This is a genomic window from Candidatus Neomarinimicrobiota bacterium, assembly GCA_016784545.1.
Classification (GTDB): Bacteria; Fidelibacterota; UBA8477; order UBA8477; family JABMPR01; genus JABMPR01.
The window spans coordinates 1-57,671 of record JADHUM010000016.1; the positions used below are offsets into that span (position 1 = coordinate 1).

General features: G+C 43.9%; 38 protein-coding genes and 1 tRNA gene. 36 read left to right on the top strand and 3 right to left on the bottom strand.

The annotated features are described in order from the left end of the window. Positions 1 to 381: 381 nt before the first annotated feature. The 18 genes from pgsB to ISR87_05330 all read left to right on the top strand — a co-directional run bounded on the left by pgsB (position 382) and on the right by ISR87_05330 (position 32,103). Positions 382 to 1,560 (top strand): poly-gamma-glutamate synthase PgsB, encoded by a 1,179-nt coding sequence (pgsB, locus tag ISR87_05245; GenBank protein MBL7024842.1) that lies wholly within the window; start codon positions 382 to 384, stop codon positions 1,558 to 1,560. Next, positions 1,557 to 2,006, top strand: coding sequence for a poly-gamma-glutamate biosynthesis protein PgsC (gene pgsC / locus ISR87_05250; GenBank protein ID MBL7024843.1), 450 nt, complete (start codon positions 1,557 to 1,559; stop codon positions 2,004 to 2,006). Before pgsB ends, pgsC begins: the two co-directional genes overlap by 4 nt. Continuing rightward, the gene (pgsW, locus tag ISR87_05255; protein MBL7024844.1) at positions 1,999 to 3,117 is read left to right on the top strand and encodes a poly-gamma-glutamate system protein; all 1,119 of its coding nucleotides are present in this window, start codon (positions 1,999 to 2,001) and stop codon (positions 3,115 to 3,117) included. Before pgsC ends, pgsW begins: the two co-directional genes overlap by 8 nt. Then, positions 3,110 to 3,970, top strand: a complete 861-nt coding sequence (locus tag ISR87_05260) for a hypothetical protein (protein MBL7024845.1) — start codon at positions 3,110 to 3,112, stop codon at positions 3,968 to 3,970. Before pgsW ends, ISR87_05260 begins: the two co-directional genes overlap by 8 nt. After that, positions 3,970 to 5,001 carry a hypothetical protein gene (locus ISR87_05265; GenBank protein MBL7024846.1) on the top strand — a complete coding sequence of 344 codons (1,032 nt, stop codon included), beginning with the start codon at positions 3,970 to 3,972 and terminating at the stop codon, positions 4,999 to 5,001. Before ISR87_05260 ends, ISR87_05265 begins: the two co-directional genes overlap by 1 nt. 30 nt (positions 5,002 to 5,031) lie before the next feature. Continuing rightward, positions 5,032 to 6,087, top strand: coding sequence for a hypothetical protein (locus tag ISR87_05270; GenBank protein ID MBL7024847.1), 1,056 nt, complete (start codon positions 5,032 to 5,034; stop codon positions 6,085 to 6,087). Positions 6,088 to 6,090: 3 nt separating this feature from the next. Beyond that, a complete protein-coding gene (locus ISR87_05275) occupies positions 6,091 to 10,590 on the top strand; it encodes a hypothetical protein (GenBank protein MBL7024848.1) in 4,500 nt (1,499 codons plus the stop codon). A 52-nt stretch (positions 10,591 to 10,642) separates the two neighbouring features. Further along, entirely contained in the window at positions 10,643 to 13,642 is a 3,000-nt protein-coding gene (locus tag ISR87_05280) for a T9SS type A sorting domain-containing protein (GenBank protein ID MBL7024849.1), read from the top strand. 26 nt (positions 13,643 to 13,668) lie between these two features. Then, on the top strand, positions 13,669 to 16,023 hold the full coding sequence (locus tag ISR87_05285; protein ID MBL7024850.1) for a T9SS type A sorting domain-containing protein: 2,355 nt from the start codon (positions 13,669 to 13,671) through the stop codon (positions 16,021 to 16,023). 29 nt (positions 16,024 to 16,052) lie between these two features. Beyond that, positions 16,053 to 19,169 carry a T9SS type A sorting domain-containing protein gene (locus ISR87_05290; protein MBL7024851.1) on the top strand — a complete coding sequence of 1,039 codons (3,117 nt, stop codon included), beginning with the start codon at positions 16,053 to 16,055 and terminating at the stop codon, positions 19,167 to 19,169. Between the two features lie 400 nt (positions 19,170 to 19,569). Continuing rightward, positions 19,570 to 23,721 carry a T9SS type A sorting domain-containing protein gene (locus ISR87_05295; GenBank protein MBL7024852.1) on the top strand — a complete coding sequence of 1,384 codons (4,152 nt, stop codon included), beginning with the start codon at positions 19,570 to 19,572 and terminating at the stop codon, positions 23,719 to 23,721. A 27-nt stretch (positions 23,722 to 23,748) separates the two neighbouring features. After that, positions 23,749 to 24,456 carry a response regulator transcription factor gene (locus ISR87_05300; protein ID MBL7024853.1) on the top strand — a complete coding sequence of 236 codons (708 nt, stop codon included), beginning with the start codon at positions 23,749 to 23,751 and terminating at the stop codon, positions 24,454 to 24,456. A 9-nt stretch (positions 24,457 to 24,465) separates the two neighbouring features. Next, positions 24,466 to 25,956: a HAMP domain-containing histidine kinase gene (locus ISR87_05305; GenBank protein MBL7024854.1), complete on the top strand. Its 1,491-nt coding sequence runs from the start codon at positions 24,466 to 24,468 to the stop codon at positions 25,954 to 25,956. A gap of 45 nt (positions 25,957 to 26,001) precedes the next feature. Next, on the top strand, positions 26,002 to 26,349 hold the full coding sequence (locus ISR87_05310) for an FKBP-type peptidyl-prolyl cis-trans isomerase (GenBank protein MBL7024855.1): 348 nt from the start codon (positions 26,002 to 26,004) through the stop codon (positions 26,347 to 26,349). A gap of 13 nt (positions 26,350 to 26,362) precedes the next feature. Further along, entirely contained in the window at positions 26,363 to 26,686 is a 324-nt protein-coding gene (locus tag ISR87_05315; GenBank protein ID MBL7024856.1) for a thioredoxin family protein, read from the top strand. Positions 26,687 to 26,760: 74 nt separating this feature from the next. Next, positions 26,761 to 27,756 carry a hypothetical protein gene (locus tag ISR87_05320; GenBank protein ID MBL7024857.1) on the top strand — a complete coding sequence of 332 codons (996 nt, stop codon included), beginning with the start codon at positions 26,761 to 26,763 and terminating at the stop codon, positions 27,754 to 27,756. Positions 27,757 to 27,821: 65 nt separating this feature from the next. Then, positions 27,822 to 30,500, top strand: coding sequence for a T9SS type A sorting domain-containing protein (locus tag ISR87_05325; GenBank protein MBL7024858.1), 2,679 nt, complete (start codon positions 27,822 to 27,824; stop codon positions 30,498 to 30,500). A gap of 10 nt (positions 30,501 to 30,510) precedes the next feature. After that, on the top strand, positions 30,511 to 32,103 hold the full coding sequence (locus ISR87_05330) for a T9SS type A sorting domain-containing protein (protein MBL7024859.1): 1,593 nt from the start codon (positions 30,511 to 30,513) through the stop codon (positions 32,101 to 32,103). Between the two features lie 32 nt (positions 32,104 to 32,135). On the opposite strand, the gene ISR87_05335 is transcribed toward ISR87_05330, so the two are convergent. Both ISR87_05335 and ISR87_05340 read right to left on the bottom strand, forming a co-directional pair. Beyond that, positions 32,136 to 32,603, bottom strand: a complete 468-nt coding sequence (locus ISR87_05335) for a YkgJ family cysteine cluster protein (protein MBL7024860.1) — start codon at positions 32,601 to 32,603, stop codon at positions 32,136 to 32,138. Between the two features lies 1 nt (position 32,604). After that, positions 32,605 to 33,369: an SDR family oxidoreductase gene (locus ISR87_05340; protein ID MBL7024861.1), complete on the bottom strand. Its 765-nt coding sequence runs from the start codon at positions 33,367 to 33,369 to the stop codon at positions 32,605 to 32,607. A 145-nt stretch (positions 33,370 to 33,514) separates the two neighbouring features. On the opposite strand from ISR87_05340, the gene ISR87_05345 reads away from it, so the two are divergent. From ISR87_05345 to ISR87_05380, 8 genes are all read left to right on the top strand, one after another. After that, the gene (locus ISR87_05345; GenBank protein ID MBL7024862.1) at positions 33,515 to 34,153 is read left to right on the top strand and encodes a site-2 protease family protein; all 639 of its coding nucleotides are present in this window, start codon (positions 33,515 to 33,517) and stop codon (positions 34,151 to 34,153) included. Further along, positions 34,153 to 34,332, top strand: coding sequence for a hypothetical protein (locus ISR87_05350; GenBank protein ID MBL7024863.1), 180 nt, complete (start codon positions 34,153 to 34,155; stop codon positions 34,330 to 34,332). The genes ISR87_05345 and ISR87_05350 overlap by 1 nt, the downstream gene beginning before the upstream one ends. An 11-nt stretch (positions 34,333 to 34,343) precedes the next feature. Continuing rightward, the gene (gene ftcD / locus ISR87_05355; protein MBL7024864.1) at positions 34,344 to 36,035 is read left to right on the top strand and encodes a glutamate formimidoyltransferase; all 1,692 of its coding nucleotides are present in this window, start codon (positions 34,344 to 34,346) and stop codon (positions 36,033 to 36,035) included. An 11-nt stretch (positions 36,036 to 36,046) separates the two neighbouring features. Beyond that, positions 36,047 to 37,819 carry a DNA mismatch repair endonuclease MutL gene (gene mutL, locus ISR87_05360; GenBank protein ID MBL7024865.1) on the top strand — a complete coding sequence of 591 codons (1,773 nt, stop codon included), beginning with the start codon at positions 36,047 to 36,049 and terminating at the stop codon, positions 37,817 to 37,819. Between the two features lie 71 nt (positions 37,820 to 37,890). Then, positions 37,891 to 38,814 (top strand): tRNA (adenosine(37)-N6)-dimethylallyltransferase MiaA, encoded by a 924-nt coding sequence (gene miaA, locus ISR87_05365; protein ID MBL7024866.1) that lies wholly within the window; start codon positions 37,891 to 37,893, stop codon positions 38,812 to 38,814. A gap of 389 nt (positions 38,815 to 39,203) precedes the next feature. Then, a complete protein-coding gene (locus ISR87_05370; protein ID MBL7024867.1) occupies positions 39,204 to 43,205 on the top strand; it encodes a response regulator in 4,002 nt (1,333 codons plus the stop codon). A 346-nt stretch (positions 43,206 to 43,551) separates the two neighbouring features. Further along, positions 43,552 to 44,973 carry a VCBS repeat-containing protein gene (locus ISR87_05375; GenBank protein MBL7024868.1) on the top strand — a complete coding sequence of 474 codons (1,422 nt, stop codon included), beginning with the start codon at positions 43,552 to 43,554 and terminating at the stop codon, positions 44,971 to 44,973. A 55-nt stretch (positions 44,974 to 45,028) separates the two neighbouring features. Then, positions 45,029 to 46,369: a T9SS type A sorting domain-containing protein gene (locus ISR87_05380; protein ID MBL7024869.1), complete on the top strand. Its 1,341-nt coding sequence runs from the start codon at positions 45,029 to 45,031 to the stop codon at positions 46,367 to 46,369. 173 nt (positions 46,370 to 46,542) lie between these two features. Here the strand turns inward: ISR87_05380 and ISR87_05385 are convergent, their stop codons facing one another. Further along, positions 46,543 to 48,960, bottom strand: a complete 2,418-nt coding sequence (locus tag ISR87_05385) for an adenosylcobalamin-dependent ribonucleoside-diphosphate reductase (GenBank protein ID MBL7024870.1) — start codon at positions 48,958 to 48,960, stop codon at positions 46,543 to 46,545. A 500-nt stretch (positions 48,961 to 49,460) separates the two neighbouring features. Here ISR87_05385 and ISR87_05390 point away from each other — a divergent pair. The 10 genes from ISR87_05390 (at position 49,461) to ISR87_05435 (ending at position 57,640) form a co-directional block, all read left to right on the top strand. After that, positions 49,461 to 49,531 (top strand) — tRNA-Gly (locus ISR87_05390). A gap of 320 nt (positions 49,532 to 49,851) precedes the next feature. Continuing rightward, positions 49,852 to 50,307 (top strand): MerR family transcriptional regulator, encoded by a 456-nt coding sequence (locus tag ISR87_05395; GenBank protein ID MBL7024871.1) that lies wholly within the window; start codon positions 49,852 to 49,854, stop codon positions 50,305 to 50,307. A gap of 55 nt (positions 50,308 to 50,362) precedes the next feature. Further along, on the top strand, positions 50,363 to 51,325 hold the full coding sequence (locus ISR87_05400) for a hypothetical protein (protein ID MBL7024872.1): 963 nt from the start codon (positions 50,363 to 50,365) through the stop codon (positions 51,323 to 51,325). Between the two features lie 94 nt (positions 51,326 to 51,419). Further along, entirely contained in the window at positions 51,420 to 52,664 is a 1,245-nt protein-coding gene (locus ISR87_05405; protein ID MBL7024873.1) for a hypothetical protein, read from the top strand. Beyond that, complete coding sequence (locus ISR87_05410; GenBank protein MBL7024874.1) at positions 52,661 to 53,830, top strand: cytochrome c3 family protein; 1,170 nt, start codon at positions 52,661 to 52,663, stop codon at positions 53,828 to 53,830. Before ISR87_05405 ends, ISR87_05410 begins: the two co-directional genes overlap by 4 nt. Then, positions 53,809 to 54,192, top strand: a complete 384-nt coding sequence (locus tag ISR87_05415) for a hypothetical protein (protein MBL7024875.1) — start codon at positions 53,809 to 53,811, stop codon at positions 54,190 to 54,192. The genes ISR87_05410 and ISR87_05415 overlap by 22 nt, the downstream gene beginning before the upstream one ends. Before the next feature lie 58 nt (positions 54,193 to 54,250). Continuing rightward, complete coding sequence (locus ISR87_05420; GenBank protein ID MBL7024876.1) at positions 54,251 to 54,727, top strand: Rieske (2Fe-2S) protein; 477 nt, start codon at positions 54,251 to 54,253, stop codon at positions 54,725 to 54,727. Then, entirely contained in the window at positions 54,727 to 55,779 is a 1,053-nt protein-coding gene (locus tag ISR87_05425; protein MBL7024877.1) for a cytochrome bc complex cytochrome b subunit, read from the top strand. Before ISR87_05420 ends, ISR87_05425 begins: the two co-directional genes overlap by 1 nt. Next, positions 55,776 to 57,026 (top strand): cytochrome c3 family protein, encoded by a 1,251-nt coding sequence (locus tag ISR87_05430; GenBank protein MBL7024878.1) that lies wholly within the window; start codon positions 55,776 to 55,778, stop codon positions 57,024 to 57,026. Before ISR87_05425 ends, ISR87_05430 begins: the two co-directional genes overlap by 4 nt. A gap of 11 nt (positions 57,027 to 57,037) precedes the next feature. Then, the gene (locus ISR87_05435; GenBank protein MBL7024879.1) at positions 57,038 to 57,640 is read left to right on the top strand and encodes a cytochrome c family protein; all 603 of its coding nucleotides are present in this window, start codon (positions 57,038 to 57,040) and stop codon (positions 57,638 to 57,640) included. Positions 57,641 to 57,671 lie beyond the last annotated feature (31 nt).

Sequence of the window (57,671 nt, forward strand, 5' to 3'; positions counted from 1 at the left end):
CCTTAATAATGTAGCCAACAAATTATTAAAGGTGTTGTGCGCCATAATCAGGGATCAAGCACCCTATATTGATAACTATAAATCTATTAACCCAACACTGCTAAATAATGCTTGATTGGGTCTTAGTTATCGCGAAGACCCCAATACAGTCATTGCGGAGGTAGCATGCCTTCCAACTCCTCCCAATTTCGCTCATTGATGTACGGGGGTAGCATGCTACCCCCCTGCCTTTTCATGGATTCACAAAATCCCACCATAAATGACATTTTTATGTCTTCAAGAAAAACCCCCTTTTCAATCTTACTAAACATTCTGTGAAAACTATATTTTGTCCTCGAAATTGCGGGGAGTTGGAAGGGGCTCAAGGTCTAGATTCTATTTATGGATGTCGTTGTATTTTCTTTGTTTATCATGATTTTAACGGTGATCGCTGCTCTCACTGGAGAGTGGTGGGTTCATCTCCGCGCCCTGAAACGAATCCCTATCAGAATACATGTCAATGGAACACGGGGTAAATCCAGTGTCACACGACTCATTTGCGCAGGTCTCAGAGAGGCAGGTTATTCTGTCCTTGGAAAGACCACTGGATCAGATCCCCGCATTCTGGATTTAGAGGGAAAAGATCGCAAAATTCACCGACTTCAGAAACCCAGTATTGGCGAGCAAGTTCGATTCTTACGTTATTTTGGACAGTTTCGCCCACAGGCAGTTGTTCTGGAATGTATGGCAGTGCAACCCCAATATCAATGGATCACCGAACAGCATATGGTGAAATCAACCCATAGTGTCATTACAAATGCCCGTCTGGACCATGTTGAAGAGATGGGACATCGTCTCCGCGACATTGCCATGTCCTTATCCAACACCATTCCCTTCAAAGGCAATCTTTTTACTGCCGAGCAGGACAAACTAGACATTTTTAATGAGGTTGCTGCCAAACGAGGCACCGAAGTGAATGCTGTCACGGATCATGGCGTCAGCCACGAAGACATGATCGGTTTTAATCATATCGAACACCCCGAAAACGTAGCTCTCTCCCTGGCTGTCTGTGAATCCCTTGGTATTGCAAGAGAACAAGCTTTGGATGGTATGCGCAAAGCTCAGCCTGACCCTGGAGCCCTACGGATCTGGGATCTGGAAATGGATGGACGCCATTTCTCTCTGGTGAATGCCTTTGCGGCCAACGATCCACAGTCTACCAAAACGATTTGGAATATGATCAAGGAGCATCCTAGTCTTGATCATGAGCATACTTGTGCCTTTTTGAATACCCGCTCTGATCGTGTAAATCGCAGCTCACAGTTATTGGAGCTGATTCTCGATGATATAGAGCCAGATTCTCTTTTTGTTCGTGGTGATAAAATGGAACGATTTGAAAAGCCGTACTTTTCCAAAGTGAAGGGCCGAGTTGAACAGTTTTCAGAAAATCAAAGTGCAGCCGTATTCGTTAAAAAATTACTTTCACAAAAAGGTAATACGCTGATTTTTGGAATTGGTAATATTGTTGGGAGTGGTTTTCAAATACTTGATGAATTAAAAAAATATCGGGTTCATAAATGATAGAAATTGCCATCGGGTTGGGCATCATACTGAGTCTCTGGTTGACAGAATGGCTAGGGGTAACAGCAGGTGGCATTATCGTGCCTGGTTATATCGCCATGTACCTCCACGATCCATTACGAGTTATTGCCACATTCACCATTTCAATTCTGGTTTTTCTGATTGTCCAGGGGTTATCGCAATTCCTGTTGATCTATGGGAAACGCCGTTTGGTACTTTCACTCCTTTTGGGATTCTTCTTCGGCTATATCTCCAGAAATTATCTGGCAGTGGAATTCCAGGCTCTCGGTTGGGATTTTTATACCATTGGTTATATCATCCCCGGGTTGATAGCTTCCTGGATGGATCGTCAGGGGATTGTGAGAACCTTGAGTGTTATTCTCATCACTGCCAGCATAGTACAATTGGCAGTCATGCTTATCAGTGGCGGGGTGATTCATGTTTAGGCCAGCCATACAGCGTGCAGAAGTTTTGGTAGCCATGGCTATCATTTCCCTGGTAGTCTTTTACACCGCCAGTTCCCTGACAGTCGAAACCCGTCAACCTGCCTATGATGTGAAAATTGCTGCAGCCCAGCGTATGGTCAATGCCATGCAGATCTTAAAAGATAGTCGTGGTGAAGCCGCCGTATTTATGGATGATATCAACGATCCCAATGAAACTGGCTTAATCGGTCGGCAGTTTACCTACATCACCACAGATGAGGGTGATCTGGATGCCAAAATATCAGTCCTTGACCCCAATGTTGCTGCCATGATTGTGGATTATCTTACCCGTGCAGGTGTTTCAGAAGGTGACAAAGTCGCCGTGACCTTGACCGGCTCCATGCCAGGTGGAAATTTAGCTGTTGTTTGCGCTCTTGAGGAACTGGGGCTTGTGCCACATATCCTGGCTTCGGTGGGTGCCTCCCAGTGGGGTGCTAATATTGAGGATTTCACCTGGTTGGATATGGAAAAGGTCCTCTATGACACCTCAATTATATCTTTCAAATCCAGTGCTGCAAGTATGGGTGGAGGTTCTGACGTGGGACGACGGTTGAGTCCCCGAGGTCGTGAACTCATCCAGGAAACCATCTCTAGAAATGGGGTTGATTTCATTAACAGCGAAGACTTGGCCAACGCAGTACAGCGTCGTATGGATTTATTTAGTGCCAACGGACCAATCGATGAGTACAAAGCATTTATAAATGTGGGTGGTGGTGCCGCTGTGCTTGGTGATGCAGCTTACGTGCGGTTGATTCCCCCTGGTTTAACAGAACGCATGCAGTTCGAATCCATGCGTAATGGCGGAGTCATGGCGAAATTTGGTCGTGAGGGAGTACCTGTCATTCATGTGCTCAACATTCGTTCCATGTTTGACCAATTTGATTATCCTTATGCAGCCACACCCACCCCAGAACTTGGTGTCGGTTCATTCTATGCCAGCGAAAGATACAATCCCTGGACTACCGCCCTGGCTTTGGCGCTGTTGCTAGTGATGGTGGTTACCGTAGGTCTGAATAGTAAACGTAAGATTAAACATCATTTAGAAAAATACGAACCGGACTCCTATGTTTAAAAAACTGATCCTTCTGACCTTGATTCTGAGTAGTGCATTTGCTGGCGTTATAAAGCCACATGATGCGAAAAAACAACGTGACATCCTGATTGTTTCAGGGAATCGTAGTTCCTACTACACCCTGGATGGTCAATCCCTCGTCTATAAAGTCAATGGACCCCAGAGGATAAAAATTTATTCCCGCGCCGTACTCAGTAGTAAGAAAGGCAAATCAAAATCATTTGGTTTTGAAGTCCAGCTCAATGGGAATCAACCACTCCAGGTGAATCACCAACAGAAGTATAGCAAAGGTGTTAAATCACCCCAACATCCCAATCATTACTTTAGTAAATCTGCTGTTGATTATATCAGTGTTCCTGCCGGGGTGAACGAAGTGACCATTCGTCCCAAGAAGCGTGGAGAGCGCATTGTTGTTCGCGTTCTTGAGGACAGTAACGCTCCCAGGGGTAAGAAAAAACGTATTGATGCACTTTCTGAAGAAGAGCCTATCAAGCTCATATCCAATGACAAACGTCTCAGCTATTATTCCATGACCAAAGGTCACCCGCTTTTTGTGACCATGGAAGGTCCTGTCAACTTAGAGATAACCAGTCGATTGGGTTTTGGCCCACAAATGGGACGTGAGGAAGATTACCGCATTCAGGTTCTGGATAATGGTAAAGTTGTTGGCACATACTATTTCTCAACCGATCGCTCTGAAGTCACAACTGTAGATGGTCAAAATGGAGTTGTTCCAGGTAGCTGGCGTAGTTGCGATGTTAAGCTGGGTAAAGGCATGCACGAAATAAAGCTCAGACTGATGGATAAGGATCGGCAGGTCTTTATCAAGTTAAATCAGATTATTGGAGACTAGTGCGACGTTTACTCCTTATAGCACTCCTGTTCGGGCAATTATTCTCACAGAGCTTTTTTCAGAAGCTGGCAGCCCCAGTATTCTATGAGTTGGGAGTCCAACCCAATTTCCAGAGCAACCCCCTCAATCTTTCATCAGTAGAAATTCTAAAAGCGGGTCAGGATTCAGATTACCTGAATGGAATTACCTATTCCTCCAGTAACGTGGTTTCCTTCACTGGAAAATTGAACTATTCACCGCGTTTGTTTGCTGGTCGGAAGACAAGATTCAATCTTCAATTAAATCATCATTACTACCAGGATATCCCTGAACGAAGTTACCAGAGTTATTCCATGGGCATCCGGCAGTCTCTGGGAAAATATCGCTACCTCGACATGGGCTACTGGATCTTACCTGAATATTATTTGAGAAATTATTTGTTTCGAGATGTTAGAACGCTCCTATCTAGTCGTGAGGTATGCAATTTCGGTACGGATCGGATTTGGCTGGGATTACAACACCGTGTGAGCAAAAAGAATACAATAGAATATCGCATAACTGTCCGCAACGAGATATATCAGGCACCCTTTTCACATTATGATATGAAGATGTTGGAAGGAGATCTCAAATTGGTGGTGAGGCAGTTTAAGGTACTATCCCTGGTTACTGAGTTTCAATACGGAGTTGCTGACAATCATAACGACTTTGACAACAGGGATCGTTCCTATAAATATTTGAATATTAGACCCTCAATGACTCTGAAGATGCCAGGTAAACATAGACTTCGCCTTGCAGGTAGATATGACCAGCGAGCCTATGAGAGTGAACAAAATGATGATCCGCTTCATGCTGGACGTTATCAGGATGAAGTCCGCATTGAGTTCACCGTATTGCCAAACCTCAATGGACCATTTCTCGTGGAGCCTTTCGCAGGCTATCGTGAACGCCGTGTGGACTCCAGTGATCCAGCGGTTCAAGAGCTCAAATCCTTTTCGAGATACTGGTTTGGTGTTAGCTTTGGATTCAAATCCGTTATAGACATGTACTTTTAATTTTAAGAAAAGATGAGTTACGTTAAGCACATGAAAAGAATAATTCTACTAGCATCTGTAATCTTATTGACCCTAATGCTGACGGCCTGTTTAAAGCCAGATCCCATTGATACCATGACTGCTGCCACAGTAACACTTGTTGATGTGATTGAAACGGGTGGCTATGCCCGGGACGTCTCAGCCTATGGAAATAAAATTTTCGTCGCCGCCTCAGCAGCTGGTACGCAGATATGGGAAGATGATAATGGCGTAGTCAGCAAGATATTCAATCATCAGTTCGGGAGTGCCTCAGCTACCGCTTTAAGGGTTGAACCAGAGTACAAATTGATCCTTTCTGTGAGTAAAGATCAAGGATATCTCAGACAACTTAGCAGTGATTTGAGTGGTTTCGATTCAGTCTATATCAAATTTCCAAGTGTCCTTATTTGGGAGTCAGAACATTTTGGTGACCAAAATACCCGAGACATGGCCTCAGCCAGGGTGAATGACAGCCTTCTCGTACTATACAATACAGATACGGATATAGGAGATGGGTTGAGATTCACCTTCTTGAATCGATTTACAGATGGTTTGGAAGGCTATTATTATTGGGAGGCTAATACGATTAAGAAGTATACCGGTGCTAAAAATTATGGAATCGACGCCCAAGGATCGCTTGTGGCTTCTTCCCATGGTGAATTGGGTGTTGGATTATATCGTATTGAACATGATCACTGTGACACACTAGGAGTAATTGATACTGGCGGTGAGGCACTTGAAGTGAAGCTTTATGACAATTACCTGCTGGTTGCTGACAATTGGGCAGGCATGGAAATACTTTCAATAGGTGCAGGGGATAGCAGTTTGACCCATCTCGCTGATGTTGAGGTTGGGGGCTGGGTAAAACATATAAGTATGTGGAATGATCTGGCAGTTTTGAGTTGTGGGGAAAATGGAATGTTTCTGGTCGATTTGAGTGATCCAGGGACACCCAAAGTTGATCAGGCGATTGATGCGGGGTACACCTACTCTACATTTATTTCTGATGATATGATTCATGCAGCAACACGAGAGGGGATTAAACGCTACCACATCGAAAATAGGTAATAAATGCGAAAATCCCTCTACACCATACTGACCCTTCTTCTGGCTCTCAATTCTTTGGGAGCTGCTGATTTAATACGCCCCTCGATGAACCTCACCTCGACTGCTGGCGGTGTGCAGGTCGATCTGGACTTTCAACATGTCAGTGAAGCCCAATGGCGCTCCATGTTGGAGCAACCTGAATCATTTCATAATTATGGGTATGGTGTAGCCGGTGGTCCCGGCGATGCAGCTTTACCTATGCTCACAATTTTTGTTCCTATCGCTCAAGATATCACCCCAAATATTTCAAATGTCATTCGAAATGACTATAGTCTAGCGGGCTTATCTCTAAAGGCGACACCCGCAGGTCATCTGGATTCAGATATGCAGGCTGTTGAGATTGCTGTCTATGACTGGGAGCGTACTTCCAGATCACAAGTCGTCGATATTCTGGCTGGTGAAACCATGCAAATTAAGGGTCAGGTTTATTTGCCCATTACTGTGCGCCCCGTGACATTAAATGGATCCACACATTCACCAGAGGTTCCCAGTACGATTCAATTTGAGATTCAAGGTGTGGAACTTGCCGATGCTGCTCAGGTCACCGATGACGGTGGTATCCGATCCGTGACACTCCCTGAGGAACAGTTTGCCAGCAGGGGTCATTATCTCATCGTCACACCACCCCAGTTTGAGCTTTACATCCAGTATTTTGCTGACTGGAAATTACGCATGGGTTACCAGGTCACTATTGTGGGAACCGCCACGACGGGGAATTCAGCCAGTGCAATAAAAGCATATATTCAGACCGCCTGGGATACCTGGGAAAGTCGTCCAGATTATCTGGTCATTGTTGGCGATGAAGATCAGGGAATTCCCGGTCATTATATTCAAAATCCCCAGGGTGACAATCTGGTTACCGATCATCCATATGCCCTTCTGGAAGGGGATGATTCCTTTCCCGAGCTCATGGTGGGTCGTCTTTCTGTGGATACTGTTTCAGAGTTAATTGCATTTACATCAAAAATTGTAGCCTATGAAAGTAGCCCCTACATGGAGAACACGGACTGGTTCCAGCGTGCGCTCATGATATCCACGACCTGGGGTGCAGCTTCAGCCCAGGCCACCAAGGAGTGGGTTGCTGATAAATTGATTGAAAAAGGTTTTAATGAGGTCTACACGGCTTACCACCCAGGCGTGTCCAGTACTTCCAACATTGCTAACCCCATCAATGCTGGTGTGGGGTTTGTTAATTATCGCGGTTTTGGAATGTACAACGGATGGTTTGGTCCAGATTTTGTCAATCATGATATTTACAATCTGATTCATTCAGGAGCTAGAACCCCAATCATCACCTCGGTTGTATGTGGCGGGGGTAATTTTGCAGCTGGAACTGAGGACCCCTGTTTCGGTGAAGCTTGGACACGGGTTGGAACCGTTTCAGTTCCCAATGGTGCTGTCGCATTTTTCGGTCCCAGCGAACTTTACACCCATACCCAATTCAACAATGTTATCGATATTGGCATCTATTCTGGAATTTTCGATCAAGGACTCACCACTCTGGGAGATGCGCTCTGGAATGGTAAATTTGAACTCTGGCGTAATTACCACCAAAATACCTACTTTCCCTTTGACCAGACACCTGAGTTTTACCACCATGTCTACAATTTACTGGGTGATCCAGGTATGCAATTGTGGACTACTGTTCCCCAAAATCTTAGTGTAGAGCATATTGATACACTAGATACAGGTGAAAATTTCACTTCAATTTCAGTAAGCGATGCCTTAGGGGAAGGTGTAGCCGGAGCCTATGTAGCCCTCAATAATCTAGAAAACGCCTGGGGTGGATATACTGATGCAAGTGGTCAAATTGATTTGCCCTTTGTGGCTGAAGGTTCCGAAGAAATAAATCTTACCGTAACTGGTAAAAATCTGCTGCCTTATTTGGCAACCATTCCCATAACGTATGAAAACAACCCTCTGGAATTAGTCGAGTGGACACTTGAAGGGGGAGGACAACCGGTTGCTGGAAATAGCTCAACTATTCTGCTTTCCCTGGACAACCCCGGACTCACTTTAGACAATGTGGAACTAACTTTTTCATCGTTGTCTCCTGGTTTTATTTTTGATGAAACTATTTTAGTGGATAGCATATCAGCACTGTCAACATTTGACCTGGATCCAATCATCATAAACATTCCAGCTCTAGAACATGGCACACCCCTAACCATGGAGCTAGAAATTCTGATTGATGAAATCGCCTGGACCTGGCAGAAATTTTTAACAGTCCAGGCACCACTGTTAAGCGTGCAGGCAATAAATGTTGTCACTGGCGCTTTACTCATGGGCGAATCAGCTGAAATAGAGCTGGAATTGCTAAACACAGGTGGCGTGTCCTCGCAAGAACTGACGATTACACCACTGGCTTCAGAATTTGTCACCTTCACTCCGGGATCATTGACCTGTCCCTCCATTGACATGGATGGGTCGGCCATGACTTCTGAAACGATGGAGATCTTATTTGATGAGCTCCTCTTTCCTGGTGAACAAATTACCTTAAGATTTGAATGTGCCCAGGAGAGCCAGTTTGACACACTGGATTATATCATCCAATTAGAGGGTGCAAATCGCTTCGGACCTTCACAGGCGGATAGCTACGGCTACCGCATGTTTGATAATTTCGATTTAAACTATTCAAAGGCACCGACATATGATTGGATGGAAATTGATACCCAATTGGGTGGGGATGGCAGCACTGTAAACATATATGACATCTGGGAAGAAGATGATGCTTCAAGCACCCTCAATCTGCCCTTCACGGTAAATTATTATGGGACTGCCTTTGACCAAATCACGGTGTGCTCAAACGGCTGGGCCGCTTTTGGTGACCAATCTGTGGTAAACTTTCATAACAGGACTATCCCGTCACCTATTGGACCGACTGCCATGTTAGCCCCATTCTGGGATGACCTGATTACGGTTCCTGGTGCAGTTTATTACAAGCACGATGAAGTGAATGATATTTTTATTATCGAATGGAGCAGGATGAGATCCCTGTTTTATTTTAACGAGATAAGCTTTCAACTTGTTATCTATGGAAGTACAGGAAATCCCACAGATACCGGTGAAAATGATATCAAATTTCAATACCTGAATTTCGACAATATTGATATTTCATCCAATTTCTCAACTATTGGGATCGAATCCCCTGATTCTGAAACCGGGATACAGGCTTCTTACAATAACATAACTGAGCCCAGCCTTGGAGAATTCAGTGCTGGCACAGCAATTCTGTTCACTACGGATCGTGGTGAGCGTCTTGGCGATTCTCAAATATCATTTAGCTCGACAAGCTTAAACTTTGAGCAGGTTCCCTGGAGTAATGCCAGAGATTCGATTATCATCTCAAATGTGGGAGAGTCACCTCTCATATACGAAATTAGTGTGGTTTCGGATCTGCTTCTAGAGCCAGTTGTGAGCCAACCAATTGATCCCACAATCACCAAATATACTCCTGACGCTCCTGGAAGTGCATCCGTACTCAGGGAAGGCAGTGATGTCTACGGCTACAGCTGGAAAGATAACAACGATGAAGATGGTCCTGAATATGGCTGGATCGATATTGAAAATGAGTCCAATCGGGTTCCCTATCAGTCTGAGGAGTTCGATGATTGCACAGTGCCAGTTGATTTAGGCTTTGAATTTCCCCTCTATGATGATGCCTATTCAGTGGGCTATATGGGCAGTAATGGAACCATCACCTTCGAAGGTTTTCATTCACCCTGGTATAATATACGTCTGCCATCCAGTTCCGCCCCTAATTCTCTATTAGCCCCCTGGTGGGATGATATGAACAATGATAATGGTCCGCAGGGAACCTTCTATTTCTGGAGTAACGGATTTGACCAGTGTATTATGACCTGGAGAGATTTCCCCAAGTTTAGTACAGATTCTTTCTACTCATTTCAAGTGATTCTAGATGCTTACGGAACAATTAAGTATCAATACGAAGATGTCGGTGAAATCGTTGCCAGCTCAACAATTGGCTTACAGAATTCAGATCGAACCTTTGGTTTAACGGTACGTCATAATTCCACAACACCTATTGAGTCAGGTGCTGCAGTTGAAATACTACCACCCACACGCTGGTTTTCTGCTAGTGGTTGGACCAATGTTGTCAATCCTGGTGAAAGCACGTCTTTTATCATAGATATTCAACCTCGCAATAGTGCTGCAGGATCATATGAGACCTCACTCCTTGTGACGACCACCGCTCCAAATGCCCCTGAAACTGTGATTAATATTGCCCTGGATGTTGTCTTTGGAGAGACTCCTTTTGGTGATATAAACGGGGATTATCTGGTAAATATCCAGGATGTAACAGAATTATTTGACTTTATCCTCCTGGTTGAGGAAATGAGTGAGCCACAATTTAACCAGGCAGATATATCTGCCGATGAACGCGTTGACGTTATTGATTTGATACTATTAATTGAAACTATCAATGTTATAAATGAACCATAATTGATGTGGAGTTTTTGACTTCTATTAAACCTGAAGAGAAGGTATATATATAATGAGATTTTTATTTTTACTTCTGACTGTGGGAAGTGTGTTTGCAACCGGAGAATTCCAGTGGATTGAGAATGGAGTTCCTGTTCGCCAGGGCGTCCATATTGAATGGCAGCGTACTGGTGACGTGGGAGCTTCAGGGGAAATGATTTTTGGCTGGTCCGATACACGCACAGGGGATCGTGATGTCTATGTCCAGAAAATAGATACCACTGGGACCATGCTCTGGGGTGATACTGGTATCCGTGCCACCATAGCAGATGGTCGTCAGGAAGATCCAGTGCTGGTTTCAGATGGATCAGGTGGTGCATTTTTAGCGTGGATTGATTATCGCGATGATGAATATGGCGATGTCTATGCCCAACATCTAGACGCAGATGGAAATTTATCCTGGGATCCAGCCGGAGTTCCAATCGCAGTGAATGCTGGATCACAGCAATCTGCCAATATGGCCAGAGGTGCAACTGGCGTGGCTTACGTCATCTGGGATGATGGCTCTCTTTCTGAATCAGGCGATATTTTTGGAACCGTCTTAACCGCCTCAGGCCCACTTGCTTCAGGTGGTACCAACGGTCTGCCTGTGGTGAATGCCTCCGGGACCCAGTCAAATCATAGTATTGAAACCAGTGGCAGTGAAGTTGTCGTGGTCTGGCGTGATACCCGAGATACCAACGACCCAGATATTTATGGACAAAGACTAGATGTGAATTTTACAGGTCTCTGGGGCGAAAATGGCATCCTGGTTTGCGGGAATGTCTCTGATCAGGTATATCCCAAGGTTGCACCCGCTGACGGAGACAGGGTTGCTGTCTCATGGTTGGACAACCGTAATAATATTAAAACCGATATCTTTTCACAACTTCTGGATCTCAACGGAGCTCCAGTTTGGGCAATAGATGGCATCGCGCTTACCAACTTGCCATCAGAACAAAGCTTTAGTCGTGTCAAATCCAATGGAACTGATCGCATTTACTATGTCTGGCAGGATTTTCGAAATAATCCTCAAGACCCAGATATCTTTATGCAGAGCCTGGATTTCTCTGGTTCACCAGTCTGGGCCGATGGCGGAATACCTGTGGTGGAAGCCACACTCAAACAACTCCAACCTCGCTTCACTCTGGGTGATGCAGGAGGTGTATATGTAACCTGGCTGGATGAACGCAATGGTGGATATCCACAGTCAGATATTTTTCTTCAGTACGTCAACGCCGATGGCAGTATGGGATATGAAGTGGATGGTATTGCTTTAACCTCAGGTAAAAAATATCAGAATGGTGGTCTTGTCCGTACCGATGGAAATGAAGGGGCTCTCGTAGTATGGTCAAATGCATCGACAGGTAGTATTGGAATCACAGCCCAACATGTCCGGTTGGATGGTAGTCAAGCCTGGGATGTTGATGGTTCTGAATTCTTTTTTGGTATCGATGGAGATGCCAGCAAATTTCAGGCACTCACCTGGGGTGACAATGATGCCTTGATCTTCTGGCAGGACAATCGCTGGGCTGGCACAGGTTCAGTCGCCATGGCTCAAGTTATGGATCAAAATGCCTCGATCCAGCATACCATGGATGGACTGCCACTTTCCGGCAATGATCAACAATTAAATCCAATCATTGCCCCAGATAATGAAGGCGGAGCTTATGTTGCCTATTCGAATATTTCCACAGGAACAGAAATCCTGTTTGTCCAGCATGTAGGAGATGATCTGGTCCCAACCTGGCCTTCAGATGGACTCCAGGTGAACCCCAACGCTATCCTGGGTCAATTCAAGCCCAAAATGGTTACCAGTGCTGATGGTTTTCTTTACTATTTCTGGACAGAAGACATATTTTTTGTTGGATTACGTCTATTTGCACAAAAATATGATATCACTGGGGCTACGCAATGGGCCGAGGGAGGCCTTGAGATTGGACCTCCAGATATAAGTGGTGATACCTACGTCACCAGCGCAATAGCTATGGCTGATTCTACGGTCATCTACATCTGGGAATCTGAAACGGTTGAAGGGACCAAAACTTACATCTCCAAGTTATTACAAGATGGTAGTACGCTTTGGACTGAATCAGTGACAGAAGCAACAGGATCTCAACGAAGTTCAATTGCCGCATACGATCCTGAAACAGATATGATTACTGTGGGTTGGGAAGATCACCGGAACATTATTGAAAGTAGCGTAGATCTTTACGCGGTGAGTATTGATAGTGATGGAAACCTTGGTACCGAACAACTGATCAGTAACCAGTTTGGTGACCAAACTAATCTGGCCTTGAGTTTTGCCGATGATAATAGCTCAATACTATATGCCGCCTGGCAGGATTATGATGGTTTTCAACATGATATCTATGTAAAAAACCTCACAACTGATACGGCAGCAGAACAAATAACCACTCTGACAACCGAAAATAAAGCTCCTGCATTACGGACCATAAATGGTTCACGTTACCTGGTGGCCTGGGAGGATATTCGAGGTGGTATTCATTCAGATTTATACTTCTATGATTCCCATCCAGATAGTCGTGGTCATGCTGCTGAAGGAGTTCCAGTTTCCACATCAGTCCTGAATCAAATGCAGCCTCAGATTTTACCTTTTGCAAGCAGCAATCCTGATTCTTTGACCTACATCATCGTCTGGCAGGATATGCGCTCCTCAGGTAAAACGGAGTTAACCAACATTTATGCCCAGGCCTATAGTGGTCAAATGCCTGTCTCTGTGGATGAAGTCGTTGTGGCTCAGGAGTTTAAGGTCGGTTCCGCCTATCCAAATCCCTTCAATGGTGCAGTGAGCATACCTATTGAGAATATGATAGGCACCAGCCTGGATCTGTATATCTACGATCTGAAAGGACGGGAAATTCTCCATGAAACTCTGAGTAACCAGGCCGTCCATACCTATACCTGGAATGGGCAGAATCGATTTGGGTTGGACCTGAGTAGTGGCGTATATATGGTTTCCGTTGTTTCGGGAACTCAATTGCACACCCAAAAAGTAATGTTTGTTAAATAATCACAGAGCTCCTGGAAATCATATTCATGCCACACGTCATCCGCAACCTACTGAGTATCGCACTTCTCCTCTATGCTACGTGTGTAAGCTCGCAATCATTCCTGAGAGAATCAGTTATTGATACGAGATACCACACCTATGAAGAAATCGTAGCCTATATGGACTCGATTCAGCAAATCCCTGCCTACAATGCCATCCTTGATGTGCGTGAAATCGGTCGATCCAACAACGAGGATCTACCCATTTATGCCATCAAATTATCTGATAATCCCACAATGGATGAGGATGAGCCGGCATTGTTGTTTCTGGGGCAATGTCATGCTGAAGAAATTCTCGGTGTAGAAATCACCATCGGTCTGGTTGATAGCCTCCTCCACGGTTTTGATGCCATGAATTCTCATGTGGCATCGATCCTTCAGAATCTGGAGGTGTGGGTGGTCCCCAGCTACAATCCCGAGGGTTTGAGAGTGGTCCATGACGGTCTTGATGTCACCTATCGTAAGAATAAAACCGACAACAATGGCAATGGTATATTTGACTATGTTGAAGGGATTGGTTTCGATATCGATGGCGTGGACTTTAATCGAAATTATGATTTCAACTGGATTTTTGGCGATGCTTATGAAGTCGATGACTATGACTATTATCGGGGAGCCTCAGCTTTTTCAGAGTCTGAAACCAGAGCCATAGCAGACCTGGCTCGACAGGAGAAATTTCTACTTTCTGTTGCCTATCATTCTGCTCGTTCTGGTACACCTGAGATTATCTACTACTCCTGGCAGTGGGAAGAGACCAAATTTCCACCAGATATCGACATTATGAGTAGTCTGGCTACCACCCTGTCAGAACGGGTGATCAATGAATCCAGAGATGGAAATTATTCTGTCACCCCCGGTAAAACCCAGCGGGGGAATGCCCATGATTGGTTTTATACCCAGACTGGTGCGATTCAATTCTTAATTGAAGTGGGAACCAATAATCTTCAACCCAATGCCGACATTATTGATGACACGATAGATCGTAACCTGGAAGGTCTCTTTTTTCTTATGGACAGGGCTTTTGGTAGATCACCTGAGAGCAAAGCCCTCATTACGGGAATTGTTAGCGATGCCTCCGATGGCTTCGCCCTGGAAGGTGCTCAGATCCAGCTCGCCAAGCTGAATGTGGACGGTAGCCTGACGCCTCTGGAAGGGCTTATGATGCAGCCTAGAGTCACTGATGGCTTTGGTCGCTATCGTCGTCTTCTTGGACAGGGGACGTATCGTGTTATTGCCTCTGCACCTGGTTTCGAGGCAGATACAGTTGCAGCAATTCTTACCAGTGAAAGTTATGCCAGCATTCTGGACTTTAGCCTGAATCCAGCTCCTCTGCACACAATTCACATGGATCTTGTTCAGGAAGGGACATATCAAGTCATCGTCTGGGATCAATTCATGAGGGATACTCTCGAGGTGAATGTGGGCTTAAATACCATTAACTGGCAGGGCAATGAGATAAATATTCAAGTTACATCTCCAGGTTATTTCCCTGAAATTCATGCATATGATTTGCGACCCTTTACCACAGATCAGGATTTATCACTTTCCGTGGATCTCCCAGCCCAACCTACCACCATTTATAGTACTGGCTTTGATGACCTTAGTGGTTGGCAGGTGAATGCCGGAGAATGGTTCAGCGAGGACAGCAAGCTAAAGTCCCAACCAAATCTTTTTTATGATGTGGGTCTGGAATCCGAGATGGTAATGGATTTGGATATGTCCAGTGTGGTGGATGCCAAACGTTTGGGAATCCATATTACCCATGCCTACGAAGTTGAGTGGCATGTTGATACGCTCTCTGTTGAGATATGGAGTAGTGATGAATCAGAAAGACTTATACAAAAACAATGGTCTGATCAAAATTTTACCAATCACTCCCAAACTTTCTTTGTGGATGGAGATCTGCCTGCTTCAGGTCGGCTGAAATTGAAAATGAAAACAGACTCCACAGTAGCATTCCGCGGTTGGGAAATTGATTCCCTGAGTGTTTTCATGACAGATATGGAATTAGTGGGCATTGACCCACATATCAGCGAGCGCCAGACCCAATCCTCAACCAGGCAATTCAAGTTATCACTATCTGCTTCACCGAATCCTTTCCAGGTTGAAACACGTCTCGAGTTTGAGATCCCCCAGGCCGATATCGTGTCCATCAGCGTCTTCGATATCCGAGGTCGTGAAGTATTTGCCGAAAAGCTATCCAGCTCAGCCGGGATGAATTCCTGGATCTGGAAGGGACAGGATATGCTGGGTCATCAAGTGAGCACAGGAATTTACTTTATCCGTATCCATGATTCGCAGCAATCAGTCACACGTAAACTCATGTTAATGAATAAACTATAGATGATCTTTAAGAAATAGAGAGCCAATATATGTACAGAATTTTACAGAAAACTTTTATTAGCCTCCTGCTTGGAACCTTCGCATTTTCAGCATCGGGACCCCTGGCTTTCAAAAATCTCATGGAAAACTATCCCTCTGTTCAGGGACGCTATAATTGGGATTCATACCAGCGCGGTGATTTTCTTATTATTGCTGCGGATGCAGCATTATTGAATCCTTATTTGGAGCCTTTCAGAGTACTGAAGGAGCAACAGGGATTTCGCGTCACCATGGCTCCACTTTCAGAAACAGGTAACACCACCACAGAAATTCGGGAATTTATCGCTGACTTCTACGCTGAAAATTCTCTGGAATACGTGCTCCTTATTGGGGACGTCGATGACGCCTATGCCTTACCTGCCTTCAGTTATGGACCGGAAAATGATGTTTCTGATTTACCCTATGTCTTAATAGATGGAGGTCCTGATGATTATTTCCCTGAGGCGTTTATTGGACGCTGGCCAGTGGATACCGCCCAGGAATTAGCCAAAGTTATCGCCAGAACCATCACTTATTCACAGACACCTGACATTGAATCTGGCTATCTGGAACGAGCTCTGGTTACAGCAGGAAATTATGCAGATACAGGAACTATACTTACACCAGTATGGACCTCCCTTTGGCTCCATGATGAATTGTTGGATTTCGGATATTCCAATGTAGATACTGTTTTTTATCCTCCAACCACAGGACCCGAACAGATTCTCAATACCTGGAATGATGGTGTTGGGATTGTGAATTATCGCGGTTGGGGAGATGCTCATGGCTGGCATTTTCCTCATTTTCATGTCATTGATTTTGATGATGGTGCTTTGAACAATGGGAACAAGTTACCTATCGTATTCAGCTTTGTTTGTGGTACCGGTAAATTTGACAGTAGTATTGACCCCTCCTTTTGTGAGGCTCTGCTTACCCAGGGTAGTGTATCCGTCCCGGCAGGCGCCGTGGCAGTCGTAGCACCCTCTGACTTGCACACGCGCACAAAATTTAATAATGCCCTAAATTCCAAATTATGGGATGCACTTATGGAAGGGCATGTAGATGAATTGGGTCCCGCCCTGGTTGCCTCAAAATTTGGTTTTCTTGACGAGTTCGTCAATGAATTAGGTCCAGGAGAAATGGCTGAATTTTATTACCACACTTATAATATCTTGGGAGATCCAAGTTTACCTGTGTGGTTGCTCAACCCAGAACCCATTACCCTCGATGCTGCCGATTTTGGAGAAGTAACCTGGGATGATGGACTCATCACCTTAAACCGATCTGATCTGCAAGAGGGTGTCTTCGCTTTAAGACAGAATAATGAACTCGTTGGTTCAGGAAGGTGGACAGATGGGCAGATTAAAATATATCGTTTCGATGGGAGTTCATTTTATGATGCTGATCATCCCTCAGAGCCCCTTGAAATCACACTGAATAGCCCTGGACATACTCCTGTCACTGTTGAGGTAATACCTGTTGCAGGAAACGGCGTCGCCTTTGCCGGAATGCTGGAAAACGTTCATGTCGGTATGACACAATGGACACCACAATTCCATAATTATGGGACAGCGTCAGTCTCTGTTTCTCTTAACCTTAGCTCTCCAGATGGAGAATATTCAGCCATACTGGGAGATTATTCTATACCCTCAGGTGGGACAATAAGTACTGCAGCTACCACAGCACCTTTGATTCAGCTCGTTAATCGAGAAATAGTCATTGATGTGGAAATTGCAGGCATTACTTCACCCCTAGCTATCCCAGTGAGTGTTGTTGCCCCTGACCTGTCAATCAGTTTCGATGGTCATATAAGACCACTTCCTGGTGCCGCATTTATCTTGAGTTTAAGCGGTCGCTTTCAGGGTTTGGAGGCTGCTGGATCAACCCTGCATATCACCATGACCAGTGCAGCAGAATTCGCTACGCTCGATGATGTTACTGGTACAGCAACGGTGGATAGTGAGGGTGGTTTGGCCTTCTCTGATAACAGTTTCACAGGCTCCTTAGACGAGGTAGCCCATGGAAGTCGTTTACCGCTGAGCTTCGATTTTCGTCTGGATGGACAGACCGATCCATTCTATCACAGACAATTTATGGTGATTATTGGTTCCGAAAACAGCAGCGATCCCACACCGCCCAACCAAAATGATGGCTATTGGGCCTATGATAATACTGACAGCGAATATGATGAACTTCCAACTTATAGTTGGACAGATCTTTCAAGTGAAAGTGGTGCTCAGCATTACTCTCTTGATGATGATGATCATGAAATTGTGACGCTTCCATTTTCTTTCAGGTATTATGACACCGACTATGATGTGCTCACTATTAACTCCAATGGATGGGCATCCCTGGGAGAGGATTACATCAATTATTTCCGTAACTGGTCCATACCCATGCCCCTGGGTCCTGATGCCATGATGGCACCATTCTGGGATGATCTGGACAATGATACACTGGTAAACGGTCAGGAAGTCGGCCGACCCATCGATCTGTATACCTTCCACGATCAAGCCAATCAGCAGTTTATTATTGAATGGCATGAGGTCTGGAATGGATTTGGTGATCGGAGTTTCCTGGAAACATTCCAACTCATTTTGCATGATCCCGCCGGCACTCTGGTGGCAGATGATGGAAATGGTGTGATCGAGTTTCAGTACTATGAGGTGAACGATGTGGATCAAATCAACAATTTTAGCACAGTTGGTATAGAATCCCCGGATCAGAACGATGGCCTCATGTATGTATATGCCAGAAACTATGCTCCTGGAGCATCGGTGCTAGAGGCAGGTCGCATTATTCGTTTCACCACGAACCCACCTGATTTGTTCTGGGCTTCAGTTGAGAGTGAAGGTCAAAAACCAACACGATTTGAAGTAGGGCCAGCTTATCCCAATCCATTTAACGGATCGACAACAATTCCTTTCACATTGCTTCAGGCTGGTGACGTAAATCTGGAAGTTTATGATTTGTTAGGTCGAAAAGTGCTTAGCCGGGAGATGTCCTTATTGAATGCGGGCTCTCATCGATATGCCCTTAGGACTGAATCGTTGTCATCAGGGGTTTATCTCGTGAGAATTGAAAGCGCAGGTTCCCAGCATATACAAAAGGTCACTATGCTGAAATAGATTTCACCCAACCAATTTCCAGAGGAGTACCGCGACCATTAAATTGGTTTCAATCTGATCCTAAAGACTGAAACCTGTTTGATTCGCTGCACTCATTGAAAACAGGTTTAGTTACCTCAGCAAGATTTATACAGATCAAAGGTTTTGGCCATGAATTAGCCCCTGGAAATGGGGCTATTTTGTCTTTTTAATGGTCTATACAAAAGACTTCAGCCTGGCTGAATTCCCTGCTCACAGATTTCCTAAAATCTTCTCGCTCCTGGTTCAGGTCCCAAAGCACCAGGAATCATGCCCACTCCTTGGTCTGTGGCATTTATCAAATTGTTAGATTGCTTGCATACCAGCAAGTGGTGCCATCTTGTATATTGTCCGAATTGAGGAATGTATAGAAAGGTAAACCATGTATAAAAGAATCCTGAGTATAATTGTCACATTTGGAATAATAGGTGGTCTATTCGCCGCCAGCAATCCAGTCTCTGAACGCTCACACCTGAATCTGAAGTCATTCGATGCAAATCATTCTACTTTAGAAGCTACCACACCAGAATTTTCAATTGGTAGAATTAGTTTTACTCAGGGGGAATATGATTTTCTAAATACCGATCTGGATGGTCAAATACGCCTCATTGGCGCACCTGACCTTCCAACTACCTCAACACTTCTGGCTGTGCCTGCCACAGGGGATATCCAGGCGGAAATCTCATACAGCTCCATTCGTATCGAAACCAATGTTGATCTTGCACCCTTTCAACCAGTACAATTGGAAGCACAGGCAAGTAATGGCGAATTCGCTATTGATAGAGAAATCTACGAGCAAAACGCATGGTTTCCACAATCACCTCTCATTCTTCATGAACGTATCCAAATGCGCGACCTGACTCTGGTGACTGTTGAAGTAAGTCCCTTCCAATACAACCCCGTTACCAAGGAATTGCGTATTTATGAGGGTTTGGAAGTTAGCTTGAATCACAGCGAACCTCTTATAGCCCCAGATCGACCCATCTCAAGATTTTTTGAACCTATCTATCATAACATGGTCCCCAATTCAACCCTGGTCCTCGAACCAAATTATCAAATACCTTCCATCCTTTTTATTCATCCCGAAAATTCAACGGTGATAACTGTACTTCAGGCACTCCTGGATTGGAGACATGAAAAAGGTTTTGAAGTCCACAGTGCCAGCACGCTTCAAACGGGTACCTCCAACTCTTCCATTAAAAATTACATCCAGACAGCTTACAATACCTGGATAAATCCTCCTGAGTTTGTCGTGTTGGTGGGAGATGCAGGTGGAACCTTTAACATTCCAACCTGGATAGAGAATTTCTCAAATTATAACGGTGAAGGTGATCTTCCTTATGTTCATCTCGCTGGTTCAGATTACATCGCTGACGCCTTCGTTGGAAGACTCCCTTTTGGGTCTACAAGTGAATTTACCAATATCATCAGCAAGATTTTGAATTATGAAAAGAATCCCAGCACCTTTGATACAGACTGGTACACCAGGGCACTTCTGGTAGGGGATCAAGCCTCCTCAGGACTTTCCACAATCATGACCAATCGGAACATCAACGAGTTATTGGAAGCCAATGGATACCAGGACAATTTTGAGGTCTATGGCGGTTCATTTGTCAGTCAGATTGCTTCGGGAATCAATTCTGGAGTTTCCTACTTTAACTATCGTGGATGGTTGGGAATGAGTGGATGGGGAAATAGCAATACTTCATCCCTTACCAATGGAGCTAATTTGCCCTTCGTAACTATTTTGACCTGCGGAACCGGTAGTTTTCAAGGTGATTCTCGTTCAGAACAATTTCTCCGCGTAGGTACCACTTCTGTACCCAAGGGTGCCATTGGCGCTGTCGGCACAGCAACGTCTGGAACCCACACCCTATATAACAACTGCGTATCTGTTGGTATATACCACGGTATCTTTAGTGACAAGATTTATTATGCAGGAGCTGCAGTCGAACGTGGTCGTTTGAATCTGAATCAGACCTATCCCTCCACAACAAGTGATTACGTGAAAATTTTTAGTCACTGGAATAACCTTATGGGTGATCCTTCAACTGAATTGTGGACTGGTGTCCCTCAAAACATCCAATTGGATGCTGCTGCTCAAATTCCAGATGATGCTCATTATCTGGATATTACTGTTCTGGATGAATTCGACAATGCCATAGAAAACGCCTGGGTTACCCTCACCGGGAACAATGTATTTGTCTCCGGTTATTCAGATGTGGATGGCATGCTGGTCCTTGATCTACCAGACATTCTACCAACTGTGATGACCTTGACTGCTACCAAACATAATTTCAAACCACGTCAGATCGATGTGGCAGTAAGTAGTGACAATTTTGCTGTTTTGATTGATGCAGCCACACTCAATGAGACTGTTGGTAATAGTGATGGCATGCTTAACCCTGGTGAATCAGCTCAGTTTGATCTAACCTTTTCAAACCATGCTGCTACAACTATCACAAATGTTTTTGTAACAGTTGCTGGTGAGAATGCTCCCCCTGTGGATTATTTTTATGCCAGCCTGACTGCAGGTACCAGTGTGGTCCTGAATGATCAAACCTTCACCCTGCCAGCAGACTATCCAGGGATGGCCAAATATGATGTGGCAATACATGTGAGTGCTGAAGGCGCCTCATATACTGATCATAGAAGATTTGATGTCTATGCACCTTATTTACAGGTCCATACTCTGGCTGAACCAGGTTTTCCACCATATTCTTTTGATCCTGGTGAAGTAACAAATCTGGTCCTTCATGCTGAAAATATTGGAACTCTGGGCAGTAGTAATTTGACTGCCACATTGTATTGCTCTGACCCGAATCTTGAACTGGTTGATTCAGTTGCAGTCTTTTTGGATGCTGAACCAGGCGCATCCACAAACAATGTTGCTTCTAGTTTTGAAATTAACATCAACACCCAGGTAACTGTGGGTGTTCAAATCCCCATCCAGGTTGAATTTACTGATGATAATGGATTTGTAGAAATGGTGTCCCTGCTGCTACCTATTGGAACACCTGGCATAGACGATCCAACTGGCCCGGATGCTGGTGGTTACTTCTGTTACGATAGTGAGGATCTGGCCTACGCTCTGGCTCCCGATTATAATTGGATTGAAATTGTACCTGGAATGGGTTCATATACTGGAACCCTGGTTCCCCTCAATGACAATGGAAATAATCAGGAAGACATCGTTACTGTGAACCTACCATTTGATTTCGGATTTTATGGAGAGGATTACAATCAGGTATCTATCTGTTCTAACGGATATATCGCTCTGGGCGCTAGCGAAACCGCTCTTTTTAGAAATTATCCAATGCCTGGTCCTCTGGGACCAAACCCCATGATAGCTGCCTTTTGGGACGATCTGGTCATGGGTAGTGGTGATGTATATACCTATTCCAATGTTTCAGAGCATATTTTCATAATCGAATATCATAATATGCAAAATGCCTTCAGCGGTGATCTTGAAAAATTTCAGATCATCCTCTATGATGCCGACTATTACGGCAGCACTGACGGCAATGGTGACATTAAAATTCAATATCACACCTACAATAATAACAATGCTGGTTCCAGCTTTTCATCTTCCCACGGCCAATATTCCACCACAGGAATTGAAGACCATACTGGCCAGCTAGGTATGCAGTATACTTTTAATAATATGTGGGCCGAAACCGCTCACGTGTTGACTGATGAATCCGCTCTCTTCTTTACCACCAGGACAGATGCTATTCTGCCATGTCCAGGTTGGGGTAGAGGAGATATCAACAATGATGGATACCGTGGTGTCCAGGATCTGGTGATTCTCATCAATGTCATGCTTGGTGCAGGTGAATTTGGTGAATGTGAATTTTGGGCCGCTGATAAGTCCTTGGATTCTCTCATAGATATTAGTGATGTGGTCCTGTTAGTGGATGAAATCATGGGTGTTGGTTTGGCTCGTGTAAGCCAATCTGAACCTAAGGCTGATTTCATTATTGAGGATGGAAGTCTCGTTCTTCGGGCCTCACAACCTGCTGAAGCTTTTAGTTTCACCCTGAAGTCTACCACGCAGCCAAGTATCATGAATTATCCTGGTTTGACCATTACATCAAGGGAATCGGATGAGGGTCTCAAAGTGCTGGGCTATTGGACTGGAGAGGCACCCCTTGAAGTGGAGATATTAAAAACCCAGGATACTCAGTTTGAAATTTCTCATACTCAGGTAGCTGGTGCTGCAGGTGTGATGATGAAATCAGGGACCACGCTCATACCTGAAAGTTTTGAGATTACTTCGGTTTATCCCAACCCATTTAATCCAACAGTAAATATCAGTTATAATCTTCCTGTAGCAGAAGAGGTGTCTATACACATCTACAATGCCCTGGGACAAGAAGTGAATTACTCAACAAGTCAGCTTCAAGCTGGTCAGCATATCTTCACCTGGAATGGTGTAGATCAGCACAATCATTTGGTAAGTTCTGGCATCTATTTTGCCAGAATCACAACCGCTGATGCCAGTCAAATGGTTAAGCTGACCTATCTGCGTTAAGCGTTGGAGAAGATCAAAGGATCGCCCATGAATAAGAACCTTTTGCTCGTTGAAGATGATGCTGAAATCATCAGCCTTTTAAAGGAAGGTCTTCGTTATGAAGGGTTTGAGCTCACTATCTCAAAAGATGGAGATAGTGGTCTTGAAAAAGCACGTCAGGGAGACTATGGTCTCATTCTTATGGATTGGATGCTCCCTGAAATATCAGGCATTGAAGTGGTAAGAGCTTTGCATGAGGACAATGTTCATACTCCTGTCATTATGCTCACAGCTCGTCATGATGAATTGGATAAGGTAGCCGCTCTGGAAGCTGGCTGTGATGATTACATCACCAAGCCTTTCAGCATCAAGGAATTGGTTGCCAGAATAAATGCTGTCATGCGTCGTGCTGCATCCAATGTAATGGATGAAGAAGGAAGTGTGCGTAAGATCAGCAAAGGAGAGCTGGAAATCGACCTGGAAAAACGGGCTGTTTCCATCCGTGGCAAAGAGATTCAATTAACAGCAACTGAGTTCAACCTCCTAACTCTGCTGATCCGTCAACCGGGACGCGTATATAGTCGGAAACAGCTATTAGATATCGTCTGGGATTACTCTTTTGAGGGCTATGAGAATACGGTGAACACTCACGTCAATCGTCTCCGCTCCAAAATCGAGAAAAATCCCAACAATCCTGAATATGTCCTCACCGTCTGGGGTGTAGGCTACAAATTTTCTGACGAGATTGGTGTATAAGCACCTCCCATGGTCCAATTCAGCCATATCCCGCTATATCGCACTCTGACCTTTAAAGTCTCTATTGCGCTTATAGCCTTTTTTATTCTGAACGGGGTTCTATTGGTCCTATGGAATCAGGCTGATATTATGAATGACCTGGAAATTGATATTCAGACAGCATACCGCTATACAGCTCTAGAAATCACCGAAGAATTAGAAAATCCCGAAACCGACATTAAAGACATGTCGGTTTTTTTTGATTCACTTGCTCAGTATTATCCAGGAATGGAATTATTTCTGGTTGCTCCAGATGGGGAGATCCAGGAGCATGGCAGCTATGTACCCTCACAACTCATCAACAGCCATGTTTCAATTGATGCCATCTATTCATTTCTTCAAGCAGATACCAACGATTATCCTATAGAGATAGCAATCCCAACAGCAACAGATCTTGATTTTGTATTCTCTGCCGCACCCCTGGGGTCTGCCGCAGATCCATACGCTTATGTCTTAGTGACCATGGTTGAAGGTGGGGAAGATGTAGTTGTAACCTGGTGGGAAGAGTATGGTGCCATACTTACACGGACCATCCTATTTAGTCTCATTATTGCTGGCTTAGCTGGTATCATATTCTGGTATTTTCTAACAAGGCGTGTTCAAAACGTTGCACATGCCGTCCAAAATTATCGAGCCGGGGATACTCGTTTTGTCCTGAAAGATGAAGCCAGTGACGAAATTGGTCATGTCGCAATGCATGTTGGCGATATGATGGAACGTATCGATGCCATGTTTGGTGAATTAGGTCTTAAGGAGAAGATGAGGACAGAGTTATTAGCTTCTGTCAGTCACGAACTTCAAACGCCACTTACTGTCATGCAGGGTAATATTGAAACCTTGGTGGAACACCGCGAAAAGATGAGTGAAGAAGATCTTAGCATGAAATTGGGAGCCGTCTACTCACAGGTTCGACATATGAGTGCCCTGATTGATGATATGTTTGATGTTGCCATACTTGAAACAGGTCAGATGCGGATCAACGCAGAACCTTTCCCCATGGTTGAACTGGTTGAAGATGTACTTCAGAGCTATGCATTACTCCTGGATCAATCAAAGATTGCAGTTGAACGCAATTTTCCTGAATCCATTCAAACTGTGAATGCTGATCCTCTTCGAATTCGTCAGGTCATCCGAAATCTCTTGAGCAATGCTATTAAATTTTCATCTCCAGGGGATACAATTCGTATCACGACTGAGGTTAAATCAAACGAAATTCTCTCATTTCGTATAGAGGATACTGGTGTTGGTATTGCAGAAGACGATATCAGTAAGATTTTTGAAAGCTTTTATCGTTCCAAGCAGCAACTAGAAAAAACCGTCAAGGGCACCGGTCTGGGATTACATATTTGCCAGCATATTCTTAAGCTCCACAATTCAACTCTGGATGTGAAGAGTCGTCTGCACATTGGCAGCACTTTTTCTTTTGATCTTAATCTCTACAAAGAAGTTGTAACGATTTAATCTGGTCCATCTCTAAATTCTGTTCACAAAAAGAAGGAAATTATCATGAGTGAAGAAATCACCACTCCAAGTGGTCTAAAATATGTCGATGAAGTAGTTGGTTCCGGTAAAGCCCCATTAAGCGGGCAGGGCGTTGTAGTTCATTATACTGGTACCCTAGAGGATGGAACAAAATTCGACAGTTCAGTTGATAGAAACAAACCTTTCAGCTTCACTATTGGTGTTGGCAGAGTTATTCAGGGCTGGGATGAAGGGGTTATGACCATGAAGGTCGGTGGCAAAAGACGTTTGATCATTCCTTCTGATTTAGGATATGGAGCCCGAGGCGCTGGTGGTGTTATCCCTCCCAATGCGACCCTGATCTTCGATGTCGAATTGCTGGAAATCCGCTAAATATACATATAAAATGACCCCTGCAGAACTCAAGACAGTCCTGAATGAGCATCCCCTCACTTTGCTTTATTTCTCCACACCTACCTGTAACGTGTGTAAGGTGCTGAAGCCTAGAGTAGAAGCCCTTTTGGAGGAAGAACCTCCCTGGCATTTTCAGTATATGAATACTGAGGAATCCATGGAAATTGCCGGGCAGCACCTCATCTTTGCTGTACCGACTCTCTTACTTATGGCAGACGGTCGCGAGATAGCCAGGCTCAGTCGCCATTTCGGCATGCATGAACTGGAACAACCCATCCGACGCTACGCTGAACTTTATAATCAGGTTGAGTCTTAGATCTACCTAAAGCCTGTCTCTCTATGTTAAGATATTTACTCTTACGCAATCCTGGTCACAACAGGGTGTACTATTTGGAGTCAGAAAAACTGGCTTTAGCTGAGCTATCCCTTACCTGCCAGCGACTAGAGCAAACATGCAGACATATTGAATCAATCGATATTGCCGGTATCAATTATCTCTCATTCACTGTGGAAAAGACCCTAAGTGAGCGTGAGCTTGAATGGCTATCCAGACTTTCCTTCATCTTTGCACTTTTTGTTCAAGAAGTTGACAACGAGGCACAGCTGAAGCCTGTTGCCCTCATACCACCAACTCATCTTGATCCCAAAATTTCCATGTTGCTCAAGTACTCAGGAAAGACCAACGAAATTTTTACACGAATGATGATAAACGTAGGTTTGGTCTCAAGTGATTTTGGGGTTGAGGATTCCATTCAACTATTGGATCCAGTCTCTGGCAAGGGAACTACTCTCTTTGAAGGAGCTGTTCGTGGATTTGATGTGACAGGGATTGAAACTGAGCGCAAAATGGTTCATGAGACCACCATCTTTTTCAAAAAATTTCTGGAGCAGGAAAAATTCAAACATTCCCTGGGCAAACACGCCATGTATTCCAGCAGTACTGGCGGCGAAGCCTCTGTTCAGTTATTTGAATATTCCAAAGACAAGCAAGGCTTCAAGGCCGAGGGTTCCAGAAAGCATCTGGCCCTGATCGCTGGCAATGCCATTCATTCCAGACGTTACTTTAAAGCAGAAAAATTTCATCTCATCATAGGTGATTTACCCTATGGTATCGCCCATGGAAATAGAGCGAAGAAGAAGCACAACTCCCGCACCCGCAGCCCGGCTGAGTTCATGGAAGTCTGTTTACCCGAATTTCACAAGATATTGAAAACAGGGGGGACTCTCGTGTTAGCCTGGAACAAGTTTGTGTGGCCCCGTGAAGATTTTGTCGAGCTTCTTGCTGCCAAGGGCTTCAAAGTCTTAGATGCTGATCCCTATGATCAATTCACCCATCGTGTGGATCAGTCGATAAAGAGAGATATTGTAGTAGCCCGCAAAGCCTGATTCGACGCCCTAACTTGTTAATTAGTCAGAGCTAACATATATTAGACCCTCACTCTGGAGGGGACATGAAATCAAAAATATTTCTAAGTTTGTTGTTTTTACTCCATTTCGGTTATGCCATTGAGGAGCATCAGCTCTGGAATGGTAATCAGATTAATAATTGGTGGGATAACACCGGTAGGATCACTTCGCATGTCGCTACCGGGGATGCTGGGATGGAATGGCCTGCTGGTAGTGGTGATACTCCCATATATACAGCAGGACTATGGATTGTTGCAGGAAGCGTTAACGGGCAAGAAAATTATAGGAGTGCCGCCTCAGAATTTACCACAGAATGTCTTCCTGGTCCCTGGGGCTCTGACCCAGATGCACCAGAACACAGGATATATAAAATTCGATCTGCAGATGGACGAGTCAATCCTGACTGGGATGTCTGGCCAGTTGATCAGGGTGCACCGTGGATTGATGTGAATGAAGACGGTGAATATGACCCTGCCATTGATAGTCCTGATGTAAAGGGAGATTTGTACTATTGGACAGTTTTCAATGACGGCAACGAAGGTAGACACAGCTATTTATGGGCCACACAACCACTTGATATCGAAGTTACAGCTGCAATGTATGGCTATGAGGGTCCCAGTCCTTTGGAGAACACACTATTCCTCGAATGGAATATTAGAAATGCAGGATCAGACCAGCTTGACTCAGTAATCCTGGGGATTTGGCAGGATATTGATCTTGGTAGTGCTATCAACGATTACCCAGGCTGCTCTCCAGATTTAGATCTGAGCTATCATTATGTAGGAAGACTACCTGATCAGGACTATGGGTTCTTCCCACCATCAGTAGGGTTTTCAATCCTTCAGGGACCTATCGTGCCCTCTATCGGAGATACGGCCCATGTTTCAGGTGAACTTATCCCAGATTATAAGAACCTACATTCCACTGCTTTTACTCCTTTTTGTGCCGTTGAATGTCCGGATCCTCAGACCGTCGAAGAAGCTTACCTGAATATGCAGGGTCGTGATCATGATGGAAATCTTTACGTAAATCCAACAAACAATACTCCAGAACCATTCAGCTTTACGGGAAATCCACTAGATGGATCTGGCTGGTTGGCTGTAAATGAGACATTTCCACGTGATTGGCGGGGCATTCTGTCTACTGGTCCGGTTAGCCTGTCGCCAGGCGAAACACAGCAGATGGTTGCAGCGTGTGTGGTTTCTCCAGGAAATGGTCCTCTGGCGGCTTTAGCCGCCCTTTTTGATGATGTTGAAACTGTACGGGAGATTTATGATGCACAGTTCAGCAATTTGGATGATCTGGTTCTGGTTTCAGAAATCGATGTACCTCATAACACAGAAAGCTCGGGACCTTTCACCTTCCAGTTTGAGATTCTTGATCCCACAAACCAATGGGATAGTCATACAATGAGTTATCAACTCGATGATATCTGGACCAACACTTCAATGACTAATATGGGCGCATCGGTTTGGCAGGCTGAACTCCCTGATTTTCAAGTTACCAATACGTCAACTTTGGCTTATCATCTTGTCCACTATGATGGTGAAGGCAATTTCGATCACTGGCCATCTGGAGCCCCCTACAATAACAACTTGTTCACTTTTGGACCAGATCTTGAAGCCCCTGTAGTAGCAGGATTACAAGAGCATTACGATGTACACTATCAGCTACCATTTTCAAAGTTGGTGACAATTGACACTGTTTCTGACAACAGATTCGGGATAAATGAAATCTGGCTAAACTGGACTATTGGCGGAAGTGATATTATGACTGCTCCTATGGTAGCCATTGATACAAATGAAGTGGAATGGGTGTTTAATAGAGTATTTCTCGGAGATATGTCTGATGTTGTAGGACAGATGGGAGATACTGTCAAATATTGGGTTAATGTTCAGGATGGTAGCAACCAGGGTAACCTTGGTAGTTCAGAAATTCGGAGCTTTATCGCCAGCAATCAGGAAACAATCGGAGATTTTGATCATGCCACTGATCAAATTGGGATTGTGGATTGGCTCTCCTTCGAGAATGGTTCTATAGTTCCATTTTCTGATGGAGGGAATCATTGGGGCAAAGTTATCCAAACCCCATTGAACGCTAATATTGCTAGCTACGACACACTGGAAATGCTCAGAGAGTTGGATCTTTCATTTTTTGATTTTGGTTGGATCAATACACGCATGGCTGCCAATTTCGGTGACGAGAACAATTATGGCTTAGTTCAGATTAAAACCAATGGCGGCTATTTGACCATCGACTCGCTATCTGGATTCATCATGCCGGATACCCTATCATATGATCTTTCACCCTTTCTACCAAATGTAGCCCTAGGTATCCGTTTTATCCTCCACAGTGCTCAAGGTGTCGCGCTCTGGATCCTGGATGATATGATATTCCATACTGATCCAAATCTGGTGGGTATCAAAACAGCTGGTCTGCAGCCCCTGACCTTTTCGCTTCAGCAAAACTATCCCAATCCCTTCAATCCCATCACGAGTATTGTTTACACACTGCCAGAACTCATGGATGTTGAGTTTGAGATATTTGATGTGAGAGGTCGCCTGGTGAAAAGCTGGTCTCTGGAAAATCAGAGCGGAGGAGAGCACAAATTGTTCTGGGATGGTACCAATTCAGCCGGTGAGCTTGTATCCACGGGTGTTTACATCGGCGTCATCAAGACGGAGGACTATCAGTCAACAATTAAGATGGTATTGCTCAGATAGGAAGAAAATCATGTGCAATCGTGTCGTCATGTTTCTGATTTGTGCAGCTTCGCTCATTGCTGCAGGAAACCCTTCCCATACTTCAGATCTCAGATCACTGGATCATTATTTATGGGAAGGGAATAATATTCGAACCTGGATTGGAAACAATGGCACACTTGTTTCCCACATTCCCACGGGACAGGCTGGTCTCGAATGGCCAAAAGATTCAGGTTACACAGCAGTTTTTACTGGTGGTCTCTGGCTCGGAGCAGGACTGGTTGATGGACAAGCAGATATCAGAACGGCCATGTATCAGTACTCAACTGAATTTTCCCCCGGTGCATTAGGTAGTGATCCAGAGGCAGTCGAGAATAAAGTTTATTCCATTAATTCGGGCGACAATGTTTCCAATCCGGATTGGCTCAATTGGCCAGTAAATCAGGGTGCACCCTGGATTGACGAGGACGGGAATCATGAATGGGATCCAAATGTGGATTCCCCCGCGATTAAAGGGGATCAATTCTCCTGGTGTGTCATCAATGATGGCAACGAAGAGAATCATAATAATTTGTATAGTACGCTACCATTAGGAGTGGAGATCCGGACATCAATATATGGCGTTGATGTGGAGGGGAGACCCGCTAACACCATCTTCTATGAATGGAATATCAGGAACGCTGGTGAGCATGTACTTGACTCTGTTTTTGCTGGTGTTTGGATGGACCCGGATATTGGTTATAGCAGTGACGATTACGCTGGCTCAGATCCTGATTTGGAAATGTCCTATGCCTATAATGCTGATTCCATTGATGCTGACTATGGTTCCGTTCCTCCAGCAGTAGGAGTGATGTTTATCAGGACCCCTCTGGTACCGGCGCTAGGAGAGATTGGGTACAACGTGCATGGTGCAGTTGAGGACCATCGCAATGTACCCATGAAGGCAAGTCTAATCTGGTACTGCGGAGGTAGTCTCTGTGGACCGGACACACCCGGTGAAGCTTTTAATCAAATGAATGGTCTGGATAACGAAGGTGACTCTCTTATGGATCTCGATAACCACCCAACAACCTTCATGTTGACCGGGGATCCAGCCACTGGTGAAGGTTGGACAGAAGCTAACGCCGAGAGATTATCTGGGGATCGCTATTTTCTCATGAGCGCAGGTCCATTTTCTTTATCTCCTGGGGAATCCCAGGATTTTATATGTGCTCTCATGCTCGCGCAGGGGACAAACAATCTAAACGCCATAACTGAATTGAGATCAACAGCTTCAGATATAAGACTATTGTGGCCTCAACTGTTTGAAACCACGTCTATTAGAGACGACCTCGACCAGATGCCCGGGGACTTCGTGCTGCACCCGGCTTATCCCAATCCTTTCAATCCTATCACGAGTATTGCCTATACGCTGCCAGAGCAGATAGATGTTGAGTTTGAGATATTTGATATAAGGGGTCGCATGGTAAAAAACTGGTTCTTTGCAAATCAGACCAGAGGAGAGCACAAATTGTTCTGGGATGGCACCAAAACCGGCGGTGAGCTTGTATCCACCGGAGTTTACCTCGGAGTTATCAAGACGGGGAGCTATCAGTCAACAATTAAGATGGTTTTACTAAGATAGAGAAGATCGAATGAGCCCTCAGGTGCTCAATATCAGTTCTCGATTTTGACAATTACATCCTCTGGCATGGGCCCAGCTGGTGTCTGGCTGGTTTGATTCCTAATGGCTTCAATTTCAACAAAATCAAATAAACGACCCTGTCCTATGCCTTCACATTCTTCTTCAATCAATTTCCAGCGATATTGGGATTTCAAATTGGCTTTCCAGAATGGAAAAGTTCGACACTGAGTTGGGCGTGCCTCATAGATGGTGCAGCCATTTTCACCATAGAAAATGCAATTATCACCATCATTCTTAAACACATATTCGCCTTTATGTAGATCCATATAGGTCGCAGTAAATTTGTTGACGCTCAGATCAAGATGTTTGGCTGCAAAGCCTACATCTTCCAGTGTGGGGTAGACAAAGCCCCCTCCCAACTTACAGCAGGCTCCACAACCCGTGCATTCAAAATGCAATCCTCTCGCATAGAAGCGTTCTTTAGGAGTAGATTTTGACAAATTAGAATAAACCTTTTACCAGTCCACCATCCACCACTATAGACTGTCCAGTGAGATAGCTGGCTCTGGTTGAGGATAGAAACGTAATCACCGCTGCCAGCTCTTCTGGTTGGCCCAGACGCTTCATGGGAATGTCCTTGGCGATAAGGGCAGGGTCTGCCAGATCACTATGCAATTCTTTAACTCGCTCAGTATCATGGATACCAGGCAGCACCATATTCACCGTAATACCGTGTTCTGCAACTTGAGCTGAGAGTGTCTTGGCATATCCAGTCAAACCAGCGCGGGCTGTATTGGAAAGGATGAGTGAGTCAATGGGCTGTTTCACTGAAACTGAAGTAATGAATACTATCCTGCCCCAACCTTTAGTACGCATTCCCTCCAGGACTTCCTGAGCTGAATCCTTCATGGCGATCAAGTTACCCTGTAAGGCATTATTCCACTGATCGTCGCTTAGACTATCATAAAATCCTGCTGAGGGACCGCCGTTATTGGCTACCAGAACATCGATAGAGCCCCAATTTCCCTCTATCTCATCTAGCATGGTGCGCCGTGCCTTTGGATCCGCCAGATCACACACAAAACCCTGAACTGTAGCACCAGTAGCTTTGCTGATTGATTTAGCAGCACCTTGAATTCGCTTTTCATCCCGTGAGCAAATAGCCAATCGACAGCCTTCTCGAGCCAGTTCCAGAGCTGCAGCATATCCAAGTCCAGATGAGGAACCTTGAACCAGCGCAACTTTATTTTTAATACCAAAATCCATAATATTTCCTTACTCAAAAAATTCGTGATATGATAGGATGGCGATAGCTGTAGGGAAAGGAACAAATCGTGGCTAATCCTGTTCACATCACTGGTACTACGTCTATATTAGAAGGCTTATTATGAATAAAGGAAACAATAAATAAATGGATATCTACTCACTACTTCTGGCTGTCCCAGCCATCCTCATTGCATTAACATTTCATGAGTTTGCCCATGGTTATGTGGCCTATCGCTTTGGTGATCCCACTGCAAAGAATCATGGACGACTCACGCTTAATCCCTTAGCTCACCTGGACCCTATGGGTACCATCATGATCTTCCTGATTCACTTTGGCTGGGCGAAACCCGTCCCCGTGGATCCACGTTATCTGGGAAATCCTAAACGGGATATGATGTGGATTGCTGCTGCGGGTCCCCTCATGAATATGGTATTGGCTTTAATTTCCGGTATTGTGATTCGGATTTTTATTGGAGTTGGCCTGGCAAGTAGTCAATCAGGTGAAACAGCCCAAATAGTTTTTCAAATGTTGTACTATTCACTGTATATCAATCTAGCCCTGGCCTTTTTCAACCTTTTGCCCATTCCGCCCTTGGATGGATCGAAAATATTAGCCGGAGTACTTCCCCACAGGTATGCACCTACTCTTTACCTCATCGAATCTCGGGGACCCATGGTTTTATTTGGGATTATCATGTTTGGATGGATTACAGGATTTCATGTTTTAGGTGTCGTTATTGGTCCCTTTATCAATGTTTTTTCCCACTTATTTTCAGGAATCTAATGCCAGAACTGAAGTATGCTAAAACCCGTCGATTGAGACGTTTTGAATCTGCAGAGTCAGATGATAGACGCATTCATTTTCGACGTATGACCTCGGCCTACCCAAAGCGGAGTTTCGTAGGTCTATTGGTCATGGCTGGGATGGTGGCATATATTCTCTATTATTTATCAAAAGTCTAAAGGTTTGACAGATGCAGAAAATCGTTGAATGCGTACCAAATTTTAGTGAAGGTCATGACCTTGCTCTCATCGAGCAGATCACGTCATCAATTGCTCAGGTTGAAGGTGTCACTCTGCTGGATGTGGATCCAGGTGCAGATACCAATCGTACTGTTGTCACTTTCGTAGGTGGACCAGAAGCCACTGTTGAGGCAGCCTTTCAAGGCATCAAACGCGCCTCTGAACTCATCGATATGCGCAAGCACACAGGAGCCCATGCTCGCATGGGAGCCACAGATGTCTGTCCATTCATTCCCGTCAGTAATATGACCATGGAAGAATGTGCCGAGTTGTCACGTATCTTGGGTAAACGAGTCGGTGAAGAGTTGAATATCCCAGTTTATTTGTATGAATATTCCGCCGCCACGCCAGAACGTGAAAATCTTGCCAATATCAGGGCAGGGGAATATGAAGGTCTCTCAGAAAAATTGAAGAACCCACATTGGAAACCTGATTTCGGAAAAGCTGAGTTTAATGCCAAATCCGGGGCTACGGTTATGGGTGCCCGCAAATTCCTTATCGCCTACAATGTGAACCTAAATACTCGGGATACCAAAAAAGCCACTGACATTGCTTTAGAGATTCGCGAAGCTGGCCGGAATGCCCGAGATCCAAAAACCAATAAGTTTATACGCGATGAGAATGGAACGCCCATCAAGCGACCTGGCACGTTAAAAGCTGTCAAAGCTGTGGGCTGGTACATTGATGAATACAACATGGCACAAATTTCCATGAATCTGGTGGATATGGCGGTCACACCTTTTCACATCGCCTTTGATGAAGTGGTCAAACAGGCAGATTTGCGAGGTCTAAGAGTTTCAGGAAGTGAGCTCGTAGGACTCATCCCACTCACTGCTATGCTGGATGCAGGTAAATATTATCTCAAAAAGCAAAACTCCAGTACCGCGGTATCCAACGCAGAACTTATCCGAATCGCCATCCAGAGTATGGGTTTGAATGAAATCGCTCCCTTCAATCCTCAGGAACGCATCATTGAATATCAATTAGGATCAAAAGACGAGAAAAATCTAGTCGATATGGGTGTGACTGAGTTTGTAGATGAATTGGCATCAGACTCACCAGCCCCAGGTGGAGGCTCCGTTTCAGCATTGGCTTCGTCCATGGCTGCAGGTCTCACCAATATGGTGGGTGTTTTGACCTTTGGTAAAAAAGGTTACCAGGACAATTGGGATGAAATTGAAGATCTCAGTAATCAGGCTCAGAGCTTGAAAGATACATTCCTGTTTCTTGTAGATGAGGATACTCGTTCATTTAACAATGTCATGGCAGCCATGCGCCTACCCAAAAAGAGTAGTGAGCAACAAAGTGTACGTCTTCAAGCGCTCCAGGAAGCGACTATTTATTCGGCTGAAGTCCCACTGAAGGTAATGCGACATTCGCTTGATATCATGAAACTGGCAGGACGTATGGCAGAAATTGGCAATCAGAATTCATTGTCAGATGCTGGTGTAGCGGTGCTGCAGGCACGAGCTGGACTGGAAGGCGCTGCTCTTAACGTGCTCATAAATGTTCCTGGAATTGATGATCAAGATGTCGTCAAAAAATTCAAAAATGAAGTTTCAAGCTTGAAATCTGAGTCTGCTACTCTGGCAGATAAAATTCTCTCAGCCATGACAAGCAAACTCCTAACCCCTAACGCCTAACGATCCTTTAAATGTCTCGAATCCATATTCTCCCTGATATTCTGTGCAACAAAATCGCTGCTGGCGAGGTTGTTCAACGACCAGCCTCGGTTGTCAAGGAACTGGTGGAGAATTGCATTGATGCAGAAGCCACCCGCATTGAAGTAACCATCAATAATGGTGGTCGCGACCTCATCCAGGTCATTGATGATGGAGTCGGTCTGGATAAAGAAGAACTAGGATTAGCCCTGGAACGGCATGCAACCAGCAAAATTGCCGAAATTGATGATCTCTTCCGTATAAGAACCATGGGTTTTAGGGGAGAAGCGCTGCCCAGCATTGCTTCTGTTTCCATGATGGAACTGGTATCCCGAGCACGAGAAAGTGATGCTGCATTTTCTCTGGAGGTCCAGGCTGGAATAGCTGGTGACGTTCAACCTATTGCCTGGGAGACGGGCACTCGGATCACAGTTAAAAATTTATTCTTTAATGTCCCAGCCAGGCTCAAATTTCTAAAGGCGAAACGGACAGAGCTCAACCATATAATTGACCGTGTAAAACCATTGGCTCTCATATATCCAGAGATTGCCTTTAAGCTCGTGGCAGATAAAAAGGTCATTTTCGATTTAAGGGCAGCAGATCCAGAAGAACGTGTGGCAGCTATTTTTGGAAGTGAATATGCCAATAAAATTATTAAGGTAGAGGACAATCGTGGGAACATTAAGGTTTCAGGTTTTATTGGAAATCTCGACCTTGTGCGTGTTGCCCGAGGTGAGCAGTATCTCTCCATAAATAATCGCCCGATTTCTGATCGCCTGATAAATAATGCGGTTTATCAAGCTCATAAATCTCTGATTCAACGCGGCGAATTTCCCTTCTATTCTTTGAATATATCAGTTCCCCTCAATGAAGTGGATGTGAATGTACATCCCACAAAAACTGAAGTAAAATTTAATGATGAGTGGCGGGTCTATCACGTTGTAAAAGAAACCGTTGAGAACGGTCTTCGCCAGACCTTGAAAATGTTACCCAGCTTCCAGAACCGTCCACAGGCTGCGCCTCTTTTTTCTGAGACAAATACTAATTCACCTCAAACTAGTTTCGTTGTACCGGGTTCAAATCAGTATCAGGATGATGCACAAGCCCGCAGTGCTGAAGAGAGTGAAATTCTTCAAAAAGCCCGACAATTTAGCCAGGTTTTGGATCGAGATTCGGTGGAGAAGAAGCCCCAGCGAGAACAAGGTGGATTTATCTGGCAAGTTCATAACACCTACATTCTCAGCCAGATCAATAATGGCATAGCTATAATCGATCAGCACGTAGCCCATGAACGGATTCTCTATGAAGAAGCGCTGAAGGATATGGACGAGAACAAAGGGACATCACAGCAGCTACTTTTTCCTGCTACACAGGAGTTTTCAGCTGATGATTACACGCTTCTTGTTGATATCATTCCCTCTTTAAATACGCTGGGCTTTCGCTTGAGAGAATTTGGTCCTCAGACTGTATTGGTAGAGGCCGTTCCTACTGGAATGCGAGGTGGGAGTGAAGGTATCATTCTTAAGGAAATAATTGATTACTACAGAGAAAATCGGGTGTTCGATTATTCCCCCTCAAAACGTCTTGCTGCATCCTACTCATGCAAGGCCGCTGTGAAAGCCGGGGATCCACTGACGGAGGAGGAAATGCGGGTACTGGTGGATCGACTTTTTGCCACAGAAAACCCATTCTATTGCCCACATGGCCGCCCAATCATCATAAATCTGAGCATAGATGAATTGGATAAACGTTTCGAGCGCCATTAACCCGAAGCCAAAGCCATCACATTGGTCTCCCTGATATGCTATTGAACAGTGGATCATTTTAAACTAATTAGATGAAACCCCTTCAAATCCATAATCAAACTCTGGATAATCCTGAACACGATTATCTGATCTTAGCCGGCCCCACAGCTGTTGGAAAAACAGCTACTGTCATGAGTCTGGCTGAGAAGCATCATATTGAAATTGTCAGTGGTGATTCCAGGCAGATATATAAATTTATGGATATTGGTACTGCCACACCTGAAAGGGAATTACTCAAGCAGCTACCTCATCATCTGGTAAATGAACTCACTCCTGATGTGGTCTGGAATGCCGCTGATTTTTATCGGAGAGCTCGTAAACTTATTATTGAAATATTGGATAGAGGTCACATGCCGGTAGTGGTTGGAGGCGCAGGAATGTACCTGGATGCTCTGCGTTTTGGGCTCTTTGAAGAACAACATAAGGATCCCCAGATACGGCAGAAATATCAATCCAAAGTTGAGGCTGGCGAAGCGGAGCAGCTTTGGACTGAATTAATGGAGCTGGATTCAGAATATGCTGGGACTTTCCATTTTAATAATCTTAAAAAGCTCATGCGCGCTTATGAGATCTATGAGTCCTCAGGCATGATACCCTCCAAAGCTTTCTCTACTAGTTCAGATCCCTTTGCAAAACAGGCTACGCTTGTGGTGCTGGACCGAGATCGAAAAATTTTGTATGAGCGGATAAATGAAAGAGTATTGAGCATGCTGAAAAATGGGCTTATTGACGAATGCCAGGCGCTACTGAATCGTGGATACCACCCCGATCTTTATCCAATGAAGACCATTGGATATAAGGAGGTCTATGCGTTTTTAGCTGGTGATACGGATGAAGCTGGCATGATTGACGCCATCCAGCAAAACACGCGAAATTTTGCAAAGCGTCAACTCACCTGGTTTAGAAACCATCACTTTGACTATTGGATTGATCTAGGCAACCACTCTGGAGCTTGAGCTTCTTAAAACCTCTGTGGTTTAGCTCATAAACCTGTACACTTCGAGAACCTCAGTGTCCAGCCTAAACCATAAATACATCAAAGACTTCGTTTCCTGATTATTTGCGATTAGACAAGCAGTGATTATCTTTGTCCAATTCAAAAGTAGTACTCATGCGGTATTTATCCCTTCTGGTTCCCAGGGCAGAATGAAAACACAGGTTTAAATCAGTACAGATTGATAAGTTTGGGGGAAGCACAATTTCCAAAGTTTATCCAGATAGTATTACAAAGAATTATACAAAAATCACAATTCCAGGGCACTCTATCTGGCTGAGTATTTTGTTACTCTTCGGATCCGGTTTATCTCAGGATATTAGATTTGATCAAATATCGGTTAATGAAGGCTTGTCACACGTAAGCGTGTGGAACATTTATCAGGATAGTTACGGATTTATGTGGTTCGGGACCGCGGCCGGACTGAATAAATATGATGGATATAACGTAACTGTCTATAAACACGATCCGGAAGATTATACCACCCTTAGCAGTAATTTCATCTCGGTTGTTTTTGAGGATAAATCCGGCATTCTATGGATCGGTACAGGCGGTGGGGGTCTTAACAAATACAACCGCGAATATGACTCTTTCTCACAATATTTGTACGATCCTAAGGATAATAAAAGTATAAGTAGTAATAGTATATTCTCAATTTATGAGGATAGGGAGCAAATTCTTTGGATCGGGGTAGAGAATGGAGTTCTAAACAAGTTTGATCGTAAAGAAGAAAAATTCACACGCTTCGAAGTTGATAATTCAAATATTGGTTTATCCATCTACAATTTCATTAATTCAATATGTGAGGATAAAACCGGTAATTTATGGATCGGGACCAACCTTACTGGATTAAAGAAGTTTGACACCAAACAAGAAAAATTTATTCACTATAAACACAATCCTGAAGATGTTAATAGCCTGAGTGATAACAGTGTATGGTCCCTGCAGGTTGATAGAGCGGGTGATCTATGGATTGGTACAAAAACAGGCGGTCTGAATCGATTTAATCATGAAAGCAATTCATTTAGACTCTTTAGGCACCATTCAGATGACTCAATCAGCATAAGTGATGATGCGGTTCTTGCGATACTCGAGGACAAATCAGGAATACTTTGGTTAGGAACGGAGCATGGAGGTTTGAATAGATATAATCCCAAAAATGATGCATTTGCAGTGTATAGAAACGAATCTACCAATCCCTTTAGCATACAGGATAATACAATTTGGTCACTTTTTGAGGATAGATTTGGCGTTATATGGATAGGCACGCAATTCGCAGGAATAAATAAATTTGACAGAGAAAAAAAGGGGTTTCTCCATTTCAATTCAGAACCTGGAAATCCTAATTCATTAAGCAGTAATGCTATGGGACCCATTATTGAAGACAGAATGGGAGAAGCATGGATTGGTACATACTACGGATTGAACAATTATGATCCCGTCAGTAAAATGTTCACCCGCTATTTCCATCAACCGAATGATCCTTTTAGTCTAAGTTCTAGTAGTGTAACATCAATTCATGAAGATAATTCAGGAACTCTTTGGATTGGAACTTTCGACGGCGGACTGAACTGGTATAATCGAGAGTTAGACAATTTCTCACATTATTCAAACGATCCCAACGATTCTACAAGTATTTCTGGTACTAGTATTACCTCAATTTTAGAAGATTCATACGGGCAACTATGGGTAGGGGGTAGCTTTGGCTTGGACCGGCTGGATAAAAAAACGGGGAGCTTTACCCATTGTCTCAACAACCAAGCCGTCTGGAGAATTTATGAAGATCGTGAGAATGAGCTCTGGATTAGTACGGGTCGTATTTACAAATTTGATAGAGATTTGGATTCTTTCCAGGAATACCTTTATGGGTCAGAAGAGAATAATCAATTCTCCAATCATACCGTTTTAACTATTGGGGCGTCAAAAAAAGAATCGGGGATACTGTGGCTGGGAACAAGTAACGGGATAATACGGCTTGATAAAAATAAGAATAAATCTAAGCATTACTCAAAGAAGAACAGCGAATTACTTTGTGGTGACGTATATGGTCTCGTAGAGGATAAGCAGGGAAATCTTTGGCTGAGTACAAATACGGGAATTATTTACTTCGATCCCACTTCAGGTAAGGCAAAAAATTTCGACATTGATGATGGTTTGCAGGGTAAACTGTATAATGAAGCTGCATATTTCCAAAATAAACGTGGTGAGATTTATTTTGGAGGGATGAATGGTTTAAACCTCTTTCATCCCGATAGCCTGGTTGACAATCCATATGGTCCTGAGATTTCCTTCATCGAATTTAAAATAAATAATGCTTCAGTTGCGATTGGAGCAGATTCTCCATTGAAACAACATATCTCTGTGACCAAAGATATCGTTTTATCCTATGACCAAACTGATATTGAGATTGAGTTTGCTGCTTTACATTATTCTTATTCATCTAAAAATCAATATGCCTATCAATTGAATAATTATGATAAGGATTGGCGCTATGTAGGAACTGACAGAACAGCGAATTATACTAATTTAGATCCAGGTGAATATACATTTATTGTAAAAGCGGCAAATAATGACGGTGTGTGGAATGAAGAAGGAATTGGTCTTAATATTGAAGTTTTACCCCCCTGGTGGGAAACCAGATTTGCATACACTATATATTTCTTGCTCATCACCTCAATAATCTATGTAATCTGGCGTTTCCAGATGAGCAAAGTGCAGCTGAAACACCAGGTTGAACTGGAACACCTCGAGGCTGAACGCTACCATGAGATGGATCAGCTAAAATCCCGATTTTTCACCAATATCTCACATGAATTCCGCACCCCCTTGACTCTTATCCTGGGACCAATCGGAAAATTGCTATCCAGGGTTGAAGATGAAGACCATCTACGCGAGTTGAACCTCATGCAGCGTCATGCAAAACGACTGTTGGAGCTGGTGACACAACTCCTAGATCTGTCGAAGCTAGACGCAAAACAGATGAAGGTACAAGTATCTCAACGCAATATTGTCCCACTAATGAAAGGTCTGGTCCTCTCCTTTTCATCATTGGCAGAAAGCAGGCAGATCACCCTGAATTTCAGCTCGGATCATGAGGCAATTTTGACCTATGTCAATCCTGATACAATGGCCAAGATTATCAACAATCTGGTGTCAAATGCCTTCAAATTCACAGAGCCTGGGGACAGCATCCAGGTTCATATCACTTCGAAAAATAAATCAGATTTAAGCGCTGAAGGTGAGGCTGTTATCACGGTAAAAGATACAGGTGTTGGTTTCCCAGTTGAACACAACGCCAAGGTTTTTGACCGATTTTACCAAGTAGACGATAGCGCGACTCGTGAACAGGAAGGCACAGGGATTGGATTAGCCCTCACAAGAGAACTGGTAGAGCTAAGCAAGGGTAAGATTTCGGTTGAGAGTGAGCTTGGGGTCGGAACGATATTCACACTGAGCTTTCCCCTAGGTAAAGCACACTTGAGCTCAGATGAGATTGTCAATTCAGATGTAGTTGAGACTGAAGGTGTTGAGGAACAACAATCCCAGACCGAGGAACCGATGTCAATGGATCAATTAGCACATGTCTCCAATCAATCTCTTCCCAAGGTTTTAATTGTCGAAGACAATGACGATTTACGTCGCTATATCAGGAGTTTTCTGAATGATAACTACCAGTGCCAGGAAGCTGAAAATGGTCAGGAGGGACTAGAAATCGTACTGGACAAAATGCCTGATCTGATCGTCAGCGACATCATGATGCCAAAAATGGACGGAATTGAATTCTGTAAGCGGATCAAGGGTGATGAATACTCTAGTCATATTCCGGTGATTCTACTTACTGCTAAGGCTGACGTGCAGAGCAAGTTGGAAGGGCTGGAGACAGGCGCTGATGATTATCTCACAAAACCCTTTGAAGCTGATGAGTTGCTGGTTCGTATTAAGAACCTTATCAATCAGCGGCGTAGGCTCTGGGAACATTTCAAGCATGAAATCGACTTCAAATCTTCTGACCTTACAACAAACTTTGTGGATGAGCAATTCCTGAATAGAGTGATTGCGGTCATTGAGAAGCATCTCAACAATCCCGATTTCAATGTGGAACAGTGCTCACAAGCTATGGGTACAAGTCGCCAACACCTCTATAGAAAACTTAAAGCCTTAACCAATCACACACCACGAGGATTTATCCGCAGCATTCGTTTAAAACGAGCAGCCCAATTGTTAATCAACAATAAAGCGTCAGTTTCAGAAGTCGCTGTTCAAGTCGGATTCTTCAACCCATCTAATTTCTCTAAAAGCTTCCGGCAACAATTTGGATTATCACCCTCCGCGTATCTAAAGCGACATTCTTAATCGGATTAATACTTCCTGTAAATTACACCTGAGCAGCGTCCAAAATGGGCTGGCGTCACAGCTCACGACTGACCCTATCCACAATTTTAGCCGAATGTTACCTGGGGAACAGAAACTGTTTCCTGGGTAACAAATTACTTGTTCCAGTCATCCTATATTTAGCAATGAATTGATAAAGTCAGGGGCTTGGAGGGAGTATATCTCAATCCGGATTCAATACTTTAGCTCTTTGTATTTGCGAATCCAGATGGGCATGTCTCTGAGGCCCCTTATGAATTATGGGAGAAAAATGAGCCAGACCTGACAGCGTAAGATTAAAAGGTCTAGAATAGGAAGGAAGACAAAAATGAAAGTTTTTTCGATATATGCAATAGCCAGGCGTTGGATTCAATACTTCTTTTTTATCCTGATATTTGGAACACTGCAAACTGTTTTTACGCAAGCTTTCGGGCAGTGGGAAAAAACCATTATTGATGATGACATCAATTTAGCTGTTTCTATTGATGTTCAGGATTTGGACGGTGATAATAATCTGGATTTGATTGTGACAAATGCCCTGGGAGCTGAAATTGTGTTGTACCAGAATGATTATCCAATCTGGAATAAAACTATTATCGATGATGTTACGGCTACTTTTGCGTATTGTGGCGATATAGACAGTGATGATACACTGGATGTCGTAGCTATGGTATACTTTGAGGGGCGCTTAGTATGGTATGAGAATAATTACCCGGTCTGGACTCAACATACTATCGATCCGAATACGGACCATGGTGATTTTATCGTGGTTGCCGATTTTAACAACGATGACAAACCTGATGTGGTAATAGCGGGTGATTATGTTGATGGTGGTGACGTCGTCTGGTATGAGAATAATTTTCCTGACTGGACGAAACATGTCATCGAATCAGGTTCAAGTAAGTATCCATCTCTAAATGTCTGTGATATTGACGGAGATGGACTCCTTGATGTAGTTGCCACAATGGAGGAAGAAAATAAAGTTGTCTGGTTTCAGAACGAAAACGATGGGCTATCGTGGACCAAGTATATAATCGATGATAGTATGATGGGGGCTTTCGGTATAAACAGTGGTGACATTGATGGTGATGATTTACCCGAAATAGTGGCTACATCACGTACTGCGGATATTGTTGCATGGTACGAGAGACAGGACACGACGTGGACAAAAAATGTAATTGATGCAAATTTTACAGGGGCCAACATACCGGATTTTGCTGATGTTGATGGTGATGATACACTGGATGTAATTGTTACAGGACTCGGCAATAAAGTGGTATGGTATGAAAATAACCACCCCTCCTGGCCGCAACATATCATAGATCCAGATATAGAAGCACCCAGATTATTCGTTTATACGGATGTTGATGGAGATGATTCAGATGAATTGATAGTAGCAGCTGGAGAATGTGTGGCATGGTATGCGAATCCTTATAATTCTGCAACAGCGGTGGTTTCAGATATCGCACCAACCCGTCATGTACTTTTGCAGAATTATCCCAATCCCTTTAATCCAGTCACAACAATTAGCTACAACATTCTTGCTGCTGCTGAGGTAAGTCTAAGCGTGCATGACATAAATGGAAAGACCGTAAGCATACTTGCTGACACTCACCAACAAGCCGGCGCTTACAAAATCCGCTGGGATGGCACCGATGATTCAGGGATACCAGTGAGTACAGGAGTGTATTTCTGTCGACTACAGGCAGAATCTTATAGCAAAACCATTAAGATCGTACATCTCAAATAGTATCAACTGATTCAGAAAGCTGATTCAAGTGAATTACTTGTTAGAGAGGGAAATTATGGATAAGAGACTATGCCTGATAGTAATTATGGTCTTACTCATATGGTTTGAATCAGTGCTGGGGCATGAGAGTTGGAATACCACCCTGGTCGGATATTGTGGTCCTGATACATCGCTGGATGTAGATATAAATGGATCGTATGCATATGTGGTTGATGGATCACGTGGACTACACATCCTAGATATAAGTGATCCGACCATTTCCGCGGAGATTGGATTTTGTTCTATTTCAGGCTGGGCTTGGGATGTTACACTCGAGGGCAATTATGCTTATGTTTTGACTGAAAATTCGGGTCTTCGAATCATCGATGTATCAGATCCAACAAGTCCTACTGAGAGTGGATTTATTGATGTCGATTCCATCCAGGCTATGGCTCTTGAAGGTGACTATACCTATTTAGTATTTGATAGTTTATTGATAACGGTCAACATTTCGGATCCTTCCGGTCCAGGTGAACTTGTGTATCATAATTTTCCTCCCGACCATGATGAACTCGACATTTTGGGTGTTAATGTGAGTGGCAATTATATCTATGTTTCATTTTATTTCTGCATGCTTGTTCTCGATATGTCTGATCCCACCGATCCAGAGGAAGTTCAACACTTATCCGGGTATGATTTGTATAGCTTTGACAAATGTGTCGCTTTGAGCAGCACACATGCGTACATGACCTACAAGAGTGATCTTGGTGGTTCTTGTTCCTTCTTATCAATAGATATTAATGATCCGGTAAATGCTTCCATTTTAGAGAGCATAGAGTTGGACAGCCTCTATTACAAACCAGATGACATAGCAGTCAGCGACAATTATGCTTATGTGTTGAATACCTGGGACGGTTTGCGAATAATAGATATTTCAGCTCCTTCTATTCCAGTGGACTGTGGCTCATATAATTCAGATAGTGGTCCCTACAATCCTGATAATAGATCCAGAGTTGCCATAAGCGGTGAGCACATATTTGTGGCAGGTGGGGTCGAGGGGACGGATGGACCGGGTGGGGTGTATATCATCCGGAATGACTTAGCTGTGGTAACCAGCGATGAAGCTTATTCAATACCTCAGTTTTATTCCCTTGAACAAAACTACCCCAATCCCTTCAATCCAGTTACAAGCATCAGGTATGATTTACCAGAACAATCCACGGTCAGTCTCATCATCTATGACATACGTGGTCATGAGATGGTAACACTGGGGAATGCTGAAAAACCTCCTGGCAATTACAATGTACAGTGGAACGGAAGGGATGAGTTAGGTAAGCAATTGAGTACTGGCGTGTATTTCTGTCGAATGGCAGCTGGTAATTTTAGTCAAACTATTAAAATGGTTTACTTACGATGAGGAAGTCCATAAATCGGAATTGATAAACCGTTTCGTCAGTACAATTGAGGGTTCTACTTCTCTTTCACTCGAAATTACGGTTTGGACACTTCGAGAACCTCAGTGCTCGCGATCCATTGTAGAAATAAAAAAGCCCCGGTTTCCCGAGGCTATTTTGATATTGTGTTACTAGACTAACATTTCGAATAACCACAATTGTGACAAAGGAGACATCCTCCCTCGTGGGAAATGGTCAATCCACATTCAGGACAGGTCATCATGGTTTTTGGACTGTTCCCGTTTGAGGTTTCAACCATATTGAAATGTGCCCCACGCTCATCATCAGCGCTTTCTTCTGATTCAGCCATTCCGAAGGTCTGTTCGCTATTAGCCCTGTTCTTATTGAATTCGGACATGTGTTGTTCCAGCGCTTTTCCTATGGCATCAGGTGTGGAAAGAATCAGTTGACCATTCTCCCACACAGGATTAGGTCCGCTGATACCCTTGAGCTGCTTGATAATTTCTTCAACATCCATTCCACTTCTCAGGGAAAGTGAGATCAGTCGGCTGATTGCCTCTGCCTGAGCAGCTGCATTTCCACCAGCTTTACCGATAGTCGTGAAAATTTCACACAAACCATCTTCATCATGATTGATGGTGATGTAGAGTGTGCCTTCGCCAGTACGAATCCGGTGAGTTACACCAAATGTGTCTTTTGGTCGCAAACGGGGACGCAGTGAAGGTGGATTCAGAGCCAGTTCTGGATCTAACGCAGGTGCCACCTCAGTTGCAGCAGCATTCTTCTCATCCTTTTTATCTGAAATCAGGATACCGTCACGGCTACCCTCTCGATAAACTGTTATGCCCTTGAGGCCGGCTTTGTAGGCGGCCTGATAAATATTGGCTACTGTCTTCACATCCACATCTTCTGGTAGATTCACAGTAGAACTAATTGAAGCATCGATATAGCGCTGGATGGTGCCTTGCATCTTAACTCTGAAGTAGGGGTCAATATCGTGAGCTGTCACCACTGAATCAGGTAGGTTCTCATCGGTGCCATACTTTTTAAGAATAGTAGGATGCACAACCTTGAACTCGTCAAACTCTTCACCAAAACCGCTGTTCTTTTTCACACGTCGTTTGTAGCTGACATTAAAAATTGGTTCTACACCAGAACTCACCTGAGCAACGATGGCTCCAGAGCCAGTGGGTGCAACAGTAAGGATGGTGGCATTTCTAATACCGTGGGTTTTGATCTCATCCTGAATGTCTTCAGGTAAATTTTTGATAAACTTGCTCTTTTTGTATCCATTCCACTGATAATTGGGGAAAGAACCTTTCTCTTTGGCCAACTCAATGGATGTTTTGTAGGCAGTTCCGGACAGCATCTCCATCACTTCTTCAACAGCTTCCAGAGCTTCATCTGTATCATATTTGATACCGCGGAGCATAAGCATGTCAGCCAGACCCAGGATTCCCAGCCCAACGCGTCTGTCACCAAGGGCATTTTTTTTCTGATCTTCCAGAGCATGACGATCAACATTATAGTCAATCACATTATCCAGATAGCGTACACTGAGGCGAATGGTGTCATTGAATTCATCCCAGAGGAAGTCACCATCGGTATTTACAAAGCGAGCCAGATTGATGGCACCCAGGTTACAAGCACCACCATCGGGGAGGGGTTGTTCGCCACATGGGTTGGTTGATACGAGCGGACTGCAATATTCAGCATTGTGATAGTCCACCATGGTATCCCAGAAAATGATTCCTGGTTCAGCACTGGCATGGGCAGCATTGATAATTTTGTCCCAGAGTCCTCGAGCACGAATGGTTTCGTATACCTTATCATTCCAGCGTAGCTCAAAATCAGTATCCAGTTCAACCGCTTCCATGAATTCATGGGTGAGGAGTACAGAAATATTTGAATATTTAACCTTGGAGAGATCCAATTTAACATCAACAAATTCGGCAATGTCTGGATGATCAACACGGAGGGTCTGCATGTTGGCTCCACGACGGCCGTGTTGTGCAATGGTGTTGGTGTTTTCACTGAACAGGTTCATAAAGCCAACTGGACCGCATGACTCGCCACCGGTTCCATCAATGGAAGATCCCTTTGGACGCAATACAGAGAGGTCATGTCCGCAACCTCCACCATATTTGTAGGTTTTGGCTTCTTGGATAATGGCATCATAGATGGCATTGATGGAGTCTTTTTTAATTCCTACGACATAACAGTTGTTTAGAGTTGTCTTGATATCTTCACGACCGGCGCCGTGCATGATGCGTCCACCAGGTACAAAACGGAAATCATGGAGGATGGTATAAAAACGATCTTCCCAGACTTCAGGTTTTTCCTCTAGGCCTGCCATTGCTTTTGCTAATCTATGCCATAAATCTTCTGGAGACTTTTCATCTGGAGCTAAATATTTATTCTGTAATACACTTTTTCCCAGCTCATCTGGACCGTAGTAGGTTTCAATATCGGATCCACTTCTAACTGTGTCGGGATTGACGATCGCATCAATCTGCAGTTCCGCATTTTGCAGAGAGGATTTGCCGAGATCGTTTTCGTTCGACTCAAATGGGAATTGTATGGTTTCGGACATGTAGGTTTGCTCCTCAGCGATTTATCTATACGTTACTGGCTTAACTACTCAAATCAAAATTAGCGGAAAAATGACAGCGAGAAGTTCTTTACCCAATTGTTTGTTGACTGGTTTGTATGGTGTCCTGCACGTGATTCGGGTCACTATTACCCAGCGTGACGAATATAGAGGGGAGACAAATTATGGCAAGAATCAATTTACATAAAACTACAAAATGTTGAGGTATTCAAATCTCAAGCGCTACATCTTGTATCTGAGAGTGAGCCCTTGTGTATCAAAGATTTAGCGAATTCTAGTGAATTCACGAGGCTGAAAAAATTAAACATTCCTCCATATTATAGAGTTCAAAATAAGTGAGAGCTCTCAAGCGCCGTTATTTGCACTTCCCTGGCATTTGATGATAGAAATGATCATAAATAGTCTAGGCAAATTTGGGGTATCTGGTATTTGACTTGCGATGTCGTCGTAAATTCTTTTAATTTCCATCGCAATTTTCAAATGCGGGTGTCGCATAGTGGTAGTGCCTCAGCTTCCCAAGCTGATGGGGGGAGTTCGATTCTCCTCACCCGCTCTCATCCTTCCAATCCAGGGAACATCATATCCACCTTTTTATCTATTCATAATTTACACAAACTGTCTAAGAGGGTATGAAGTATCAAACCAGACAAAAGACGGTAAATATCATCATGTATTAAATTAAATTATTTTAATCTTGCATTATGCGATTCAAAATCGGTAAACCAAAAATAAACAATAACTAAGGGCAATAATTAATTCATTATAATACTTGCTTTAGAATTATACTTTGATAATATCATGTACTGGTGGATACAGAAATACGCTATGCGTAAATATAGATACTGACATTTTACCCTGCATGGAGACGAGAGAATGCCCGGTAGTAAAAGACAATTACCCCTGTACACACTAAGTGTGGCCTCACAGCTCTCAGGTGTGTCCACACATTCAATTCGGCAATATATCGATAAGGGCGTGATCATCCCCTTTAAGACTGAATCCGCGAGACATTTATTTTCAGATGTTGATGTTATACGTCTTAAAAGCATTAAGAATGATATACAGGTTCACGGCTTGAATATGGCGGGTATTAAACGAGCCATGGCCCAGACTCCCTGCTGGTTAATCAAAGGATGCACCAAGGAAGAGCAGAATAATTGTGATGCATTCAAAAGCTATGATCAACCGTGCTGGGCAGTAGAGAAAAAGAGTGGGGATTGTCAGGATTTAAATTGCCATGATTGTGACGTATACGGGGTGGTGGATCGTTTTGATCACTTAAAAGACATGTTTAAAACCATGGCTAAAATAGAATTTCATCAGAGTTGATGGAAAAAATGCCTGCTGAATCGAGGCTAATCCGGGGGAAAGAAGGAGAAAATCAGTGAAAAATGTTACCTTATTATTATTAGTACTCTCAATGGTATTCGTTGGGTGTGACTCTACCGAAGACGATCCAGAAGCCGCTGAATTCAATGTGGTTTCTGTTTCAACCGCTCCAACTCTGGATGGTGCAGGTGGAGATGCCGCCTGGGCCGAAGCTACTGAGTATATGGTCACAGTAGGTGAGAGTGAAGATTACAGCAATGCATTTGGTGTGCTTGAGGTTGGACTAACTGCGGTTATGACCAGCTCTGATCTTTATATCAGGGCTGTATGGGATGATCCCAGCGGAACAGAAAGTGTTGACAAGAATCAGTGGACGTATTCCAACGCTGCATGGGAAAAAAATGGCAATGAAGATCGCCTTTTCTTTTTCTTTGACATGGGAACCAACGGTACTCAGGGTGCCAATTGTGCAGCCATGTGCCATACCGGTGGAGATCAAGAAGGCATGTGGACTTCAGATGGAAAAGTTGATCAGTGGCACTGGAAAGCAGCTCGTTCGGCTCCTATCAATCACGCCGATGATAAGTACATTGACAATATTTATGAAGGCTTAGGCGATGGCGGACAACACGGTGATTCTAAAACACTGGGTCTCTATCATGATAACAAATCCAACGGCATGCCAAAATATTCAGGTCCCCTCACAGATGGGTTTCTGATATTGCCAGCTGGAAATACAGATGCTGATGCCTATTTTACCGCATTCGATACAACTGCAACCTCTGGCACCTTCCGCGGGTATTGGTTGGATGAGAACGCAGATGGAAGTCGTGCAGATGTCATGGCCTATTCAAATTTTAACAATGGTACCTGGACAGTAGAATTCAAACGTGCCCTGAACACCGGTAATGCAGATGATGCAGTATTTGGATCAGGCACAGTTGAAGTGACCATGGCTATCACCGATAATGCCGGTGGTGATCATAGTGGTTCAGCTCCATTTGACATGAAGTTTTAAATAAAGAACTAGTCTCCAATATGCGGGGCGTCGATCCTGACGCCCCTGTATATCCCAGACCCGAAACTCAATCTTAAACAAAGTATTGGAAATCATGGATCTGACACTTGCCAGATGGGTACTCCGAATAAGCTTGCTCCTGGCTATGGGCAGTGTGAGTTTCGCTGAGACTACCATTCAGGGTCTGTTCAACACAGGAATCTACACATTCTCGCGCACCAATTCCATGGATAGCACACTCTTCCATAGCAGAATGCATGAATCAATATCACTTGATGCACGAGACCTGGTTCTTAAAAATAGCCATTTTCGTACATCCAGCATTTTTTATATGGATCCAGTCAATGCCTTCTCAAATGAACCCGCTTTCCATATCTATACTCTATCTTTCGAGACACTCTGGTTTGACCGAGCTTTGCGTGTTAATCTAGGACGCCAATTTGTTTACGGTATTACAGCATCCAGACGCATAGATGGCATTCAGACTACCTGGAAAAGAAGCTCCCTTTCATTAAAACTTTTTGCCGGCGGTTATCTGCCCGGCCTTGGTACTACCTATAGCCCTATGTCCGACCACCTATTCGGAGCAGACCTACTCTGGAAATTGAAACCAGGTCTTAGTCTGGGACTGGGAATATCTGATCTTGGGCGAGATCGTGCCAGTTATGAAGTAACCGGTATAAGAAATGGTGTGATATCAGTTACCAGCACAGCACAACGACGACTGGGTTATCAGATCAACTGGTTAAAGAACAATCTCTCAGCCTATTTAAGAGGTCGTCATGATCTGCTTGGGCTAGGAGTTCAGGATCTCAGATCTCGCGTCACATATCGTGGTCATCGACTGAAATCGCTGAGTTTGGAATACTCAAATCGAAGCCCCCAGATTTTACAGAATTCTATCTTTTCAGTTTTTGGGGGGACAGGGAGTCAGGAGTATACAGGGAGGGCTGCCTATGCTATCACTCCATCAATAACTGCCTATCTGAATGTGAGACATATTCAGTTTAAAGGGAATCAAGCGGATATTTACTCAGCAGCACTGGGGTATCGCTCCATCAGATTTGACACTCACCACCAGGCTGGATATGGGGGAGCATATAGCCACGTTACTTTAAGTGCCAATCACGCCCTGAGAAATAGTCGTATCTACGGGAAAGTAAATCTGGGTAATTACAAATTGCTAGAAGGGGAATCGCGTGATCTGGCCACTGTGCTGATGGGTGCTCGTGTACCCATTGGGATCAAATTTCAAATGAACATTGAGGGTCAGGTACTCAGGAATCCCTACTATAGCTATGACACAAGACTTTATTTTGGTCTGAGGTATCGGCTATGATGTTGAGCAAACAAGGTTGCAAAATTTTATTTTTGGCTCTCCTCACAGCAAGTTTATTATCAGGCCAGACTGCTCCAGAAAATGCGCTCATTTTTAGCCATGATCTCCATGTGAATGAGGAAGGTCTGGACTGCCTGGATTGTCATCCAGATGATGATGTTGAAAATAGCATGTTGGCGACAGATCGCCTTCTACCGGATGAAGATGCATGCATGACCTGCCACGATGATTGGCAAGAAGATGAAACCTGTGAACGTTGCCATACGGGTGAGCAACCTTTTGTCGCAAGAATATTTCCTCCAGAAAACTTTTTATTTCCCCACCAGAGCCACCTTTCAGTTGCAAAACTTGAGTGTGAAATCTGCCATGGCAATATGTCAGATATCGAGAACACTCCACCCCAACCTCTAATGGCAGATTGTATATCGTGTCATATCGATCGCTCTGTCTCAACGGCCTGTCAGGATTGTCATGCTCCAAATTTTGTCTTGAGACCTGCCAATCATTCAGTGGACTGGCTGCAAGAACATGAAATTGAAGCTTTAACAGCCTCCAGTGATTGCTTGCAGTGTCATGTTCAAATCACCTGCGACAATTGCCATTCTGGTTCGAATCTTGGTCGTGATGATTTTGGATACTTGAATCCACTTCCAACTTTCAGAACAGATCTGCAGGGTGAGCGAATGACTCTTGATCGTGTTCACGATTTAAATTATGAATTTACCCACGGAATAGATGCAGATACAAAGTTGTATGAATGTGGTAGCTGTCATGAAACACAAACCTTTTGCACAGATTGTCATCAGAATAATAGCAATCCCTTGTTGAACAAGCCTCAGTTTCATGGTGGTTTGAATTGGGGCGCTATCAAGTATCCAATGGGTACTGATTTTTCAAATAATATTGATGGTGGTGCCCATGCTGAATTGGCACGTATGGATATCGAAAGATGCCAGTCCTGTCACGATGTGGAAGGGGCTGATCCAAATTGTGTTAGTTGTCATTCTGATGTAGATGGCGTTCAGTTTACAGATCCCAGAACCCACCTTCCTGGATTCATGTCCGATGTTCAGGGAGACTGGTGCGAAAGTGAATCATCCATGTGTTTTGTATGTCATACGAAAGAAGATAAAGGACTGGGCTTTTGCGCATATTGTCATCAATAGTAGCCCTTGGGACACTTATGGTTGTGAGTTGTTCACAACCTAACGATGATCTCACGAGTGAGCTACCTCACCAGGTAAGCTACAATAGCCACATTCAAGTCATTTTGGAAAAGAGTTGTGTGCGGTGCCACGGTGGAACCGTTACCCATGGCATAGATTTTTCCAGTTATTCAAAAATCCTTGAATCTGTGGGAAATGATCCTTCAGAGGATATCATTGTTATTGGGAACGCTCAATCAAAGATATTGAGAAGCAAATTGAATCCTGAATATGGTCCAATGTATAAATACCTCAGTGATCCGCTGGAGTACGATATGATTTACAAATGGATAGTTGAGGACAATCTGGCGGAAAATCTATGATAAATGACTCCGACATGGCTGAATCCCTTGAATTTTAAAAATAATATTGGAAAAAGTAATGAGTGAAATGCCTATAGATTCAGAGGAAAATGAACCAAAGCTGACCTCACGACGCACTTTCCTAGATAGCATGCTGGGGCTCACCTTGTTAGGCTGGTTGGGTGCAATGATTTATCCAGTTCTTCGATATCTGGTTCCGCCCAAGCAGCCAGATTTGAACGTGAGTAGTCTGGATGCCGGTCTGCTGGAAACCTTCAAAACAAATACAGCTAAAATTATGCGCTTTGGTCGGAAGCCAGTCATTATTGTCAGAGAGAAAAGCGGTGATTTTAAAGCGCTATCGGCCACCTGTACTCATCTTGATTGTACCGTACAATATAAAGAAGATACCGAACAAATCTGGTGTGCCTGTCATAATGGTATTTATGATTTGGAAGGTCGAAATATTTCTGGACCGCCACCGAAGCCACTAATCCCTTATAATGTGACCATCAAGGACGAGAAAATACTTATTACTAAAGGCGAGAGTGTTTGATGTCTGCTTTGACCTGGCTTGAAGAACGATTTGATATCGCCGCGGTAACAAAGTTTGCATCAAAAAAACAGGTGCCGATATTCTACGGAACGATATGGTATTATCTAGGAGGCATATCACTCTTCCTGTTTATCATCCAGATTCTGACCGGAATGCTACTGGCCCTGTATTACCAACCCGGCGCAGAAACTTCATTTGAAAGTCTCAAATTTATTGTAAGCAAGGTTGAATTTGGCTGGTTGATGCGTGAAATACATAGTTGGGCTGCCAATCTTTTTGTACTCACCATATTTATGCACATGTTCACAGTATTTTTTTCCAAAGCCTACCGGAAGCCTAGAGAGCTCACCTGGGTTACGGGTATGATTCTGCTGGGTCTGGCCATGTTTTTCGGTTTTTCGGGATATTTGTTGCCCTGGAATGAATTGGCTTATTTTGCAACTAAAGTTGGAACTGATATCGCCGGTGCAGTCCCCTTTATAGGCGATTTCCTGGTGAAGGTCCTGCGTGCAGGGGATGATGTGTCCGGAGCTACCCTAACCCGGTTTTATAGTATCCACACCTCTATTCTACCGCTGATATTCTTTGTGGTTCTTGGTGTCCATTTGATCTTGATCCAAGTCCAGGGTATGAGCGTGCCTGCCTCCATCGAAAGCACGCCACCCAGCAAACGAAAATCCATGCCCTTCTTTCCTAATTTTGTAGTTAGGGATTTGGTCGTTTGGCTGATAGTCCTGAACATCATAGCACTTCTCGCAGTCTTTTTCCCTTGGGAACTGGGACTAAAAGCCGATTCTTTGGCCTCAGCTCCTGCAGGCATTCGGCCAGAATGGTATTTTATGTTCATGTTTCAGACCTTAAAACTTTTGCCGTCCCATGTGTGGCTCCTTGAAGGTGAAGTGTTTGGAATACTTTTGTTTGGATTAGGTGGCCTGGTCTGGCTCCTCATTCCCTTTCTTGAGAGGCCAAAACATTCCCAGTTATGGTCAATTTTTGGGATTGGGATGCTGGCCTATATGATCGTACTTACTGTGTGGGGATATGTCGTATGAGGTCTGTGATTATACTTTTGTTTATCGTACTCCTGGTAACTCCAATTATTGGTCAGATTCCTGATGATGCATGCTACCAGTGTCACATCGAAATGGATGTTGATCAGGATGAAGCGGATCAACTTTTTCAAAATTATGCCAATGATATTCATGCCCAGAAGGGATTGAGTTGTGCCGATTGTCATGGAGGCGATCCAGAAGCTTTTGATGACGAAGATGAGTCCATGTGGGACAATGATAGCTATCTCGGTGAAATAACCCGTTTGGATGAAATAGAGATGTGTGGAAAATGCCATAGCGATGCGGCCTATATGCGTCAATTTTCGGTTTCGGTTTCAACGGACCAGGAGAGTCAATATTGGACAAGCAAACACGGGATCGAGTTACAAAAAGGGAATCAAAAGGTTGCCACCTGTACCGATTGTCATGAGGTGCATGGGATATTGGAAACCAGTAACCCCAATTCAAGCGTGTATGACTTAAATGTACCGGAGACTTGTTCAAAATGTCATGCCTCGGAAACATATATGGCGGGTCAGCTAGAATCTACAAGTCAATTCGATGACTATATCGCCTCGGTTCATGGAATCGCCTTGCTTGAGAAGAAAGATATTTTCGCTCCTGCCTGTAACGACTGTCATGGCAATCATGGAGCTGCTCCTCCTAAAGTGGGATCAATCAAGGAGATCTGTGGCAGCTGTCATGCCCAAAATCGTGATCTCTTCAAAAAAAGCCATTTGAATGACATTTTTATTAAAGAGGGTATACCTCAATGTGAGAGCTGTCATGGAAATCATCGTATCATAAAGCCCACTGATAGATTCTTGGATTGGGGTGCGGAATCCGTATGCATTCGCTGCCATGAGGATGGAGGCAAGGCCCAGGAGATGGCGACGGAGTTGTTTGGTATTATTGACAGTCTTCGGAGCGATCTTGATTCTGCGAGAATCCTGGTAGATCAAGCTGAGATTAAAGGTATGGAGATTTCAGATTTGTACTTCAATCTCGAGGATGCTCACAATGCATTGATACACACCCGAACAAGTATCCATAGCTTCGATGTCAATTATGTCAGAGAAACGGCTGCACCTGGGATGGTGGCGAATTCAGAAGCAAAGCTCAATGCGCAAGCAGCATTGGCTGAGTTTGAATTTCGTCGAAAGGGCTTATTTGTTGCCTCTTTAATTATCTCATTGCTGGCCTTGTTGGTGTACTTGAAAATCAAACAGTTTGAAAGCCGGAAATAAGGGATGTTCTCATGCATAGTAAACTATATATAGCGATTCTTGTGGGTTTCATTTCAGTTGGATTGTCCTCGGCTCAGCCAATAGAATATGTGGGTTCACAGAAATGTAAAAGTTGTCACAAAAGCGAAAAAAAGGGTGCACAGTATAAGCTTTGGGAAGAATCGAAGCACGCTAAAGCATTTGATGTACTTTTATCTGAAGCGGCTTTAAAAATTGCTGCTGAACGCAAACTAAAACTCCCACCTTCTGAGTCACCTGAGTGTCTGGAATGTCACACCGTTGGGTTTGGAAAAGGTGGTTATGAAGTCATGGATGCTGCCTTCTGGAACGCTCCTAAGGAGGATAAAAAGGCCAGAAAAGCAATCAAGCGCATGGAAGGTTTAAAAAATGTGGGATGCGAGGTTTGTCATGGTCCAGGGGATGCCTACAAAAAAAAGAAAGTCATGCAGGGCATCTATTCAGATTCGCTAAAAGCCAGTGACTACAGCCTGGTTACCATACCCTCAGAGGAAACCTGTCTGAAGTGTCACAATGAACGGAGTCCTTCTTTCAAACCTTTTAACTATGAAGAGCGTGTCAAGGAAATTGCTCATCCATTTCCAAAGGATATGTAAAAAAAAATAGCGACGGAAGGTCATTGCTGGT

What these genes read in the sequence shown, in the direction of transcription:
- pgsB (MBL7024842.1), top strand. Translation starts at nt 382, where the DNA reads ATGGATGTCGTTGTATTTTCTTTGTTTATCATGATTTTAACGGTGATC.
- pgsC (MBL7024843.1), top strand. Translation starts at nt 1,557, where the DNA reads ATGATAGAAATTGCCATCGGGTTGGGCATCATACTGAGTCTCTGGTTG.
- pgsW (MBL7024844.1), top strand. Translation starts at nt 1,999, where the DNA reads ATGTTTAGGCCAGCCATACAGCGTGCAGAAGTTTTGGTAGCCATGGCT.
- ISR87_05260 (MBL7024845.1), top strand. Translation starts at nt 3,110, where the DNA reads ATGTTTAAAAAACTGATCCTTCTGACCTTGATTCTGAGTAGTGCATTT.
- ISR87_05270 (MBL7024847.1), top strand. Translation starts at nt 5,032, where the DNA reads ATGAAAAGAATAATTCTACTAGCATCTGTAATCTTATTGACCCTAATG.
- ISR87_05275 (MBL7024848.1), top strand. Translation starts at nt 6,091, where the DNA reads ATGCGAAAATCCCTCTACACCATACTGACCCTTCTTCTGGCTCTCAAT.
- ISR87_05280 (MBL7024849.1), top strand. Translation starts at nt 10,643, where the DNA reads ATGAGATTTTTATTTTTACTTCTGACTGTGGGAAGTGTGTTTGCAACC.
- ISR87_05285 (MBL7024850.1), top strand. Translation starts at nt 13,669, where the DNA reads ATGCCACACGTCATCCGCAACCTACTGAGTATCGCACTTCTCCTCTAT.
- ISR87_05290 (MBL7024851.1), top strand. Translation starts at nt 16,053, where the DNA reads ATGTACAGAATTTTACAGAAAACTTTTATTAGCCTCCTGCTTGGAACC.
- ISR87_05295 (MBL7024852.1), top strand. Translation starts at nt 19,570, where the DNA reads ATGTATAAAAGAATCCTGAGTATAATTGTCACATTTGGAATAATAGGT.
- ISR87_05300 (MBL7024853.1), top strand. Translation starts at nt 23,749, where the DNA reads ATGAATAAGAACCTTTTGCTCGTTGAAGATGATGCTGAAATCATCAGC.
- ISR87_05305 (MBL7024854.1), top strand. Translation starts at nt 24,466, where the DNA reads ATGGTCCAATTCAGCCATATCCCGCTATATCGCACTCTGACCTTTAAA.
- ISR87_05310 (MBL7024855.1), top strand. Translation starts at nt 26,002, where the DNA reads ATGAGTGAAGAAATCACCACTCCAAGTGGTCTAAAATATGTCGATGAA.
- ISR87_05315 (MBL7024856.1), top strand. Translation starts at nt 26,363, where the DNA reads ATGACCCCTGCAGAACTCAAGACAGTCCTGAATGAGCATCCCCTCACT.
- ISR87_05325 (MBL7024858.1), top strand. Translation starts at nt 27,822, where the DNA reads ATGAAATCAAAAATATTTCTAAGTTTGTTGTTTTTACTCCATTTCGGT.
- ISR87_05330 (MBL7024859.1), top strand. Translation starts at nt 30,511, where the DNA reads ATGTGCAATCGTGTCGTCATGTTTCTGATTTGTGCAGCTTCGCTCATT.
- ISR87_05340 (MBL7024861.1), bottom strand. Translation starts at nt 33,369, where the DNA reads ATGGATTTTGGTATTAAAAATAAAGTTGCGCTGGTTCAAGGTTCCTCA.
- ISR87_05345 (MBL7024862.1), top strand. Translation starts at nt 33,515, where the DNA reads ATGGATATCTACTCACTACTTCTGGCTGTCCCAGCCATCCTCATTGCA.
- ISR87_05350 (MBL7024863.1), top strand. Translation starts at nt 34,153, where the DNA reads ATGCCAGAACTGAAGTATGCTAAAACCCGTCGATTGAGACGTTTTGAA.
- ftcD (MBL7024864.1), top strand. Translation starts at nt 34,344, where the DNA reads ATGCAGAAAATCGTTGAATGCGTACCAAATTTTAGTGAAGGTCATGAC.
- mutL (MBL7024865.1), top strand. Translation starts at nt 36,047, where the DNA reads ATGTCTCGAATCCATATTCTCCCTGATATTCTGTGCAACAAAATCGCT.
- miaA (MBL7024866.1), top strand. Translation starts at nt 37,891, where the DNA reads ATGAAACCCCTTCAAATCCATAATCAAACTCTGGATAATCCTGAACAC.
- ISR87_05375 (MBL7024868.1), top strand. Translation starts at nt 43,552, where the DNA reads ATGAAAGTTTTTTCGATATATGCAATAGCCAGGCGTTGGATTCAATAC.
- ISR87_05380 (MBL7024869.1), top strand. Translation starts at nt 45,029, where the DNA reads ATGGATAAGAGACTATGCCTGATAGTAATTATGGTCTTACTCATATGG.
- ISR87_05385 (MBL7024870.1), bottom strand. Translation starts at nt 48,960, where the DNA reads ATGTCCGAAACCATACAATTCCCATTTGAGTCGAACGAAAACGATCTC.
- ISR87_05395 (MBL7024871.1), top strand. Translation starts at nt 49,852, where the DNA reads ATGCCCGGTAGTAAAAGACAATTACCCCTGTACACACTAAGTGTGGCC.
- ISR87_05405 (MBL7024873.1), top strand. Translation starts at nt 51,420, where the DNA reads ATGGATCTGACACTTGCCAGATGGGTACTCCGAATAAGCTTGCTCCTG.
- ISR87_05410 (MBL7024874.1), top strand. Translation starts at nt 52,661, where the DNA reads ATGATGTTGAGCAAACAAGGTTGCAAAATTTTATTTTTGGCTCTCCTC.
- ISR87_05420 (MBL7024876.1), top strand. Translation starts at nt 54,251, where the DNA reads ATGAGTGAAATGCCTATAGATTCAGAGGAAAATGAACCAAAGCTGACC.
- ISR87_05425 (MBL7024877.1), top strand. Translation starts at nt 54,727, where the DNA reads ATGTCTGCTTTGACCTGGCTTGAAGAACGATTTGATATCGCCGCGGTA.
- ISR87_05430 (MBL7024878.1), top strand. Translation starts at nt 55,776, where the DNA reads ATGAGGTCTGTGATTATACTTTTGTTTATCGTACTCCTGGTAACTCCA.
- ISR87_05435 (MBL7024879.1), top strand. Translation starts at nt 57,038, where the DNA reads ATGCATAGTAAACTATATATAGCGATTCTTGTGGGTTTCATTTCAGTT.